General features: G+C 40.6%; 57 protein-coding genes, 2 pseudogenes and 3 riboswitches (1 of these 62 running past the window's edge). Of the genes and pseudogenes, 52 read left to right on the plus strand and 7 right to left on the minus strand.

Annotated features, from left to right (window positions below):
- The 3 genes from ACESNQ_RS06580 to ACESNQ_RS06590 all read left to right on the plus strand — a co-directional run.
- Window positions 1-377 (plus strand): Ltp family lipoprotein (locus ACESNQ_RS06580; protein WP_373075841.1); only part of this gene is annotated, 377 nt, incomplete at its 5' end.
- Window positions 378-508: 131 nt separating this feature from the next.
- A complete protein-coding gene (locus tag ACESNQ_RS06585; protein WP_373075842.1) occupies window positions 509-1,468 on the plus strand; it encodes an ROK family glucokinase in 960 nt (319 codons plus the stop codon).
- Between the two features lie 101 nt (window positions 1,469-1,569).
- Window positions 1,570-2,409, plus strand: coding sequence for a thymidylate synthase (locus ACESNQ_RS06590; protein WP_320692294.1), 840 nt, complete (start codon window positions 1,570-1,572; stop codon window positions 2,407-2,409).
- A gap of 199 nt (window positions 2,410-2,608) precedes the next feature.
- On the opposite strand, the gene ACESNQ_RS06595 is transcribed toward ACESNQ_RS06590, so the two are convergent.
- Entirely contained in the window at window positions 2,609-2,779 is a 171-nt protein-coding gene (locus ACESNQ_RS06595; RefSeq protein ID WP_001051780.1) for a DUF3042 family protein, read from the minus strand.
- Between the two features lie 122 nt (window positions 2,780-2,901).
- Here ACESNQ_RS06595 and miaA point away from each other — a divergent pair, with 122 nt between their 5' ends.
- The 24 genes and pseudogenes from miaA to thiE all read left to right on the plus strand — a co-directional run bounded on the left by miaA (window position 2,902) and on the right by thiE (window position 31,160).
- Window positions 2,902-3,786, plus strand: a complete 885-nt coding sequence (miaA, locus tag ACESNQ_RS06600; RefSeq protein ID WP_373075843.1) for a tRNA (adenosine(37)-N6)-dimethylallyltransferase MiaA — start codon at window positions 2,902-2,904, stop codon at window positions 3,784-3,786.
- A complete protein-coding gene (gene hflX, locus ACESNQ_RS06605) occupies window positions 3,779-5,017 on the plus strand; it encodes a GTPase HflX (RefSeq protein WP_373075844.1) in 1,239 nt (412 codons plus the stop codon). The genes miaA and hflX overlap by 8 nt, the downstream gene beginning before the upstream one ends.
- Window positions 5,010-5,633, plus strand: a complete 624-nt coding sequence (locus ACESNQ_RS06610) for a cystathionine beta-lyase (protein ID WP_373075845.1) — start codon at window positions 5,010-5,012, stop codon at window positions 5,631-5,633. The genes hflX and ACESNQ_RS06610 overlap by 8 nt, the downstream gene beginning before the upstream one ends.
- 14 nt (window positions 5,634-5,647) lie before the next feature.
- Window positions 5,648-6,577: a ribonuclease Z gene (gene rnz / locus ACESNQ_RS06615; protein ID WP_373075846.1), complete on the plus strand. Its 930-nt coding sequence runs from the start codon at window positions 5,648-5,650 to the stop codon at window positions 6,575-6,577.
- A 20-nt stretch (window positions 6,578-6,597) separates the two neighbouring features.
- Window positions 6,598-7,353 (plus strand): SDR family NAD(P)-dependent oxidoreductase, encoded by a 756-nt coding sequence (locus ACESNQ_RS06620; RefSeq protein WP_373075847.1) that lies wholly within the window; start codon window positions 6,598-6,600, stop codon window positions 7,351-7,353.
- Between the two features lie 396 nt (window positions 7,354-7,749).
- The gene (locus ACESNQ_RS06625; RefSeq protein ID WP_373075848.1) at window positions 7,750-8,079 is read left to right on the plus strand and encodes a hypothetical protein; all 330 of its coding nucleotides are present in this window, start codon (window positions 7,750-7,752) and stop codon (window positions 8,077-8,079) included.
- Between the two features lie 6 nt (window positions 8,080-8,085).
- On the plus strand, window positions 8,086-8,280 hold the full coding sequence (locus tag ACESNQ_RS06630; RefSeq protein ID WP_006150191.1) for a helix-turn-helix transcriptional regulator: 195 nt from the start codon (window positions 8,086-8,088) through the stop codon (window positions 8,278-8,280).
- Between the two features lie 243 nt (window positions 8,281-8,523).
- Window positions 8,524-10,272: a glycoside hydrolase family 13 protein gene (locus ACESNQ_RS06635; RefSeq protein WP_373075923.1), complete on the plus strand. Its 1,749-nt coding sequence runs from the start codon at window positions 8,524-8,526 to the stop codon at window positions 10,270-10,272.
- A 296-nt stretch (window positions 10,273-10,568) separates the two neighbouring features.
- Window positions 10,569-10,716: pseudogene (locus tag ACESNQ_RS06640) on the plus strand (YSIRK-type signal peptide-containing protein); the annotation flags it as partial.
- 290 nt (window positions 10,717-11,006) lie between these two features.
- Window positions 11,007-17,582, plus strand: a pseudogene (locus ACESNQ_RS06645) (SIALI-17 repeat-containing surface protein); the annotation flags it as partial.
- Window positions 17,583-17,842: 260 nt separating this feature from the next.
- The gene (gene murD, locus ACESNQ_RS06650; protein WP_373075849.1) at window positions 17,843-19,195 is read left to right on the plus strand and encodes a UDP-N-acetylmuramoyl-L-alanine--D-glutamate ligase; all 1,353 of its coding nucleotides are present in this window, start codon (window positions 17,843-17,845) and stop codon (window positions 19,193-19,195) included.
- 1 nt (window position 19,196) lies between these two features.
- A complete protein-coding gene (locus ACESNQ_RS06655; RefSeq protein WP_373075850.1) occupies window positions 19,197-20,255 on the plus strand; it encodes a UDP-N-acetylglucosamine--N-acetylmuramyl-(pentapeptide) pyrophosphoryl-undecaprenol N-acetylglucosamine transferase in 1,059 nt (352 codons plus the stop codon).
- A 9-nt stretch (window positions 20,256-20,264) separates the two neighbouring features.
- Complete coding sequence (locus tag ACESNQ_RS06660) at window positions 20,265-21,530, plus strand: cell division protein FtsQ/DivIB (RefSeq protein ID WP_373075851.1); 1,266 nt, start codon at window positions 20,265-20,267, stop codon at window positions 21,528-21,530.
- A gap of 207 nt (window positions 21,531-21,737) precedes the next feature.
- Window positions 21,738-22,439, plus strand: coding sequence for an orotidine-5'-phosphate decarboxylase (gene pyrF / locus ACESNQ_RS06665; RefSeq protein ID WP_373075852.1), 702 nt, complete (start codon window positions 21,738-21,740; stop codon window positions 22,437-22,439).
- A 31-nt stretch (window positions 22,440-22,470) separates the two neighbouring features.
- Entirely contained in the window at window positions 22,471-23,103 is a 633-nt protein-coding gene (pyrE, locus tag ACESNQ_RS06670; protein WP_371498980.1) for an orotate phosphoribosyltransferase, read from the plus strand.
- Between the two features lie 164 nt (window positions 23,104-23,267).
- Window positions 23,268-24,404 (plus strand): L-lactate oxidase, encoded by a 1,137-nt coding sequence (lctO, locus tag ACESNQ_RS06675; protein WP_373075853.1) that lies wholly within the window; start codon window positions 23,268-23,270, stop codon window positions 24,402-24,404.
- Between the two features lie 152 nt (window positions 24,405-24,556).
- Window positions 24,557-24,645, plus strand: a riboswitch (TPP riboswitch).
- Window positions 24,646-24,863: 218 nt separating this feature from the next.
- Window positions 24,864-25,532 (plus strand): TenA family protein, encoded by a 669-nt coding sequence (locus tag ACESNQ_RS06680; protein WP_368910255.1) that lies wholly within the window; start codon window positions 24,864-24,866, stop codon window positions 25,530-25,532.
- Window positions 25,533-25,655: 123 nt separating this feature from the next.
- Window positions 25,656-25,744: riboswitch (TPP riboswitch) on the plus strand.
- Window positions 25,745-25,902: 158 nt separating this feature from the next.
- Window positions 25,903-26,463, plus strand: a complete 561-nt coding sequence (locus ACESNQ_RS06685) for an ECF transporter S component (RefSeq protein ID WP_216731793.1) — start codon at window positions 25,903-25,905, stop codon at window positions 26,461-26,463.
- Window positions 26,464-27,849 carry an ATP-binding cassette domain-containing protein gene (locus ACESNQ_RS06690; protein WP_373075854.1) on the plus strand — a complete coding sequence of 462 codons (1,386 nt, stop codon included), beginning with the start codon at window positions 26,464-26,466 and terminating at the stop codon, window positions 27,847-27,849.
- 1 nt (window position 27,850) lies between these two features.
- Window positions 27,851-28,501: an energy-coupling factor transporter transmembrane component T gene (locus ACESNQ_RS06695; RefSeq protein WP_373075855.1), complete on the plus strand. Its 651-nt coding sequence runs from the start codon at window positions 27,851-27,853 to the stop codon at window positions 28,499-28,501.
- A 10-nt stretch (window positions 28,502-28,511) separates the two neighbouring features.
- Window positions 28,512-29,204, plus strand: coding sequence for a thiaminase II (gene tenA, locus ACESNQ_RS06700; RefSeq protein WP_373075856.1), 693 nt, complete (start codon window positions 28,512-28,514; stop codon window positions 29,202-29,204).
- Window positions 29,205-29,207: 3 nt separating this feature from the next.
- Window positions 29,208-29,732, plus strand: a complete 525-nt coding sequence (gene thiW, locus ACESNQ_RS06705; RefSeq protein ID WP_373075857.1) for an energy coupling factor transporter S component ThiW — start codon at window positions 29,208-29,210, stop codon at window positions 29,730-29,732.
- Window positions 29,732-30,535, plus strand: a complete 804-nt coding sequence (thiM, locus tag ACESNQ_RS06710) for a hydroxyethylthiazole kinase (protein WP_373075858.1) — start codon at window positions 29,732-29,734, stop codon at window positions 30,533-30,535. The genes thiW and thiM overlap by 1 nt, the downstream gene beginning before the upstream one ends.
- Window positions 30,528-31,160, plus strand: a complete 633-nt coding sequence (gene thiE, locus ACESNQ_RS06715; protein WP_373075859.1) for a thiamine phosphate synthase — start codon at window positions 30,528-30,530, stop codon at window positions 31,158-31,160. Before thiM ends, thiE begins: the two co-directional genes overlap by 8 nt.
- Before the next feature lie 45 nt (window positions 31,161-31,205).
- Here thiE and thiD read toward each other — a convergent pair whose 3' ends face one another.
- Window positions 31,206-31,997 (minus strand): bifunctional hydroxymethylpyrimidine kinase/phosphomethylpyrimidine kinase, encoded by a 792-nt coding sequence (thiD, locus tag ACESNQ_RS06720; protein WP_373075860.1) that lies wholly within the window; start codon window positions 31,995-31,997, stop codon window positions 31,206-31,208.
- A gap of 84 nt (window positions 31,998-32,081) precedes the next feature.
- A riboswitch (TPP riboswitch) is annotated at window positions 32,082-32,180 on the minus strand.
- A 183-nt stretch (window positions 32,181-32,363) separates the two neighbouring features.
- Here thiD and ACESNQ_RS06725 point away from each other — a divergent pair.
- The 6 genes from ACESNQ_RS06725 to manA all read left to right on the plus strand — a co-directional run bounded on the left by ACESNQ_RS06725 (window position 32,364) and on the right by manA (window position 39,193).
- Window positions 32,364-32,759: a CopY/TcrY family copper transport repressor gene (locus ACESNQ_RS06725; RefSeq protein ID WP_368910260.1), complete on the plus strand. Its 396-nt coding sequence runs from the start codon at window positions 32,364-32,366 to the stop codon at window positions 32,757-32,759.
- Window positions 32,760-32,769: 10 nt separating this feature from the next.
- Entirely contained in the window at window positions 32,770-33,141 is a 372-nt protein-coding gene (locus tag ACESNQ_RS06730) for a cupredoxin domain-containing protein (protein ID WP_049549376.1), read from the plus strand.
- Window positions 33,142-33,150: 9 nt separating this feature from the next.
- Window positions 33,151-35,373 (plus strand): heavy metal translocating P-type ATPase, encoded by a 2,223-nt coding sequence (locus ACESNQ_RS06735; RefSeq protein ID WP_373075861.1) that lies wholly within the window; start codon window positions 33,151-33,153, stop codon window positions 35,371-35,373.
- 217 nt (window positions 35,374-35,590) lie between these two features.
- Window positions 35,591-37,366, plus strand: a complete 1,776-nt coding sequence (gene spxB / locus ACESNQ_RS06740) for a pyruvate oxidase (RefSeq protein WP_006148113.1) — start codon at window positions 35,591-35,593, stop codon at window positions 37,364-37,366.
- Window positions 37,367-37,519: 153 nt separating this feature from the next.
- A complete protein-coding gene (locus ACESNQ_RS06745) occupies window positions 37,520-38,098 on the plus strand; it encodes a DUF3592 domain-containing protein (protein WP_004252350.1) in 579 nt (192 codons plus the stop codon).
- A gap of 150 nt (window positions 38,099-38,248) precedes the next feature.
- The gene (gene manA / locus ACESNQ_RS06750) at window positions 38,249-39,193 is read left to right on the plus strand and encodes a mannose-6-phosphate isomerase, class I (protein WP_373075862.1); all 945 of its coding nucleotides are present in this window, start codon (window positions 38,249-38,251) and stop codon (window positions 39,191-39,193) included.
- A 43-nt stretch (window positions 39,194-39,236) separates the two neighbouring features.
- Here manA and ACESNQ_RS06755 read toward each other — a convergent pair whose 3' ends face one another.
- Window positions 39,237-40,577 carry a sodium-dependent transporter gene (locus tag ACESNQ_RS06755; protein WP_373075863.1) on the minus strand — a complete coding sequence of 447 codons (1,341 nt, stop codon included), beginning with the start codon at window positions 40,575-40,577 and terminating at the stop codon, window positions 39,237-39,239.
- Window positions 40,578-40,826: 249 nt separating this feature from the next.
- Here ACESNQ_RS06755 and ACESNQ_RS06760 point away from each other — a divergent pair, with 249 nt between their 5' ends.
- Window positions 40,827-41,567 carry a MerR family transcriptional regulator gene (locus ACESNQ_RS06760; RefSeq protein WP_373075864.1) on the plus strand — a complete coding sequence of 247 codons (741 nt, stop codon included), beginning with the start codon at window positions 40,827-40,829 and terminating at the stop codon, window positions 41,565-41,567.
- 120 nt (window positions 41,568-41,687) lie between these two features.
- On the opposite strand, the gene ACESNQ_RS06765 is transcribed toward ACESNQ_RS06760, so the two are convergent.
- The 4 genes from ACESNQ_RS06765 to ACESNQ_RS06780 are packed head-to-tail and all read right to left on the minus strand — an operon-like array spanning window position 41,688 to window position 44,794.
- Complete coding sequence (locus ACESNQ_RS06765) at window positions 41,688-42,143, minus strand: 8-oxo-dGTP diphosphatase (protein WP_373075865.1); 456 nt, start codon at window positions 42,141-42,143, stop codon at window positions 41,688-41,690.
- A gap of 10 nt (window positions 42,144-42,153) precedes the next feature.
- Window positions 42,154-42,675: a DUF1697 domain-containing protein gene (locus ACESNQ_RS06770; RefSeq protein ID WP_373075925.1), complete on the minus strand. Its 522-nt coding sequence runs from the start codon at window positions 42,673-42,675 to the stop codon at window positions 42,154-42,156.
- Window positions 42,676-42,713: 38 nt separating this feature from the next.
- Entirely contained in the window at window positions 42,714-43,892 is a 1,179-nt protein-coding gene (gene aao / locus ACESNQ_RS06775; protein WP_373075866.1) for an aminoacetone oxidase, read from the minus strand.
- 56 nt (window positions 43,893-43,948) lie between these two features.
- Window positions 43,949-44,794, minus strand: coding sequence for a DegV family protein (locus ACESNQ_RS06780; RefSeq protein ID WP_373075867.1), 846 nt, complete (start codon window positions 44,792-44,794; stop codon window positions 43,949-43,951).
- A 124-nt stretch (window positions 44,795-44,918) separates the two neighbouring features.
- On the opposite strand from ACESNQ_RS06780, the gene ACESNQ_RS06785 reads away from it, so the two are divergent.
- The 18 genes from ACESNQ_RS06785 to ACESNQ_RS06870 form a co-directional block, all read left to right on the plus strand.
- Window positions 44,919-45,476 carry a TetR/AcrR family transcriptional regulator gene (locus tag ACESNQ_RS06785; RefSeq protein ID WP_070677977.1) on the plus strand — a complete coding sequence of 186 codons (558 nt, stop codon included), beginning with the start codon at window positions 44,919-44,921 and terminating at the stop codon, window positions 45,474-45,476.
- A gap of 18 nt (window positions 45,477-45,494) precedes the next feature.
- On the plus strand, window positions 45,495-45,962 hold the full coding sequence (locus tag ACESNQ_RS06790) for a deoxycytidylate deaminase (protein ID WP_254724389.1): 468 nt from the start codon (window positions 45,495-45,497) through the stop codon (window positions 45,960-45,962).
- 88 nt (window positions 45,963-46,050) lie between these two features.
- Window positions 46,051-46,680, plus strand: coding sequence for a uracil phosphoribosyltransferase (gene upp / locus ACESNQ_RS06795; protein WP_004252365.1), 630 nt, complete (start codon window positions 46,051-46,053; stop codon window positions 46,678-46,680).
- A 160-nt stretch (window positions 46,681-46,840) separates the two neighbouring features.
- Complete coding sequence (gene clpP, locus ACESNQ_RS06800; RefSeq protein ID WP_254733533.1) at window positions 46,841-47,431, plus strand: ATP-dependent Clp protease proteolytic subunit ClpP; 591 nt, start codon at window positions 46,841-46,843, stop codon at window positions 47,429-47,431.
- A 75-nt stretch (window positions 47,432-47,506) separates the two neighbouring features.
- Window positions 47,507-47,776, plus strand: coding sequence for a YlbG family protein (locus tag ACESNQ_RS06805; RefSeq protein ID WP_004252368.1), 270 nt, complete (start codon window positions 47,507-47,509; stop codon window positions 47,774-47,776).
- 87 nt (window positions 47,777-47,863) lie between these two features.
- Entirely contained in the window at window positions 47,864-49,024 is a 1,161-nt protein-coding gene (locus ACESNQ_RS06810) for an ABC transporter substrate-binding protein (protein ID WP_254733532.1), read from the plus strand.
- A gap of 113 nt (window positions 49,025-49,137) precedes the next feature.
- On the plus strand, window positions 49,138-50,007 hold the full coding sequence (locus ACESNQ_RS06815) for a branched-chain amino acid ABC transporter permease (protein ID WP_004252371.1): 870 nt from the start codon (window positions 49,138-49,140) through the stop codon (window positions 50,005-50,007).
- Window positions 50,008-50,010: 3 nt separating this feature from the next.
- Window positions 50,011-50,967 (plus strand): branched-chain amino acid ABC transporter permease, encoded by a 957-nt coding sequence (locus tag ACESNQ_RS06820; protein WP_254733531.1) that lies wholly within the window; start codon window positions 50,011-50,013, stop codon window positions 50,965-50,967.
- Entirely contained in the window at window positions 50,967-51,731 is a 765-nt protein-coding gene (locus ACESNQ_RS06825; RefSeq protein ID WP_006151788.1) for an ABC transporter ATP-binding protein, read from the plus strand. Before ACESNQ_RS06820 ends, ACESNQ_RS06825 begins: the two co-directional genes overlap by 1 nt.
- The gene (locus ACESNQ_RS06830) at window positions 51,731-52,441 is read left to right on the plus strand and encodes an ABC transporter ATP-binding protein (protein ID WP_254733530.1); all 711 of its coding nucleotides are present in this window, start codon (window positions 51,731-51,733) and stop codon (window positions 52,439-52,441) included. Before ACESNQ_RS06825 ends, ACESNQ_RS06830 begins: the two co-directional genes overlap by 1 nt.
- 261 nt (window positions 52,442-52,702) lie before the next feature.
- Window positions 52,703-53,359, plus strand: a complete 657-nt coding sequence (locus tag ACESNQ_RS06835; protein ID WP_254733529.1) for a CBS domain-containing protein — start codon at window positions 52,703-52,705, stop codon at window positions 53,357-53,359.
- Between the two features lie 129 nt (window positions 53,360-53,488).
- Window positions 53,489-53,779 carry a 30S ribosomal protein S6 gene (gene rpsF, locus ACESNQ_RS06840; RefSeq protein WP_002896497.1) on the plus strand — a complete coding sequence of 97 codons (291 nt, stop codon included), beginning with the start codon at window positions 53,489-53,491 and terminating at the stop codon, window positions 53,777-53,779.
- Between the two features lie 11 nt (window positions 53,780-53,790).
- On the plus strand, window positions 53,791-54,261 hold the full coding sequence (locus tag ACESNQ_RS06845; protein ID WP_036755226.1) for a single-stranded DNA-binding protein: 471 nt from the start codon (window positions 53,791-53,793) through the stop codon (window positions 54,259-54,261).
- Window positions 54,262-54,292: 31 nt separating this feature from the next.
- On the plus strand, window positions 54,293-54,532 hold the full coding sequence (rpsR, locus tag ACESNQ_RS06850; RefSeq protein WP_000068664.1) for a 30S ribosomal protein S18: 240 nt from the start codon (window positions 54,293-54,295) through the stop codon (window positions 54,530-54,532).
- Window positions 54,533-54,854: 322 nt separating this feature from the next.
- Window positions 54,855-55,358: a GNAT family N-acetyltransferase gene (locus tag ACESNQ_RS06855; RefSeq protein WP_373075868.1), complete on the plus strand. Its 504-nt coding sequence runs from the start codon at window positions 54,855-54,857 to the stop codon at window positions 55,356-55,358.
- 80 nt (window positions 55,359-55,438) lie between these two features.
- Window positions 55,439-56,839, plus strand: a complete 1,401-nt coding sequence (locus ACESNQ_RS06860; RefSeq protein WP_373075869.1) for a bifunctional Cof-type HAD-IIB family hydrolase/peptidylprolyl isomerase — start codon at window positions 55,439-55,441, stop codon at window positions 56,837-56,839.
- Window position 56,840: 1 nt separating this feature from the next.
- A complete protein-coding gene (locus ACESNQ_RS06865) occupies window positions 56,841-57,203 on the plus strand; it encodes a S1 RNA-binding domain-containing protein (protein WP_004252382.1) in 363 nt (120 codons plus the stop codon).
- A gap of 49 nt (window positions 57,204-57,252) precedes the next feature.
- Window positions 57,253-57,671: the 5' portion of a tRNA1(Val) (adenine(37)-N6)-methyltransferase gene (locus ACESNQ_RS06870; RefSeq protein ID WP_314944175.1), read on the plus strand. Its footprint extends 331 nt past the window's final position; 419 of the gene's 750 nt are visible here — the first part of the coding sequence; the start codon lies at window positions 57,253-57,255; its stop codon lies off the right edge, out of view.

Consider the following 57,671-nt stretch of genomic DNA (forward strand, 5'->3'; position numbering starts at 1 on the left):
GCAAAATGGTAATGGGTAAATGGGTAGATGGTGGTCGTTATTATGTAGGATACGATGGTGTGTGGCAACCAAAACCAACAGACGGGAATCCATACTCAGCAGCTTTAGAGGAAGCACAAGGTTATAACAGCATTCATTTGTCAAAAAAAAGAATTTATGAGATGTTAATTTTTAAAGGTTTTAATAGTGACACTGCACAATATGCTATCAATCATTTGCAAGCAGACTATAAGGCGAATGCCTTAGCTAAAGCAAGACAATACCGAAAATATAGTAATGTCTCAAAAACGAAAATTTATGACTGGTTAACTAATCCTTGGAATGGAAAATTTACAAAAGAAGAAGCAAACTATGCAATTCAACATTTAGGTGACTAATTTTTACAAATAGTGAAGTAAATGAGATGTTTTAATATTAGCTTGTAGCCTGCAAACCTTTGCACAAAAGATACGATTTTGTTATACTATGTCTGTAAGCATTTCCATTAAAAAATATAAAGGAGAATAATATGAGTCAAAAGATTATTGGGATTGACCTTGGTGGAACTTCTGTCAAGTTTGCAATTTTAACTCAAGAAGGAGAAATCCAAGAAAAATGGTCTATTAAGACTAACATTTTGGATGAAGGAAGCCATATCGTAGACGATATGATTGAATCAATTCAACATCGTTTGAACTTGCTTGGATTGTCAGCTACGGATTTCCAAGGTATTGGTATGGGTTCACCTGGTGTAGTTGACCGTGAAAATGGAACTGTTATTGGTGCCTACAACCTCAACTGGAAAACTCTTCAACCGATCAAAGAGAAAATGGAAAAAGCCTTGGGTATTCCATTCTTCATCGATAATGATGCCAATGTGGCGGCTCTTGGTGAGCGCTGGATGGGTGCTGGTGAAAACCAACCAGACGTTGTCTTTATGACACTTGGTACAGGTGTTGGTGGCGGTATCGTGGCAGAAGGCAAATTGCTCCACGGTGTTGCTGGTGCTGCAGGTGAACTTGGACATATCACAGTTGACTTTGACCAACCAATCGCATGTACGTGTGGTAAAAAAGGCTGTCTTGAGACAGTAGCTTCAGCAACAGGTATTGTCAACTTGACTCGCCGTTACGCGGATGAATATGAAGGCGATGCAGAGTTGAAACGCTTGATTGACGACGGTGAAGAAGTAACTGCTAAAACCGTCTTTGATTTGGCAAAAGAAGGAGACGACCTTGCCTTGATCGTTTACCGTAACTTCTCACGTTACTTGGGTATTGCATGTGCCAACATCGGTTCTATCCTAAATCCATCAACGATTGTTATCGGTGGTGGGGTATCAGCTGCGGGAGAATTCCTCCTCCAAGGCGTGCAAAAAGTTTATGATGAAAATACCTTCCCGCAAGTTCGTACAACAACTAGGCTGGCTCTTGCGACTCTAGGAAATGACGCTGGAGTGATTGGAGCAGCATCACTTGTCTTGCAATAAGAAGCAAAAGAAGGAGAAAATCACTATCTTGAAGCGAGTGATTTTCCTCCTTTCTTTTTTTATGCTATACTAGTTAAGAATAAACGTTGAGGAGAGAGTAAATGACAAAAGCAGATAAGATTTTTAAAGAAAATATTGAGCGAATTCTCAATGAAGGAGTCTTTTCAGAACAAGCTCGTCCCAAGTATAAGGATGGAACAGTGGCTAACTCCAAGTACATCACAGGTGCTTTTGCGGAGTATGATTTGTCCAAGGGTGAATTTCCCATCACAACCCTACGTCCAATTGCTATCAAATCAGCTATTAAAGAAGTGCTCTGGATCTACCAAGACCAGTCCAATAGCCTAGAAGTTCTAAATGATAAGTACAATGTTCACTACTGGAATGACTGGGAAGTTGGAGATACAGGGACAATCGGTGAGCGTTACGGGGCTGTTGTTAAAAAGCACGACATCATCAACAAAATCCTCAAACAGTTGGAAGCTAATCCTTGGAACCGTCGCAATATCATCTCTCTCTGGGATTACCAAGCCTTCGAAGAAACAGACGGCCTTCTACCATGCGCCTTTCAGACCATGTTTGATGTTCGTCGAGTAGATGGGGACATCTATCTAGATGCGACCTTGACCCAGCGTTCTAACGATATGCTGGTGGCCCACCATATCAATGCCATGCAGTATGTAGCTCTTCAAATGATGATTGCCAAACACTTTGGTTGGAAAGTTGGGAAATTCTTCTATTTTATCAATAACCTTCATATCTATGATAATCAATTTGAACAGGCTCAGGAATTGCTCCGTCGTGAACCTTCAAATTGCCAACCACGTTTGGTCTTGAATGTACCAGACAAGACCAATTTCTTTGATATTAAAGCAGAAGATTTTGAGTTGGTTGACTATGATCCAGTGAAACCGCAGTTGAAGTTTGACCTAGCTATTTAATACTCTTCGAAAATCTCTTCAAACCACGTCAGCGTCGCCTTACCGTAGATATATGTAACTGACTTCGTCAGTCATATCTACAATCTCAAAGCAGTGCTTTGAGCAACCTGCGGCTAGCTTCCTAGTTTGCTCTTTGATTTTCATTGAGTATAAAAGAACAGAAAAAAAGAAGTTGGAAAATCCAACTTCTTTTTATTAATTAGCGTGATACGCGACGGCGAGCTGCTTTTTTACGATTTTCTTCGATGAAAGCTGCTTTTTGTTCTTCTGGTTCAATCACTTTCTTTTTGAATGCGTATACTGCACCTGCAACAGCAGCAACAGTTCCTGCAACACCTGTTACGAGACCTTTAGCAAATCCTTTAGCCATGAGTCTTCCTCCTTTTATTTATAAATCAGACGGAAATAGCTTAAGATATAGCATTTTTCTGCCTGTCTATTTTGTGATATAATAATAGTAACGAAAAAATGGGAATTTTTCAAGGAAAAACGATGAAAAGCAAAATAATTGTGATTGTTGGTCCAACAGCTGTTGGAAAGACAGCCCTAGCCATTGAAGTTGCTCAGCGATTCAATGGTGAAGTAATCAGTGGGGATAGCCAACAAGTATACCGAGGACTGGATATTGGAACAGCCAAGGCTAGTCCGGAGGAGCAGGCAACTGTCCCTCATCATTTGATTGATGTGAGAGATGTAACCGAGTCTTACTCGGCTTTTGATTTTGTTTCAGAAGCAAAGGCAGCCATCGAGGATATTCAAAATCGCGGGAAACTTGCTATAATAGCTGGTGGGACAGGACTTTATATTCAGAGTCTACTAGAGGGATATCATCTAGGTGGAGAGACACCGCACGAGGATATTTTAGGTTACCGAGCTAGTTTAGAACCTTTTTCTGATGAGGAGTTAGTTCATCTGGTAGAGCAAGCAGGTCTTGAAATTCCCCAATTTAATCGTCGTCGTGCTATGCGTGCCTTGGAGATTGCTCATTTTGGTCAAGATTTGGAAAATCAAGAAAGTTTATATGATCCGCTGATTATTTGCTTGGATGATGAGCGTAGTCAGCTTTATGGGCGTATCAATCACAGAGTGGACCTGATGTTTGAAGCTGGACTTCTAGACGAAGCCAAGTGGTTGTTTGACCATTATCCAGATGTGCAGGCTGCTAAAGGGATTGGCTACAAGGAACTCTTTCCCTATTTTCGAGGAGAGCAGAGTTTGGAGGAGGCTAGCGATAGTCTCAAACAAGCGACTCGGCGATTTGCCAAGCGCCAGCTAACCTGGTTCCGTAATCGTATGCAGGTGACCTTTTATCAGATAGGAGAATCTGGTGTGAAAGAGCTTATTTTAAGCCAGATTGAGGAGTTTTTAAATGATTGAAACGGAGAAAAAAGAGGAGCGAGTCCTGCTCATTGGTGTTGAACTTCAGGGCATGGATAATTTTGACCTCTCCATGGAAGAGCTGGCTAGTCTGGCTAAGACGGCTGGAGCTGTTGTAGTTGATAGCTACAGACAAAAACGAGAAAAATACGACTCTAAGACCTTTGTCGGTTCTGGTAAGTTGGAAGAAATAGCGAAAATGGTGGACGCAGAAGAAATCACGACTGTCATCGTCAATAACCGTCTGACACCTCGACAAAATGTCAATTTAGAGGAAGTCTTAGGTGTCAAGGTCATTGACCGTATGCAGTTGATTTTAGATATCTTTGCTATGAGAGCTCGAAGCCATGAAGGTAAGCTACAAGTTCATCTTGCACAACTCAAGTATCTCTTGCCTCGTTTGGTTGGTCAGGGGATTATGCTTAGCCGTCAGGCAGGGGGAATTGGCTCCCGTGGTCCAGGTGAAAGTCAGCTGGAGCTTAACCGTCGTAGTGTTCGCAACCAGATTACAGATATCGAACGTCAACTCAAGGTGGTTGAGAAAAACCGAGCGACAGTTCGAGAAAAACGTTTGGAGTCAAGTACCTTTAAGATTGGATTGATTGGCTATACCAATGCTGGGAAATCAACTATCATGAACACCTTGACTAGCAAGACCCAGTATGAGGCAGATGAGCTTTTTGCAACTCTAGATGCAACAACTAAAAGCATCCATCTGGGGGGCAATCTACAGGTAACCTTGACAGATACCGTTGGATTTATCCAAGACTTGCCGACAGAGTTGGTGTCTAGTTTCAAGTCGACCTTGGAAGAAAGCAAGCATGTAGATCTCCTGGTCCATGTCATCGATGCCAGCAATCCTTATCATGAGGAACATGAAAAAACGGTCCTCTCTATCATGAAAGACTTGGACATGGAGGATATTCCTCGCTTAACTCTTTATAATAAAGCAGATTTGGTGGAGAACTTTACGCCTACTCAAACGCCATATGCTCTGATTTCTGCTAAATCTAAGGATAGTCGCGAACAGTTGCAGGCTTTATTGCTGGATAAGATTAAGGAAATTTTTGAAGCATTTACATTGCGCGTGCCTTTTGCTAAGTCCTACAAGATTCATGATTTAGAAAGTGTTGCGATTCTTGAAGAACGTGACTACCAAGATGACTGTGAAGTCATCACAGGCTACATTGCAGAGAGAAACAAATGGAGATTAGAAGATTTTTATGACTGATATCAAAACTTTGGCACTCAAGTATGGTGGCTATACAAGTCTAGACAAGGTCTATCTGGACCAGCTTTTAGCCGGTAGGTCTGAAGAGGAGCAACTAGCCCTCATTACACCTCCACCCAGCGTAGTGAATGCCTACTTTGCCGAGCTCTACCAGAAAAAAAGCCCAGAGGCTGCGACCGATTATTTTGCGGAAGTCAGCCAAGAACTGAACCTCTACAATGCTGAACCAAGTTTCGCTTTGGAAAGCAAGCCCTTTATTCGCCTTAACCTATCTGGTAAATCCTTTGGATTTTGCTACGAGAAAGAAGGACTAGGTCGCATTTTCTCAGAACACGAGGAAGCAATTACAGATGAATTACTCTTTGAGATAGCGCAAATTTTTCCCCATCAGCTAGTTTTTGTGGAGTCTGGTAAGATTTACATGAAGGCGATTGGTGAAGAGGAAGTAGTCAGCCTGGAAAATCTCACAGCCTTGACAGATCTGGAAAATTTAGCAGATGGAAGAAAGCGACTTAAGGGATATAGCCAAGAGGATTTACTACAAGAAGCTAGAGCTTTTTCTGGCAAGCTTTATTATCGCTCGGAAAACCGCACCGCTATGTTATATATTGATTAATTAGAAAGTATCGAATGGATATTCAATTTTTAGGAACGGGGGCTGGTCAGCCCTCTAAAGCCCGCAACGTTTCAAGTCTCGCCCTGAAACTCTTGGACGAGATTAACGAAGTCTGGCTCTTTGACTGTGGAGAAGGAACGCAAAATCGCATTCTGGAAACTACGATTCGACCACGAAAGATCAGCAAAATCTTTATCACTCACTTACATGGAGACCATATCTTTGGATTGCCTGGTTTTCTCTCTAGTCGTGCCTTTCAAGCCAATGAAGAGCAAACAGATTTGGAAATCTATGGTCCCCAAGGCATCAAATCTTTTGTCTTGACTAGTCTACGAGTGTCAGGTTCACGCTTGCCCTATAAGATTCATTTCCATGAGTTTGACCAAAATTCTCTAGGGAAAATCCTTGAGACCGATAAATTCACTGTTTATGCAGAGGAGCTGGATCACACTATTTTCTGTGTGGGCTACCGTGTCATGCAAAAGGATCTTGAAGGAACCTTGGATGCTGAAAAACTTAAGGCTGCTGGTGTGCCGTTTGGCCCGCTTTTTGGGAAAATCAAAAACGGTCAGGATGTTGTTTTAGAAGATGGGACTGAAATCAAGGCGGCAGACTATATCTCAGCTCCCCGTCCTGGTAAGATTATCACTATTCTGGGTGACACCCGCAAAACCAATGCTAGTGTGCGTCTGGCTGTTAATGCCGATGTCCTTGTCCATGAGTCAACTTATGGCAAGGGTGATGAAAAAATTGCCCGCAATCATGGCCACTCAACCAATATGCAGGCTGCGCAGGTGGCAACAGAAGCGGGAGCCAAACGACTCTTGCTCAACCATATCAGCGCCCGTTTTCTTTCAAAAGATATCAGCCAGCTTAAGAAAGATGCTGCAACGATTTTTGAAAACGTCCATGTGGTCAAAGACTTGGAAGAAGTGGAAATCTAGAAGATTGAGAAAGGAAAAGTATGTCTACTATTCTCATTACAGGTGCTAGCGGGGGTCTAGCCCAAGAAATAGTCAAACTCTTACCTCAAGACCAACTCATTTTGCTAGGTAGAAATAAGGAAAAACTAGTTCAGCTATACGGAAATCATCCTCAGGCAGAATTGATTGAAATTGATATTACCGACGCTCAAGCCTTAGAAGAACTAGTTGCTGAACTCTATCAGCGTTATGGTAAGATTGATGTCTTGATTAACAACGCTGGATATGGGATTTTTGAAGATTTTGACAAGATTTCTAATCAAGATATTCATCAAATGTTTGAAGTCAATACTTTTGCTTTGATGAATCTGTCTCGTTTGGTTGCTTCTCGTATGAAGGAGACTCGAAAAGGTCATATCATCAATATCGTCAGCATGGCAGGATTGATTGCGACTGCTAAGTCAAGCCTTTACTCAGCGACTAAGTTTGCGGCTATCGGTTTTTCAAATGCTCTTCGCCTTGAGCTCATGCCCTATGGTGTCTATGTGACAACTGTTAATCCAGGACCTATCCGTACAGGATTTTTTGACCAGGCAGACCCAGATGGGACCTACCTCAAATCGGTCGACCGCTTCCTACTTGAGCCAGATGCTGTCGCACAAAAGATTGTTAAGACCATAGGAAAAAACAAACGCGAACTCAATCTCCCAGCCTTGCTAAATTTAGCTCATAAATTTTATACCCTCTTTCCCAAGTTAGCAGATAAGTTGGCTGGGGGAACCTTTAATTATAAGTAAAAATGCTGTTCCCTTGAGGAATGGCTTTTTGTTTTTTCTGTTGTCAAATTGTAGACAAATATCTCATGATAAACAGGCAGTTTATAACGATTAAGCCCATTTAAGGTATAAATAGAGATAAGAAAGCAGAAAAGAGAGGATAAACTTCGAGTCTAATATAACTAAAAGTATATCTATAGCGGAAGCTTATGAAGTCAAGATAAAATAGGATTAAAAGAACTTGCCCTTTGTCAGATTGATTAGACTGTAAATTGGAGTTAGGAATATTCTTAGAATAGATGAAGAAAATAAAAAAAGTAAAAATGTTAAAACATCTTGACATTTTATCGATTTAGAGTATAATAAGAAATGTAAAGAGCTCTTGACATTATTACAAAAATTTGGAGGAACAAAGCCATGAAAAAGATGGATGAAATGGACAGAGATATTCAGTTGCGTTCTGAGGAGTGGGGCTATAAAACAGCGCTTTTGGGTTTATGTGCATGGACAGGATTTAATATCTATCAAGCACTTATTGGTGGTGGCAAACTTGAAATGCTTCCTTGCTTAATTTTGATCTTATCTGTAAGTGTGCAAGGATTTGCTCAAACCGCAATGAAACGCAATATGATTGCTGGTGATGAAGAGTATAAAGAACCAAATAAACTTGTTCAAGGAGTCATTCTAGCAGTTGTCACTGTTATCGTAGTATTGGCTGTTGGCGTTTATTTTTTTCAGAAAGACTAATGCTGTATGAAAAATAACATCAAACAGTTAAGAAAGTCTGAGGGACTACGTCAGGAAGATATGGCAAGAATATTAGGCGTTAGTCGACAAACCATAATTGCTATAGAGAATGACAAGTACAATCCTACACTTGAACTAGCAATGAAAATTGCAAGGTTGCTACGACTACATGTTGAAGAAATTTTCATTTTAGAAGATTAAAGATATCAGATAGCTTTTATTTTAATCATCTGATTCGTAATGATGAGAGAGTTTTCTGGTTCATGGAAACTCTCTTTTTAAAGCTCAAAAAGAGTCTACTCAATTTTACCCTTGTCCATCTTATATATCTATCGTAAAACTGGTATAAAATTTGCAAATAAACAGCTAAAATAGTATACTAGTTCTGTTAATTATGAAAACGTTTGCGTTTTTGTTGATGATAGATTATTTAGGAGACAAATGATGGAATTAACAGCCATTTATCATAGACCAGAATCAGAATATGCTTATCTTTACAAAGAAGGTCAGTTACATATCCGAATTAGAACCAAGAAAAATGATGTCCAGAAGGTTATCTTACACTATGGAGATCCCTTTATTTTCATTGAGGATAAGTATGAAGCTAAGAAAGAAATGACCAAAGTAACCTCAGATGCCCTATTTGACTATTGGCAGGTTACGGTATCTGTTGATTTTGCACGGATTCAGTATCTCTTTGAGCTCCTTGATGAGGAAGGTCAGGGTATTTTTTACGGTGATAAGGGTTGTGTAGAACATACTCAAGAAAACTTGGATGCTGATGGAAACGGCTTTAAGCTTCCTTATATTCACGAAATCGACGGATGTCAGGTTCCTAGCTGGGTTTCAAATACCGTTTGGTATCAGATTTTCCCAGAACGATTTGCCAATGGAAACCCTAATCTGACTCCTGATGGAGCTCGAGAGTGGGATGCTGCCATTGCACCTAATATTGATGATTTTTTTGGTGGAGATTTACAAGGGATTATTGACCACTTAGACTATCTTAAAGATTTGGGAATCACAGGACTTTACCTATGTCCGATTTTTGAAGCAACAACCAATCACAAGTACGATACGACGGATTATTTTGAAATTGACCGTCACTTTGGGGATAAGGAAGTTTTTGCTAATCTAGTCGAGGAAGCCCACAAACGTGGCATCAAGATTATGCTAGATGCTGTTTTCAATCATATCGGCTACCAGTCTGCCCAATGGCAGGATGTTCTAAAGAACGGCGAAAAGTCACCTTATAAAGATTGGTTCCATATCCAAGAATTTCCAGTTACTGAGGATAAACTTCAGAATCCAAGAGAACTCCCTTATCATACCTTTGCCTTTGCTAGCTATATGCCTAAGTTGAATACAGCTAATCCGGAGGTAAGGGACTATCTTCTTAGTGTTGCAACTTACTGGATTGAAAATTTTGATATTGATGCTTGGCGCTTGGACGTTGCCAATGAAATTGACCATCAGTTCTGGAAAGATTTTAGAAAGGCAGTTCTCGCTAAAAAGCCTGATTTGTATATTTTAGGTGAAATTTGGCATACTTCTCAGCCTTGGCTACAAGGGGACGAGTTCCATGCTGTCATGAATTACCCGCTCTCTGAAAGTATCAAGGATTATTTCTTGCGTCAGCGTAAAAAGACAGAGCAGTTTATTTCAGAAATCAACAGCCAATCTATGTACTACAAGCAACAAATCTCAGAGGTGATGTTTAACCTTTTAGATTCTCATGATACAGAGCGTATCCTTACAACTGCCAAAGGAAATATCCAGCATGTCAAGGCTGCCCTAACTTTCCTCTATCTTCAAAAAGGGACCCCTTGTATCTATTATGGAACAGAGCTTGCATTAATAGGTGGACCAGACCCTGATTGCCGTCGTGTCATGCCTTGGGACCGTGTTTCTGAAGACAATGACATGCTGAATTTCATGAAGAAATTAATCAAGGTTCGTAAGGCAGTGGCAAGTATTATTCAGCATGGAAATTATTGCTTGGAAGAATTGAAACCAGATGTCCTATCCTTGAAATGGAACTACCAAGGAAAAGAAGTTCAAGCCATCTTCAATCAGTCTTCTGAGAAATATACTTTAGACAGAGATTCAGTTGACTTAGCGAGCCATTGCCAGTTTGAAGATGGTCAGCAAGTCATCTTGCCAGATGGATTTATCATTACTGTTTCGAAATAAAGTAATCAACTGCAACAAGTATCTAGTTACAAAGAATAAAGGGATTATGTGACTTTAGATACATAAAAAACAAGAAGCTGTCCTCTAGTAGGACAGTTTTTTGGTAAATTTCACTAAATGTACATTCAGATTTTTATAGTTTTCTACAAAATATAGAAAAAACAATCAAAAGTATGATTTTTACAGTCATAGTATTGAAGTTTCCTATATTATTTTATAAAATAGAAGTAATAATTACAAAAAAAGTATAGCGCTTTCAACAAAAATGGAAGCGGTTACTTAAGGAGGAGAACCCTATGGGAAAAGATTATTGGAATCGCAAAAGTATCTATAGCATCCGTAAATTTACGGTAGGAACGTGCTCGGTACTTATCGGGACTTGCTCTGTTTTATTTGGAGCAAATCTAGCTAGTGCAAGTACTGTATCTGCGGATGAAACTCCAGTCGCTGTTGCTACAGAAAAAGTGGAGAAAGAAACTCCAGTCGCTGTTGCTACTGAAAAAGTGGAGAAAGAAACTCCTAAAGAGGAAGCTGTAGATTCAAAAGCTTCTGAACAACCTGTAACAAAAGAAACTGTTAACAGTGAAGCAGTAGAAACTAATCATGAAGTAGAGAAAAAAGTGGAAGCCCCAACTACTGAGACTACTCCTGAGAAAAAAGAAACCTCTGATGTAGAAAAGCAAGCTCCAGCTGTGACTCAGGATCAATCTGCTAAAACAGAAAAACCAGAGCTCAAACCTGCAACTAATGATGAGGTAAAACAGTTGATTGAGGATAGAAAAGTAGAATTCAACCAAAACTGGCATTTCAAGCTCAATGCCAATGCTAAAGATGCAGTCAAGCCAGATGCCGATGTTTCTAGTTGGAAGAAATTAGACCTCCCTCATGACTGGAGTATCTACAATGACTTTGACCATAACTCACTTGCCCAAAACGAAGGTGGGCAACTCAATGGTGGTGATGCTTGGTATCGTAAGACCTTTAAACTCGATGAAGAAGACCTCAATAAGAATGTTCGTATCACATTTGATGGGGTTTACATGGATTCTCAGGTTTATGTAAATGGACAGCTAGTTGGTCACTATCCAAATGGTTACAACCAATTCTCATATGACATCACTGACTATCTCCATAAAGACGGTCGCGAGAATGTCGTAGCAGTGCATGCAATCAACAAACAACCAAGTAGCCGTTGGTACTCAGGAAGCGGGATTTACCGTGATGTTACCCTTCAAGTCACAGATAAGGTTCATACTGAGAAAAATGGAACAACTATCTTAACACCAGATCTTGAAAAACAGCAGAATGGCAAGGTAGATACCCATGTAACCAGTAAGATTGTCAATACTGATGATAAAGATCATGAAATTCTTGCTGAGTATCAAATCATTGAACGTAATGGTCAAGCTGTAACGGATCTAGTTCGTACAGCTAGTCAAGTGTTGAAAGCTCATCAATCAGCCAGCTTGAATGCTATTTTACAAGTTGATAAACCAAAACTTTGGACAGTTAATAGCGACAAGCCTGCCCTTTACGAATTGGTTACACGTGTTTATCGTGATGGTCAATTGGTCGATGCTAAGAAGGACTTGTTTGGTTACCGTTACTACAACTGGACACCAAATGAAGGCTTCTCTTTAAATGGTGAACGCATTAAATTCCATGGGGTTTCTCTTCACCATGACCACGGGGCTCTTGGAGCTGAAGAAAACTATAAGGCAGAATACCGCCGTCTGAAACAAATGAAGGATATGGGTGTGAACTCTATCCGTACAACCCACAACCCAGCTAGTGAGCAAACTTTACAGATCGCTGCCGAGCTTGGTTTGTTGGTCCAAGAAGAAGCCTTCGATACTTGGTATGGTGGTAAGAAACAGTATGACTATGGTCGCTTCTTTGATAAAGATGCTACTCATCCAGACGCTAAAAAAGGTGAAAAATGGTCTGATTTTGACCTTCGTACCATGGTTGAACGAGGAAAGAACAACCCTGCTATCGTTATGTGGTCTATCGGTAATGAAATCGGTGAAGCAGACGGAAAACCACGTTCTCTAGCAACTGTTAAACGTTTGGTTCAAGTTATTAAGGCTGTTGATAAGACACGCTATGTCACTATGGGAGCAGATAAGTTCCGTTTTGGTGATGGTAGTGGTGACCATGAAAAGATTGCCAATGAACTTGATGCCGTTGGTTTTAACTACTCAGAAGATAACTACAAGAAACTTCGTGCAAAACATCCAAATTGGTTGATTTACGGTTCTGAAACTTCCTCAGCTACTCGTACACGTGGAAGTTATTTCCGTCCAGAACGTGAATTGGTCCACAGCAATCAGGCTTACCGTCATTACGAGCAATCAGACTACGGTAATGACCGTGTTGGTTGGGGTAAAACAGCAACAGCATCTTGGACTTTTGACCGTGACAATGCAGGTTACGCAGGTCAGTTCATCTGGACTGGTACGGACTATATCGGTGAACCGACTCCATGGCACAACCAAAACCACACACCGGTTAAAAGCTCATACTTTGGTATCGTAGATACAGCTGGTATTCCAAAACATGACTACTTCTTGTATCAAAGCCAATGGGTTTCTGCTGAGAAGAAACCAATGGTTCACTTGCTTCCTCACTGGAACTGGGAAAATCCTACCCTAAAAGAGAATGTAGCGGATGCAGATGGTAATATTCCAGTCCGTGCCTATTCTAATGCGGCAAGTGTGGAACTGTTCTTGAATGGTAATACTCTAGGCAAGAAGACATTTACTAAAAAACAAACAAGTGATGGACGTACTTACCAAGAAGGTGCTAAACCGAATGAACTTTACCTTGAATGGAAGGTTGCTTTTGAAGCAGGTACTTTAGAAGCAGTAGCTCGTGACGAAGCTGGTAACATTGTTGCTCGTGATAAGATTGTGACCGCTGGAGAACCTGCAGGGGTTCGTTTGGTCAAAGAAGAACATGCTATCGCAGCTGACGGAAAAGACCTCACTTATATCTATTACGAAATTGTTGACAGTAAAGGTAACGTAGTTCCTACAGCCAATAATCTTGTTCGCTTCCAGTTGCATGGACAAGGTCAGATTGTCGGTGTGGATAACGGGGAACAAGCCAGCCGTGAACGTTACAAAGAACAAGCAGATGGTTCATGGATTCGCAAAGCCTTTAATGGTAAGGGTGTTGTGATTGTCAAATCAACTGAGCAAGCAGGTAAATTCACCTTGACTGCTCACTCTGATTTCTTGAAATCTGGTCAGACAACTATCTTCACAGGTAAGAAAGACCAAGAGGAAAAAACTGTTTTAGGTACAGAGGTTCCTAAAGTTCGTACAGTAATCGGTCAAGCAGCGAAAATGCCTTCAAAAGTAGGATTTATCTACAGTGATGGCAGTCGTGTAAAACTTCCAGTAGAATGGTCCGCAGTTGATGTCAACCAACCTGGTATTTTTACTGTTAAAGGTGTGGCTGACGGAAGAGATGTGGAAGCGCGTGTTGAAGTCTTGGCACTCCAAGCAGAATTACCTGTAGTTAAGAGAATTGCACCAACTACAGATCTGAGTACGGTTGATCCATCTGTTAGCTATGTATTGTCAGATGGTACTCTAGGAAGCTATGACGTTGATAGGTGGGAAGTTGCAGCTGAAGATCAAGCTAAATTAACTATCCCAGGCTCTCGTATCCAAGCTAAAGGAATTTCAGGTGATGATGAAATCGCTGCAACCTTTGTAGTTGCCGAAGGTCAAGTGGCTTCACCAGTAGTACCGACTGTAACTGTTGCAGACCAGCCTGTAGAAGGGCTCTCAACTGATCAACCGGTTCTATACCATAAACTTGCTTATGGAGCTGCTTTACCTGAGGTTAAAGCTTTAGCTGAAAACGCGCAAGTTACTGTTATTCAAGCTAACGAAGCAAATGGTATGCGAGCTAGTATTTATGTTCAACCAAATGATGGTGGAGCACTTCAGACTTATGCTATCCAATTCTTACAAGAAGCTCCTCAGATTGAACGTTTAAGCCTAGAAGTTGAAAATGCAGACGCACTGAAAGAAGACCAAACAGTTGGTATCAAAGTCTTGGCTCATTATCAAGATGGAACTCAGGCCGTATTAAAAGCTGACAAGGTAACCTTCTCAACATCAGGTGAAGGAGACGTAGCTGTTCGTAAAGGTATGCTTGAATTGCATAAACCTGGTCAAGTAACTTTGAAAGCTCAATTTGAAGGAGCTGAAGGTCAGATTGACTTGAACATTCAGGCAAATACTGAAAATAAAGTTGTCCAGGCCATTCGTCCAGTAAGTGTCGTGACAGGTTTGAACCAAGAACCAAGTCTACCTGATACAGTAACTGTAGAGTACGATAAAGGTTTTCCAAAAGTTCACAAGGTAACTTGGCAAGCAGTTGCTAAGGAAGATCTTGCTAAATACCACAGCTTTGATGTTCTAGGTAATGTAGAAGGAATTGAAAACGAAGCTCATGCTAAAGTTTCTGTAGAAGGTATCATTGCAGTCGAAGAAGTGACTACAACAACTCCAGTTTCAGAAGCTCCTCAATTACCAGAAAGTGTTCGTACTTACCACTCAAACGGCCAAGTATCTTCAGCTAAAGTGACTTGGGATGCTATTGACCCAAGCCAATATGCAACTGAAGGTAGCTTTACCGTTACAGGGCATGTCGAAGGGACTCAGTTACCAACGAAACTTCATGTGCGTGTATCTGCTCAAACTGAAACTGGTGCAAATATTTCTGATCAATGGACAGGTTCAGAGTTACCACTTGCCTTTGCATCAGACTCAAATCCAAGTGACTCAGTAGCCAATGTCAATGACAAACTAATCTCATTTAATGATCAACCGGCAAACCGCTGGACAAACTGGAAACGTACAAGTGAAGCATCGGTCGGAATCCTATTTGGTGATTCTGGTATCCTGTCTAAACGTTCGGTTGACAATCTCAATGTTGCCTTCCACGAAGACCACGGTGTTGGTGCACCTAAGTCTTATGTCATCGAATACTATGTAGGAAAAGATGTTCCAACAGTTCCTAAGAACCCAAGCTTTGTAGCTAGTGAAGACCACGTCTTTAACGATGACAATAACTGGAAGCAAGTGACAAATCTTAAAGCTCCAGATCAAGTGAGAGCTGGAGAAATGACTCACTTTAGCTTTGATAAAGTCAATACCTATGCGGTTCGTATCCGTATGGTTAGACCAGATGGTAAATGGGGTACTTCCATTACAGAAATTCAAATCTTCTCTAAACAAGTAGCTGCAGCTAAGAAAGCTCAAGCTCAAATCAAAGTAGATGGAAAAGATTTGCCAAACTTTAACCCTGGCTTGACTGACTATTATCTAGAAGCTAAAGAAGACCAAGCACCAACTGTAACAGCAAGTGTATCAGATAATGGTATTGCTACAGTGATTCCAAGCGTTCGTGAAGGGGATCCAGTTCGTGTTGTTGTTAAGGCTGAAAACGGAGATATTCTAGGTGAATACCGTCTCCACTTTACAAATGATAAAGACTTGCTAGCAAGTAAACCTGTTGTTGCTGTGAAATCGTCACGCTTGGTTGCTAAGGGGCATACTCTTGAGTTGCCTGCGAAAGTCGCTGTTTACTTCACAGGTAAAGATGGCTATGAAGTCAAAGACTTGGCAGTTGAATGGGATGAAGTTCCAGCTGAAAGTCTAGCGACTGCAGGTGAATTTACAGTTCGTGGTCGCGTTTTAGGTACTGATTTAACTGCTGAAGTGGCAGTACGTGTGACTGATAAACTCGGTGAAAACCTATCAGACAACCCAGACTTCGATGACGATAGCAACCGCTCATTTGCTTCTGCAACTAACGATATTGATCCAAATTCTCATGATCGTGTGGACTATGTTAACGATGGTTCAGATGATGAAACCCGTCGTTGGACCAACTGGTCTCCAACTCCATCTGATAATCCAGAAGTTTCAGTAGGGGTTATCTTTAGAGAAGCTGGTAAGATTGTTGAACGTACAGTCGCTGAAGGAAGTATTCGATTCTTCTCAGATGGTGGTACAGATGCACCTTCTAAACTAGTCTTAGAGCGCTATGTGGGACCAGAATTTGATTCACCAGAATACTACTCTAACTACCAACCATACGATCCAGAACATCCATTCAACACTCCTTCTAACTGGGAGAAAGTTGAATACCGTGCGGATCAAGAGATTCAAGCAGGTACTGATATCCATGTAACCTTTGCCCCAGTTAAAGCTAAGGCCATGAGATGGCGCATGGATAGAAAAGCTGATACTAAGGGTGTAGCTATTACAGAAATGGCCTTCATTGCTCCAAGTGAGGAACCTAAGGATAGTACAGCTGCAAAACTTCTTGTGGATGGTAAAGAGATTGCTGACTTCTCTGAAAATCGTGTGGATTACCAAGTAACCTACAGTGGAAATCGTCCTCAAGTAACAGTTGAAGCTGGCGAAAACGTAGCAGCAACTATTGTTGATAGTGGTGATGATAAACTTCCAGTCTTGATTCATCTTGTTTCAGAAAGTGGTAAACATATTAAGGAATACCGCATTCAATTGACTAAGGCAGATGCTGAAAGCGCTAAGACAGAACCGGCTGTACACGAAGTTCCAGAGTTCACAGGTGGTGTGAATGGAGAAGAACCGGCTGTACACGAAGTTCCAGAGTTCACAGGTGGTGTGAATGGAGAAGAACCAGCTATACATGAAGTTCCAGAGTTCACAGGCGGTGTGAATGGAGAAGAGGCAGCAATTCACGAAATTCCAGAATACACTGGAGGCGTGAATGGAGTTGAAGCAGCAGTTCACGAAGTACCAGAACATACTTTAGGAGCGAATCTAGTCGAACCAGCAGTTCACGAAGTTCCAGAATACACTGGTGGTGTGAATGCAGTCGAGGCAGCGGTTAACGATGTGCCAGAATACAAAGGTGGAGTCAATGCAGTCGAGGCAGCGGTGAACGAAGTACCAGAATATACTGGTGGCGTGAACGCAGCCGAAGCAGCGGTTAATGATGTGCCAGAGTATAAAGGTGGTGCCAATGCAGTCTTTGCAGCGGTGAACGAAGTTCCAGAATATACTGGTGGCGTGAACGCAGCCGAAGCAGCGGTCAATGAAGTACCGGAGTACAAAGATAATCAATCTCTTGTAGCCCTCGCTATGTCACAAGACAAGACTTACCAGGCGCCTGCAAGTCGTCAACATATTCTCCCTGAAACAGGTACTAAGGAAAATGCAACCCTTGCAACAGCAGGTGTTGTGGGAGCGCTTCTTGGACTCTTTGCAATGGGAAAGAAGAAAGACGAAGAATAAAATAATCTGACAGTATTTAGATTATAGAGATTGGACAAGAAAATAATCTCAACTATAAAAAGTGGACAAACTAGTTTCAAGAAACAGAACTAGATCTTGTCCGCTTTTTTATGTTTCTTGGTAGCAAAAAATCTTTAACAAAGATGCTAAACTTGATAATTGAGTTTCCAAATAACAAAAAACAAATAAGAAAGCCCTTTGTGGCTTTTTTATTTTCATAAAAATGGTAAAATAGTAAGAGTAGAAATGGAGTTCTAGATATGAAACGAATTGATCAATTTGAAAATAAGAAAGTATTAGTCCTAGGTTTAGCCAAATCAGGTGAGTCTGCAGCTCGTCTCTTGGACAAGTTGGGAGCCATTGTAACGGTTAATGATGGCAAGCCTTTTGAGGAAAATCCAGCTGCTCAAAGCCTTTTGGAAGATGGTATCAAGGTTGTAACTGGTGGTCATCCCTTGGAATTGTTGGATGAAGATTTTGCCCTCATGGTGAAAAACCCTGGTATTCCTTATAGCAACCCTATGATTGAAAAAGCTCTAGAAAAAGGCATTCCAGTTTTGACTGAGGTTGAGTTGGCCTACTTGATTTCTGATGCACCCATTGTTGGAATTACTGGTTCAAATGGTAAGACAACGACCACAACCATGATTGGTGAAGTTCTGACTGCTGCAGGACAAAATGGACTCTTATCAGGTAACATCGGTTATCCTGCTAGTCAGGTTGCTCAAACTGCGACAGATAAGGACACCCTTGTCATGGAACTTTCTTCTTTCCAATTAATGGGAATTCAGGAATTCCATCCTGAAATTGCTGTTATTACCAACCTGATGCCAACGCATATTGACTATCACGGTTCTTTTGATGCCTATGTCGAAGCCAAGTGGAATATCCAAAGCAATATGACAGCAGATGATTACTTAGTATTGAACTTCAACCAGGAATTAGCTAAAGAGCTTGCTACAAAGACAAACGCGATTGTAGTACCATTCTCAACACTTGAAAAGGTTGACGGAGCATATCTTGACGATGGTCTTCTCTACTTCCGTGGTGAAAAAGTCATGGCAGCTGATGAAATCGGTGTTCCAGGTAGCCACAATGTGGAAAATGCTCTTGCAACCATTGCCGTTGCTAAACTGCGTGGTGTGGACAATAAAACCATCAAGGAAACCTTGTCAGCCTTTGGTGGTGTGAAGCACCGTCTCCAGTTTGTAGACCAAATCAATGGTGTTAAATTCTACAATGATAGTAAGTCAACCAATATCTTAGCAACTCAAAAAGCCTTGTCAGGATTTGATAATAGCAAGGTTATCTTGATTGCTGGTGGTTTGGACCGTGGAAATGAATTTGATGAATTAGTGCCGGATATTAAAGGACTTAAGAAAATGGTCATCCTCGGTCAATCTGCAGAACGTGTCAAACGTGCAGCGGACAAGGCTGGTGTGGCTTATGTGGATGCAACAGATATTGCTGATGCAACTCGCAAGGCTTATGAACTTGCAGAAGCAGGAGATGTGGTTCTCCTCAGTCCTGCTAATGCTAGCTGGGATATGTATGCCAACTTTGAAGTACGTGGAGATCTTTTCATCGACACTGTAGCGGAGTTAAAGGGATAATATGAAAAAAATAGTATTTACTGGTGGGGGAACGGTTGGACACGTTACCCTCAACCTTTTGTTAATGCCTAAGTTCATCGAAGATGGCTGGGAAGTTCACTATATTGGTGATAAAAATGGGATTGAGCATCATGAAATTCTCAAGTCAGGTTTAGATATTACCTTCCATTCGATTGCAACAGGGAAATTACGTCGATATTTCTCATGGCAAAATATGGTTGACGTCTTTAAGGTTGCTTTTGGAATTCTTCAATCGCTCTTTATCATGCTTCGAGTTCGTCCACAAGCCCTCTTTTCTAAGGGTGGATTTGTATCTGTTCCGCCTGTTATCGCAGCGCGAGTATGCAGAGTACCAGTCTTTATCCATGAATCTGACCTCTCTATGGGATTGGCCAATAAAATTGCCTATAAGTTTGCGACTAAGATGTACTCTACTTTCGAGCAAGCATCTAGTCTCACTAAGGTAGAACATGTAGGAGCTGTGACCAAGGTTTCTGTTCCAGTTATGGAAGAACCTGAAGAAATGGTGGATATCCGAACTTCTTTCAACGACAAGTTACCTACTCTTCTCTTTGTTGGAGGTTCTGCTGGGGCGCGTGTCTTTAACCAACTAGTAACAGACCACAAGGAAGAGCTGACTAGTCGCTATAATATCATCAACCTGACAGGTGATGCTAGTTTAAATGAACTAAGTTCAAACCTCTACCGTGTTGACTATGCGACGGAACTCTATCAACCACTCATGAATCTGGCTGATGTGGTCATCACTCGTGGTGGTGCCAATACGATTTTTGAACTCCTTGCTATGGCTAAATTGCACGTCATTGTGCCACTGGGTCGTGAAGCCAGCCGTGGAGACCAGATTGAAAATGCAGCCTATTTTGTGAAGAAAGGCTATGCTGAGGAGTTGCAAGAGAGCGATTTGACTTTGTCAACTTTAGAAGAAAAAGTAAATCAACTCTTGGCCAACAAAGAGATTTACCAAAACAAGATGAAGAATTCTCAGGAATTAAAATCTGTGGCAGATTTTTATGAGCTACTCAAAAAAGATTTATCATAAGGAAAATTGATGTCAAAGGATAAAAAGAATCAGGACACTCAAGGCAAGGAATTGTCAGAGTGGCAAAAACGAAATCAAGAATATCTTCAAAAAAAGGCTGAAGAAGAGGCGAAACGTGCCGAAGAAGAAGCTCGTGAAAAAGAAGAACAAGTATCAGAGTCTTCTGAAAGCATTCAAGAAGTGTCAGAATGGCAAAAACAACACCAGGAGTATTTGAGCAAAAGAACGGAAGAAAACTCTACGAGTTCTGAAGAAGTGGACGAAGAATCCGAAAAATCTGAAGAGAAGGATTCGGATACTAGCGATGAGACTTCAAATGAAGAGAAAGATTCGGAGGAAACTCCTCAAGAAGACTCTAAGAGTCAGGATCAAGTAGAGAAAGAAAAAACTGACGAAAAGGTTAAGAAACAGAAAAAAGTAAAAACCAAGAGTAAACCTCCAAAACCAGCCATTCCTTCTATACATATCTGGCGAGCAGTTACAATCCTCGTCCCAAGTTTTATAATCTTATTCTTGTCTATTTATCTACTAAGTCCTCTAGCTACAATGAAACATATTGACGTTACAGGTACTGTTCAGACAAGTGCAGACCAAGTTAGAGAAGCGTCTGGCATTCGTGACAGTGACTATACAATCAGCTTGCTCTTAAATAAAGATAAGCATGCGGAAATGGTCAAATCAAATCACTGGATTGAATCTGCTAAGATAACTTATCAATTTCCAGTTCACTTCACCATTGAAGTTAAAGAATTTGAGATTGTAGCCTACTCTGTTTCTGGAGATAGCCATTATCCAATCTTATCTAGTGGAAGTATTGAATCAACAGCTGTTAATGCTGATAGTTTACCTGAGAAATATATATCTGTTTTATTTAACGATGAGGACCAGATTAAAACCCTAATTTCTCAGCTAAATGAAGTTAGTCCTGAAATTAAGCAAGAGATTGAGAAGATTGAACTTGCACCAAGTAAGGTAACAAGTGACCTTCTAAAGATTACCATGTATGACACAGACGAGATTTTGGTGCCATTATCAGAACTAGGGAAGAAATTACCTTACTATAGTAAGATAAAACCACAGTTAACAGTTCCTAGCGGTATTGACATGGAGGTCGGTATTTATAGCTATAGTCTAGTGGATAAGGCTCTGGATGACGAAAGAGTCAAAGCCAAAGAAGAGGAAAAGAAGAAGCAGGAAGAAGAGAAGAAAAAACAAGCTGAGCAAGGAAATCAAGATCAAACAACACAGACGACTCAAACAACACAGAGTCGCTAAGTTTCAGATGATTCGTTCAGTTACTTGTTTTTACTTGACAAGTACCGCTTTAAATAATAGAATAGTAAAAAACCTTTAAAGCAGTCCAGAGAGGCAGCTAAGGTTAGACGGTGAAAGGGTGGAGACTACCCATTTTTCGTGGAACCTTGTTGCAGGCAGGTTCCTTTTTTCATGCTCTCTAGCTTACAAAGGTAAAAGGAGAAAAGTATGCGCGAAGCTCGTCCAGTTATTGCTCTTGATTTTCCAAATTTTGAGGCAGTCAAGCAATTTTTAGCTCTTTTTCCAGCAGGAGAGAGCCTCTATCTAAAGGTAGGTATGGAACTCTATTATGCTACAGGACCTGAGATTGTTTCTTATCTGAAAGGTTTGGGACATAGTGTCTTTCTGGATCTCAAACTCCATGATATTCCAAATACAGTCAAATCAGCCATGAAGGTCTTGTCTCATCTGGGCGTTGATATGACCAATGTTCATGCAGCAGGTGGCGTTGAGATGATGAAAGCTGCGCGTGAAGGCCTTGGGAAAGAAGCCAAATTGATTGCTGTCACTCAGTTAACTTCAACCTCTGAGGAACAAATGAGAGACTTTCAAAATATTCAAACCAGTCTTCAAGAATCGGTTATTCACTATGCCAAGAAAACTGCGGAAGCGGGATTAGATGGTGTGGTTTGTTCAGCTCAGGAAGTGAAGCTCATCAAAGAAGCTACCAGTCCAGACTTTATTTGCCTGACACCCGGCATTCGTCCATCAGGCGCTGCAGTAGGAGATCAAAAACGAGTCATGACACCAGCAGATGCCTATCAAATTGGTAGTGACTATATCGTTGTCGGACGCCCAATCACTCAGGCCACTGATCCAGTAGTAGCTTATCACGCTATCAAGGATGAATGGACACAAGACTGGAAATAAGAATATAGTTTAAAATACAAAGGAGAATCCCATGACACTTGCGAAAGACATTGCTAGCCATCTATTGAAAATTCAAGCTGTTTACCTCAAACCAGAAGAGCCCTTCACTTGGGCATCAGGTATCAAGTCACCGATTTATACGGATAATCGTGTAACACTTGCCTACCCAGAGACACGTACCTTGATTGAGAATGGTTTTGTGGAAGCCATCAAGGCAGAATTCCCAGAGGTAGAAGTGATTGCAGGAACAGCGACTGCAGGTATCCCACACGGTGCCATCATCGCTGACAAGATGAATCTGCCATTTGCTTACATCCGTAGCAAACCAAAAGACCACGGAGCTGGAAACCAAATCGAAGGCCGTGTAGCTCAAGGCCAAAAGATGGTCGTTGTGGAAGACCTCATTTCAACTGGTGGTTCGGTTCTTGAAGCTGTAGCAGCTGCTAAACGTGAAGGGGCAGATGTGCTTGGTGTCGTGGCTATCTTCAGCTATCAATTACCAAAAGCAGATAAGAACTTTGCGGATGCTGGTGTCAAACTAGTGACTCTTTCAAACTACAGTGAGCTCATCCACCTAGCCCAAGAAGAAGGCTACATTACACCAGAAGGACTTGCTCTCCTCAAACGCTTTAAAGAAGACCAAGAAAATTGGCAAAATGTTTAGAGCATAGAAAAATCAGGTAGTCACAAGGATTACCTGATTTTTTTGAAAGGTCCAGGTAATCAGTTTGAAATTCCCAGACAAAATTTTTGAAAGGATTCTGAAAAAGAGGTAAGATGTATGTGTAAAGAAAAAAGAAAACGCTTACTCAAATAGGAGGAAATTTTATGTCATTTAAAACAAGCAATGCAGAAGGACCTGTAGATTTTATTAACACTTATGATTTGGAGCCAATGGCTCAACAAGTTATTCCTAAAGCTGCCTTTGGTTATATCGCTAGTGGAGCAGAGGATACTTTCACTTTACGCGAGAACATCCGTGCCTTTAACCACAAACTCATCGTTCCACATACGCTTTGTGATGTGGAAAATCCAAGTACAGAGATTGAATTTGCAGGTGAAAAATTGTCTTCGCCAATCATTATGGCGCCTGTTGCGGCTCATAAATTAGCAAATGAACATGGGGAAGTAGCTACTGCACGTGGTGTGCATGAGTTTGGTTCTCTCTATACAACTAGTTCTTACTCTACTGTAGATCTTCCAAAAATTACAGAAGCCCTTCAAGGGACACCTCACTGGTTCCAATTTTACTTTAGTAAGGATGACGGTATCAACCGCCACATCATGGACCGTGTGAAGGCTGAGGGCTACAAAGCAATTGTCTTGACAGCAGATGCTACTGTAGGGGGCAATCGTGAGGTCGACAAGCGCAATGGTTTTGTCTTCCCCGTTGGTATGCCAATTGTTGAGGAATACCTGCCAGAAGGTGCTGGTAAATCAATGGACTTTGTTTACAAGTCAGCCAAACAACGCTTGTCTCCACGTGATGTAGAATTTATCGCTACATACTCAGGACTTCCTGTTTATGTCAAGGGACCACAATGCCGTGAGGATGTTGAACGCTCACTCGCTGCTGGAGCTTCTGGTATCTGGGTAACCAACCACGGTGGCCGTCAAATCGACGGTGGACCAGCTGCCTTTGACTCACTTCAAGAAGTAGCAGAAGCAGTTGACAAACGTGTGCCAATTGTCTTTGACTCTGGTGTTCGTCGGGGTCAGCATGTCTTTAAAGCCTTGGCTTCAGGAGCAGACTTAGTAGCCATTGGACGACCTGTCATTTATGGCTTAGCTCTTGGTGGTAGTGTGGGTGTACGTCAAGTCTTTGAACACTTGAATGCGGAATTGAAGACAGTCATGCAGTTATCTGGAACTCAGACTATTGAAGATGTTAAACGCTTCAAACTGCGTCACAATCCATACAATCCATCCTTCCCAGTTGATTCACGTGATTTGAAGTTGTATTGATAAAGTAGGAAGTCTCCATTTGATGTGGAGGTTTTTCTCATCTTGAGGAAGATTGACATGTCATAACAAAGGATGATAAGAAACTATATAAATATATTTTCCAGTCAAATATCTTGCTAGGGCTTTCAATTTCTGTTATACTGATCCAGTAATAAAGACATTTGGGGTGCTTTAGGCTGAGATGATACCCATTGAACCTGATACAGTTAAGACTGGCGAAGGGAAATGTGAAAAGGTTTTTTTCGTATGTCGAAAAGAACTGTCTAATCTTGTAAGGTAAACTCTGATTCTTAATTGTAATTGGAGTTTTTTTGTTTATACAAACTGGATAGGCTTGTTTAGGTAGCTCTCTGCAAGTGCCCTCGATGTTCTTTAAAAGTATCAAGTGGAATTACGATTTTGCTTGGTATCTCTTGGTGTTTTATTGATTACTAAGGAGTAAAGAAAGGAAAAATAAATATGGAAACACAAGACTATGCATTTCAGCCAGGTTTGACCGTTGGAGAATTATTAAAAAGCAGTCAGGAGGATTGGCAGGCTGCAATCAATCATCGCTTTGTTAACGAACTTTTTGCGGGGATAATTGAGAATAAGGTCTTAAAAGACTACCTGATTCAAGATTATCATTTCTTTGATGCCTTCTTATCCATGCTGGGTGCCTGTGTAGCTCACGCAGACCAGCTTGAATCCAAACTTCGTTTTGCCAAGCAACTAGGCTTTCTTGAAGCAGATGAAGATGGTTATTTCCAAAAGGCTTTCAAAGAGTTAAAAGTAGTAGAGAATGACTATCTAGAAGTGACCTTGCACCCTGTAACAAAAGCGTTTCAGGAGCTAATGTATTCTGCTGTGGCTTCATCAGACTATGCTCATCTTTTGGTCATGCTGGTTATTGCAGAAGGTCTCTATTTAGACTGGGGTTCTAAAGATTTGGCTCTACCTGAAGCCTATATTCATTCGGAATGGATTAATCTCCATAGAGGTCCTTTCTTTACAGAGTGGGTTCAATTTCTGGTTGACGAACTCAATCGTGTCGGGAAAGGTAGAGAAGATTTTACAGAACTTCAGCAACGCTGGAATCAAGCAGTTGCTTTAGAATTAGCCTTTTTTGATATTGGTTATGAACTATAGGACAGATGCAATCCTTTGATGTAGATTAAAAGAATTAACAAACAAACTATATAAATATATTTTCCAGTCAAATATCTTGCTAGGGCTTTCAAATTCTGTTATACTGGTCCAGTAATAAAATAATAAAGACATTTGGGGTGCTTTAGGCTGAGATGATACCCATTGAACCTGATACAGTTAAGACTGCCGAAGGGAAATGTGAAAAGGTTTTTTTCGTATGTCGAAATGAACGGTCTAATCTGGTAAGGTAAACTCTAATTCTCGTTTGTAATTGGAGTTTTTTTGTTTATCAAAAGAGGATAGGCTTGCCGTCAAGTCTTTTGGTAGCTCTCCTTGAATGCCCCACTTTTCTTTAAAAAAGGAGTTTTTTATGTTAAAAAAATGGCAGTTAAAAGATGTTATCTTGCTTGCTTTCTTGTCTATCTTTTTTGGTGGCGTTTTTGTGGGTTCGGGCTATCTGTTTGATATCCTCACCCTGATCTTGGCCCCTCTTGGTTTGCAGGCCTTCGCCAATGAAATCCTCTTTGGTCTCTGGTGTATGGCTGCGCCCATTGCGGCCATCTTTGTTCCAAGAGTCGGAAGTGCAACGATTGGAGAAGTGCTCGCTGCGCTTGCTGAAGTCCTTTATGGTAGCCAATTCGGTCTAGGCGCTCTTTTGTCTGGCTTGGTTCAAGGTTTGGGAAGTGAATTTGGCTTTCTTGCGACCAAGAATCGCTATGATAGTTGGCTCTCTCTAATTGCTAATAGTATTGGGATTACCCTTTTTAGCTTTGTTTATGAATACTTTAAATTAGGCTACTATGCATTCTCCCTTCCTTTTGTCCTTTCCTTGCTGGTGGTGCGTTTTATTTCCGTCTTTTTCTTCTGTACCATCTTGGTTCGTGCCATTGTCAAACTCTATCATCAGTTTGCAGCTGGAGGAAAGGCATAGATGGGCCTGGAATTAAGAGGGATTCAATCCCCAATCTTTTCGGAACCGATTGATTTTACTTTTCATGAGCAAGCCTTTACCTTGTTAGTTGGGAGTAGTGGTTCAGGAAAATCCAGTCTCTTTCAGGTCATTGCTCAAGTCAGTTCTCTTCCCTATAGTGGTCAAGTTCTGATAGATGGGAGTGAGGTCAGTCAGCTTTCTATCGTCGAACGTGTCCAGACGGTTGGCATTCTCTTTCAAAATCCCAATCATCAATTTACCATGGAGAACTTGTTTGAGGAGCTGATTTTTTCCTTGGAGAATATCGGCCATCCTGTTCAAGAGATTGATTCTAAAATAGCTGAGGTTGTTCGGCAATGTCGTTGCGAGCCGATCTTGCACCGTCCCATTCATCACCTATCAGGTGGGGAAAAGCAAAAGGCTGCACTGGCTGTCCTTTTTGCTATGAATCCTAGGGTCTATCTCTTGGATGAACCCTTCGCTTCCATTGACCGCAAGAGCAGAATCGAGATATTGGAGATTCTAAAAGAGTTGGTCTCTAATGGGAAGACAGTCATTCTGTGTGACCATGATTTAACAGACTATGAAGCCTATATCGACCATATGGTGGAGCTAATAGACGGCCAGTTAAGGGAGGTGTTTCAAATCCCTTGCTCTGAAATGACACGGGTTGCTTCAAAGGAATTTGCTTCTAGTCCAGAACTATTCCATATGAATCGTGTGACTTGTGAGCTAGATCATCGCCCTCTCTTTTCGATTGCGGATTTCACTATCTACCAAGGAATTTCCTGTATCTTGGGTGATAATGGTGTCGGGAAATCAACCCTATTTCGGTCTATTCTTCAATTTCAAAAGTATAAGGGGTGCATTACTTGGAAGAGATCGATTCTCAAAAAGAAAAAGAGTTTGTATCGTGATCTGACGGGTGTTGTTCAGGAAGCTGAGAAGCAATTTATCCGAGTCAGTCTGAGAGAGGAACTGCAATTAGATAGTCCAGACTCGGAAAGAAATCAGCGGATTCTCCAAGCTTTACGATATTTTAGTTTGGAGCAGGCACTTGATAAGAGTCCCTATCAATTAAGTGGTGGCCAGCAAAAGATTCTTCAGCTATTGACTATCTTGACCAGCAAGGCGTCTGTGATTTTGCTAGATGAGCCATTTGCTGGTTTGGATGATAGAGCTTGCCATTATTTTTGTCAGTGGATGTTGGAGGATAGAAATCAGGGAAGAAGTTTTTTGATTATTAGCCATCGTTTAGATCCCTTAATCTCTGTGGTTGATTATTGGATTGAGATGACTAGTCAAGGTTTCAGTCATGTGAAAGAAGTGACAATTACCAAACCTTTCCCATCTCTAAACAATGATACTCTAGGGGAGGTGAGGTAGTATGGTCAAAGTAGCAACCAAAACACCAGTTATCAGTCTCTTCTTGCTAATTTTATCCTTGGAAACATCTTTCATTCCTTCGATTGCTCTTAATCTTTCTGTAGCCGCATTTTGCATCCTCTTCATGCTCTACCACCGTCGATTTAAAATGTTGGCTTGGATGATTGTGCTAGCAATTTTGCCATCTTTGGCCAACTATTGGGCAGTTCAGTTACATGGTGATGCTTCGCAGGCAGTCATGCTCGGAACGAGGGCTTTCGTTACAGTTTGTATCGGCCTTGTCTTTGTTTTCTCTATTTCCTTAAAAGAGCTTCTCTTGTACTTGGTTCAAAAGGGCCTGTCGCGTTCTTGGGCCTATGCCTTAATTGTAGTATTCAATGCCTTTCCCCTCATTCAGCAGGAAATCAAGTCTCTCAAGGAAGCTTGCTTACTGCGTGGTCAAAAACTGTATGTTTGGTCGCCCTTGATTTACAGCAAGGTTCTGATGACGGTCTTTAGATGGCGTCATCTCTACCTGAGAGCTCTGTCTGCGCACGGATATGACGAACATGCGCAGGTGGAGAATAGCTATCGGACTTTTTATATTCCTAAAAAAACAAAATTAATCTACCTGCTTTTCTTTTTATTGCTTCAAACCAGTCTATTTCTATAAAGGAGTTATTATGGAATTTACAGATATTGCGATGGAATTATCTAAGGAAGCTTGGCAGGCTTCCTTTCATCACCCATTTGTATTACAGTTACAAGAGGGAACGTTAGAACCTTCTATTTTCCGCTATTACCTGATTCAGGATGCCTACTATCTGAAGTCTTTTTCGGAAGCCTATCACCTCTTGGCTGATAAGACTTCAAATCAAGAGATGAAAAGACTCTTGAAACAAAATGCTCAGAGTCTAGTGGATGGTGAGTTGTTTATCCGTCAACAATTTTTCAAGGAATTAGGAATCAGTGACCAGGAAATGGATGAGCAACCGATTGCTCCAACCTGTTATCATTACATTACTCATATTTATCGACAGTTTGCAGAGCCAAACTTGGGCATTGCTTTTGCTAGTTTGCTCCCATGTCCTTGGTTATACCATGATTTGGGCAAGGCACTTAATCGCAAACCATCCCCGAATCCTCTTTATCAACAGTGGATTGAAACCTATATCACCGATGAATTAGAACAGCAGGTTAAAGAGGAAGAAGCGCTGGTCAATCAGCTCTATCGAGAAAGCGACGAGACAGACAAACAAAAAATGCTAGAGGCCTTCCACAGAAGTGTCCACATGGAAGCCAAGTTTTGGGAGATGGCTTACCAACACCAAACATGGACGAGTGATTTGCAGTCCTTAGAAAAAGAGAAGAAATAGAAAATGAGAAACCACCAACTTCAAGTTCACAAATTAACCGTTTTATCCATGATGATTGCCCTTGATGTTGTTCTTACACCCATCTTTCGAATTGAAGGGATGGCACCGATGTCTAGTGTGGTCAACATTCTTGCAGGGATCTTAATGGGACCTGTTTATGCTTTGGTCATGGCTACAGTCACAGCCTTTATCCGTATGTCTACTCAAGGCATTCCCCCTTTGGCCCTAACAGGAGCTACTTTTGGAGCCCTCCTTGCAGGTCTCTTTTATAAGTACGGTCGAAAATTTCACTATTCTGCCCTAGGAGAAATCTTGGGAACAGGGATTATCGGTTCCATTGTTTCCTATCCTGTCATGGTTCTCTTTACCGGATCTGCGGCCAAGCTCAGCTGGTTTATCTACACCCCTCGATTTTTCGGAGCAACCTTGATCGGTACAACCATAGCTTTCCTCGCCTTTCAATTTTTGATCAAGCAGGAATTCTTTAAAAAAGTGCAGGGATATTTCTTTGGTGAAAGGTTAGACTGATGCAGAAATTGACAAATCCTTTCCCTCTGGCAACTAGTTCCTTGATTCACTGTATTACCAATGAGATTTCTTGTGAGATGCTGGCTAATGGCATTTTGGCTCTGGGATGCAAACCAGTCATGGCAGATGATCCTCGTGAGGTTCTTGATTTTACTAAGCAAAGCCAGGCTCTCTTCATCAATTTGGGGCATTTGTCAGCTGAGAAGGAGAAAGCAATCCGTATGGCAGCTACTTATGCAAACCAAGCTTGTCTCCCAATGGTAGTAGATGCGGTTGGCGTAGCAGCATCCCTCATTCGTAAGGTTCTAGTCACAGATCTTTTAGAATACAAGCCCACGGTCCTTAAAGGAAATATGTCAGAAATCCGAAGTCTTGTTGGTTTAAAGCACCACGGAGTTGGAGTTGATGCTAGTGCTAAAGATCAAGAAACTAAGGATTTGCTTCAAGTTTTGAAAGACTGGTGTCAGACCTATCCTGGTATGTCGTTCCTAGTCACTGGACCCAAGGACCTCATCGTTTCGGAGAACCAGGTTGCAATATTGGGAAATGGCTGTGACGAATTAGACTGGGTAACAGGGACAGGAGACCTGGTGGGAGCCTTGACAACCGTTTTTCTTAGCCAAGGAAAGACGGCCTTTGAAGCTTCTTGCCTAGCGGTCTCTTATCTCAATATCGCTGCTGAGAGAATTCTTGTTCAAGGAATGGGATTGGAAGATTTTCGTTACCAAGTTCTCAATCAACTCTCTCTCCTAAAAAGAGATGAAAACTGGCTAAAAGCCATCAAAGGAGACTTTTATGAATAGAGAAGCACTCAGACTATATCTAGTAACCAATCGCTACCAAGATTCCTTGGAAAATTTTCTTGAAAAAGTTGAGACGGCCTGCCGTTCAGGTGTTACCATCATCCAACTACGAGAAAAAAATCTCACAACCAATCAATACTATCAACTGGCAAAACAAGTCAAAGAAATAACAGATGCCTACCAAGTACCCTTAATTATCGATGATCGGTTGGATGTTTGTCTTGCAGTCGATGCAGCAGGTCTGCATATCGGCGACGATGAACTACCAGTTTCGGTTGCCCGCAAAGTCTTGGGTCCTGAAAAAATCCTCGGTGTCACTGCTAAAACAGTTAAAAGAGCTCTCGAAGCAGAAACATCGGGTGCGGATTACTTGGGAACAGGAGCCATTTTCCCGACTATGACCAAAGAAAATGCACCCATTACCCTGATTTCAACCTTGAAAATAATTTGCCAAACGGTCGCCATTCCAGTAGTTGCTATCGGAGGCTTGACGTCAGAGAATATTGATCAACTTATCGGCACGGGTATAGCTGGAGTAGCTGTCGTACGTGATTTGATGCAGGCAGAAGATATTGAGGCAAAAACACAAGCCTTTTTAACAAAGCTAAATGACATTGTTTCCTAATCAAAAACTCTCTAATTCCTTATAGCGGGAACTAGAGAGTTTTTCTTAATCTTTAAAAGTTGTATGGTTGACTGGGCCAGAACCATGTCCGAGTTGAGGAGCGTCTTGGATGGCTTTTGTGATAAAGGCCTTGGCCTTATCAACTGCCTGATAAAGACTTCTGCCCTTGGCTAGTTCAGCCGTAATCACAGCAGCAAAGGTACATCCAGTACCATGGGTGTGACAAGTTTGAATTCTTGGACTTTCCCAGACAAATTGCTCCTCCTTGGTAAAAAGGAAATCCTTGGCACCACCTTCAAGATGGCCACCTTTGATAACAACGGACTGAGGACCAAATTCTTTTATAATCAGGCGACCGGCACGTTGCATGTCTTCTGGATCATGAATCGAAAAACCAACAATCTCTTCTGCTTCAGGAAGATTGGGAGTGATAATGCTTGCAAGGGGAAGCAGATTTGTTTTTAGGTAGTCTCTGGCACTGGAATCAATCAGGGTGTCCCCACTTGTAGCGACCATAACAGGGTCAAGCACATAGGGACAGTCTAGCTTTTTAAGGTAGGGTTGGATGATCTCCATGATCTCAGTAGTTGCCAACATCCCAGTTTTTACAGCCTGAGGCTTGATATCCGAAAAGACACTCTCCAATTGAGCTTCCAGCATTTGGTTGGAGACGTGCTCGATTAATTGAACGCCTCTGGTATTTTGAGCGACAAGGCTGGTGACAACGGCCATTCCATAGACATCTCTAGCTTGGAATGACTTTAAATCAGCCATAATGCCAGCACCGCCACTAGGGTCAGTCCCTGCAATGGTTAGAGCAACGGGTAAATAAGTCATCTAAAACCTCCCAACCAACTGAAGTTTGTATTCTTAAGAACAAGCTAGTCTGTTTGAGGAAAGCAATAGAAGACCAGCTAGTCCTCATTATCATTTCCACTTCCATCAGCTAGAATTACCTAGATTGAGTCAAAGGGATCTAACAGTCGTTAATCTCAGCTTCACGCACCCCTAGTGGTTGTTTTCTTTTTTTCTTCAGTATAGCATATTTTTATAGTTTATATAGTAAAATTTGACTGCAAATCTCTCGTTACAGGATTAGAATTCTATTTTCGAAAAAATAATAAAAATTGTAGTTGACAAATGTAGATTTTTGGAATATACTAATAACTGTAATCGACAAATGTAGATTTAGGAGGTGTGATTATGCAGATTTCAGATGCAGAATGGCAGGTCATGAAGATTATTTGGATGCAAGGAGAGCAGACCAGTACGGATTTGATCATGGTTTTGGCGGAGCGGTTCGACTGGTCCAAGTCGACCATTCAAACTCTTTTGGCTCGTTTGGTGGAGAAAGAATGTTTGACTCGGGAAAAGCAGGGGAAGTCATTTATCTATTCAGCCCTTTTAACTCTAGACGACAGTAGAGGTTTATTGGTTCAGGATATCAAAGACAAGCTTTGTTCTCGCAGGATGAAGCAGTTACTTGCCGATTTGATTGAAGAATGTGACTTTACCCTAGCTGACTTGAAAGGCTTGGAAGAAGTCATTTCTAAGAAAAAAGCAAGTGCTGTAACAGAAGTAAAATGTAATTGTATGTAAAGGAGACGCTATGTTAAATCTATTTGTATCTATTATTGTTCTAGGAATGATTGCTTTTATCCTCTTTTGGTTTTTCAAAAAACCGCAAGAAGATGCTAAGAGAGCTCAACAAAAGAATGGCTATCAAGAAATTCGAGTGGAAGTCATGGGGGGATACACTCCAGGAACTATTATCCTCAAAAAATCGCAACCTGCTCGTATTATTTTTGATCGAAAAGATCCTTCACCTTGCTTGGATCAAATCGTATTTCCAGACTTTGGTGTGCATGCAGACCTACCTATGGGAGACCAATATGTAGTTGAAATCACTCCTGAAGAAGCAGGTGAGTATGGTTTCTCTTGTGGCATGAATATGATGCACGGTAAGATGATTGTAGAATAGGAGAATGATATGACTGAAATTGTAAAAGCAAGCCTTGAAAATGGCGTTCAAAAAATCCGTATCACGGCAGACAAAGGCTACCATCCAGCCCACATTCAACTACAAAAAGGGATTCCTGCTGAGATTACCTTTCATCGTGTGACACCTTCAAACTGCTATAAGGAGATTCTCTTCGAAGAAGAAGGGATTCTAGAACCAATCGCTCAAGACGAGGAAAAAGTCATTCGCTTTACGCCTCAAGACTTGGGGGAGCATGAATTTTCATGCGGGATGAAGATGCAAAAGGGAACCTACACCGTTGTTGAAAAAACTAAAAAATCTCTCAGTCTTTTACAACGTTTTTGGATTACTAGTATCTTTACTGTGCCTCTTGTGATTCTCATGATTGGGATGTCTACAGGAGGAATTAGTCACCAAGTCATGCGTTGGGGCACCTTTTTAGCCACAACACCCATTATGCTGGTAGCTGGAGTTCCATATATCAGAAGCGCCTGGGCTAGTTTTAAAAAGCACAATTCCAACATGGATACCTTGGTTGCTCTGGGAACCCTAGTGGCCTATTTCTATAGCTTAGTTGCCCTCTTCACTGGTCTGCCCGTTTACTTTGAAAGTGCTGCATTTATCCTCTTCTTCATTCTTTTGGGAGCAGTTTTTGAGGAAAAAATGCGAAAAAATACTTCGCAGGCAGTCGAAAAATTATTAGACCTACAAGCAAAAACAGCAGAGGTTTTGCGTGATGATGTTTATGTTCAAATACCTCTAGAACAAGTCAAAGTTGGGGATCTCATTCGCGTTCGACCAGGTGAAAAAATTGCCGTTGATGGTATTGTCTTAGAAGGTGAAACGAGTATTGATGAGTCAATGGTAACTGGGGAAAGTATTCCAGTCGATAAATCAGTTGGAGATGCTGTCATTGGTTCAACTATCAATAATAGTGGTACGATCATCTTTAGAGCTGAAAAAGTGGGTTCTGAGACTATGTTGGCTCAGATTGTGGACTTTGTGAAAAAAGCGCAAACGAGTCGTGCTCCTATTCAAGATTTGACAGACAGGATTTCTGGGATTTTTGTACCAGCAGTTGTCATTTTAGGACTTCTTACTTTTTGGATCTGGTTTGTTTTCCTAGGGGAAAGCTTTGTGACTTCACTTCTCTACGGAGTTGCTGTTTTGATTATTGCCTGCCCTTGTGCACTAGGACTTGCGACACCGACAGCACTCATGGTTGGAACAGGACGAAGTGCCAAGATGGGGATTCTTCTCAAAAATGGTACAGTTTTACAGGAAATCCAAAAAGTCCAAACGGTTGTTTTTGATAAGACAGGAACCTTGACCGAAGGGAAGCCAGTAGTGACAGATGTTATTGGTGATGAAAGAGAAGTGCTAAGTTTGGCTGCTTCACTGGAAGATGTATCTCAACACCCGCTAGCTCAAGCTATTGTTAATCGTGCATCTGAACTAGGAATTAGCCTTTACCCAGTGGAAAACTTCCAAGCCTTGCATGGAAAAGGTGTGACTGGGATTATTAATGGTAAACAAGTTTTGCTGGGGAATGCCAAACTCTTAGATGATCTTGCTATTCCACATGATTATCAAAAACGATTTGAATTGCTTGAGAAAGAAGCAAAAACAGTTGTCTTCCTATCCGTGGATGGTCAGTTAAAAGGCTTAATTGCCTTGCAGGATGTCCCTAAGGAAAATGCCAAAGAAGCTATTGCTAAATTGAAAAAACGTGGTCTTAGAACGGTCATGCTTACCGGAGATAATGCTGGAGTAGCGCATGCGATTGCAGAGCAAATTGGAATCGAAGAAGTAATCGCAAATGTCTTGCCAGAGGAAAAGGCACATGAAATTCACAAGCTTCAAAAGAATGGCAAATTGGCCTTTGTTGGAGATGGTATCAATGATGCGCCGGCCCTCAGTGTAGCCGATGTCGGAATTGCCATGGGCTCTGGTACAGATATTGCTATCGAATCAGCAGATCTTGTCCTTACAACCAACAATTTACTAGGATTGGCACGTGCTTTTGATATGAGTAAGAAGACCTTTAATCGTATTCTACTCAATCTTTTCTGGGCTTCTATCTATAACCTCATTGGTATTCCGATTGCAGCAGGAGTGTTTTCTGGTCTTGGTTTGGTACTCAATCCAGAACTTGCAGGATTGGCCATGGCCTTTAGTTCAGTATCTGTTTTAATCAGCTCTCTCATGCTTAATTTTACTAAAGTCGATTAAAAAGGCGGTCTTAACCGCTTTTTTCTATTCTAAAACAGATTTTCAAAACGCTTCCAAACTGTACTGTAATAGAGAATGAAAGTTTCTGAGCATATACTTAGAAATCTAAAATCAAATGTGATAAATTAGGATTGTAAATTTACTGAATCGTTTTCAAATAACATATAAAAGCGTTTTTTGTAAATATATGAAATTATTTTGAAGGAGAGTTATCATTATGACTCAAGGGAAAATTACTGCATCTGCAGCAATGCTCAACGTATTGAAAACATGGGGCGTAGATACTATCTACGGTATCCCATCAGGAACACTCAGCTCATTGATGGACGCTTTGGCTGAAGACAAAGATATCCGTTTCTTGCAAGTTCGTCACGAAGAAACAGGTGCTCTTGCAGCGGTTATGCAAGCTAAATTTGGCGGATCTATCGGTGTTGCAGTTGGTTCAGGTGGACCTGGTGCAACTCACTTGATCAACGGTGTTTACGATGCAGCTATGGATAACACTCCATTCCTTGCTATCCTTGGATCACGTCCAGTTAACGAATTGAACATGGATGCCTTCCAAGAGCTTAACCAAAACCCAATGTACAATGGTATCGCTGTTTACAACAAACGTGTAGCTTACGCAGAGCAATTGCCAAAAGTGATTGACGAAGCTTGCCGTGCTGCCGTTTCTAAAAAAGGTCCAGCTGTCGTTGAAATTCCAGTAAACTTTGGTTTCCAAGAAATCGACGAAAACTCATACTACGGTTCAGGTTCATACGAGCGTTCATTCATCGCTCCTGCTTTGAACGAAGTTGAAATTGATAAAGCTGTTGAAATTTTGAACAACGCTGAACGCCCAGTGATCTACGCTGGTTACGGTGGTGTTAAAGCTGGTGAAGTGATCACTGAATTGTCACGTAAAATCAAAGCACCAATCATCACAACTGGTAAAAACTTTGAAGCTTTCGAATGGAACTACGAAGGTTTGACAGGTTCTGCTTACCGTGTTGGTTGGAAGCCAGCCAACGAAGTGGTCTTTGAAGCAGACACAGTTCTTTTCCTTGGTTCAAACTTCCCATTTGCTGAAGTTTACGAAGCATTCAAAAACACTGAAAAATTCATCCAAGTGGATATCGACCCTTACAAACTTGGTAAACGTCACGCTCTTGACGCTTCTATCCTTGGTGATGCAGGTCAAGCAGCTAAAGCTATCCTTGATAAAGTAAACCCAGTTGAGTCTACTCCATGGTGGCGTGCAAACGTGAAGAACAACCAAAACTGGCGTGATTACATGAACAAACTCGAAGGTAAAACTGAGGGTGAATTGCAATTGTATCAAGTTTACAATGCAATCAACAAACATGCTGATCAAGACGCTATCTACTCAATCGACGTAGGTGACACTACTCAAACATCTACTCGTCACCTTCACATGACACCTAAGAACATGTGGCGTACATCTCCACTCTTTGCGACAATGGGTATTGCCCTTCCTGGTGGTATCGCTGCTAAGAAAGACAATCCAGATCGCCAAGTATGGAACATCATGGGTGACGGTGCATTCAACATGTGCTACCCAGACGTTATCACAAACGTTCAATACGACCTTCCAGTTATCAACGTTGTCTTCTCAAATGGTAAATATGCCTTCATCAAGGACAAATACGAAGACACAAACAAACACTTGTTTGGTTGTGACTTCCCTAACGCTGATTATGCGAAAATCGCTGAAGCTCAAGGTGCTGTTGGATTTACAGTAGACCGTATCGAAGACATCGATGCAGTTGTTGCTGAAGCTGTTAAATTGAACAAAGAAGGTAAAACTGTTGTTATCGATGCTCACATCACTCCACATCGTCCACTTCCAGTAGAAGTACTTGAGTTGGATCCAAAACAACACTCAGAAGAAGCTATTAAAGCCTTCAAGGAAAAATACGAAGCAGAAGAACTCGTACCATTCCGCCTCTTCTTGGAAGAAGAAGGATTGCAATCACGCGCAATTAAATAATTCCTCTCGTCGAAAATCAAATGTAAATTTTGTAGATTTTATTCTTTGATTTTCATAGAGAGAAACTTGAAAAGATCGGAGCAATCCGGTCTTTTTCTTTTTATGTATTTTCTGTTAAAATAGATGCATCATGATATTTTAAGGAGAAAAAAGATGCCAACAACTTTCTTTCTATTATTTGGCTTAATGTCGTTAGGCTTTGCTGCCTTCACCTATTTCATGTTCGACATTTTTATCTTTAGTAATTACAGAAATGCCAAGAGATGTACCGAAAGAACGGAAGGAGTTATTATCCGATATTCCTATGCTCTTTATAATGGAATTAGCCTGCCAGTTGTCGAGTACACTGTTGATGGGAACCAATACAAGGTTTTAGGACCGAAATTTCTATATGCGATTTCAAATACAATCAGTACTCCCTTAGATTCAATCGTATCTGATGTCAAAATGGATAATTTTGAAGATGGGGAAATTCCTCAGGTTTTAAGATACAAGATTTATAGGAACAGTTTCATCTCTTTAACAAAATCACCTTTAATGGAACGATTTCCAATTGGAGGAAAGGTAACTGTTTATTATGATCCTAAGAAACCAAAACATTCCTATGTAGAAAGACCTTTAAAACCAGGTCGTTATGCATGGCTGACTAAATGTTTAGTTTATTTCCTTGTTTTTCTGATGGTTGCTCTAGCTTTCTTTATAGTGTTCATTCTTCCAAATCTTGTGAACTAATAGTTTCTGGTAGATTTTTCGAAAGTATGAAATCCATATCGTTACTATTTTTATAAAATCTTCTCCCTACTTTATAAGATATGAAAAAGAGTTCAACTGGAACTCTTTTTTTGCTATAATGAAGGGAGAAAAATCAGACAGGAGATCAAGATGTCAGAACCGTTATTTTTAAATTCTGTAATGCAAGAAAAAATCTGGGGTGGGACTAAACTACGTGATGAGTTTGGTTACGACATTCCTAGTGAAAAAATCGGAGAATATTGGGCAATCTCAGCTCATCCAAATGGAGTGTCTAAGGTAGCCAATGGGCGCTATGAAGGAACAGACCTCGCTACTTTGTATGCAGAACACCGTGAGTTGTTTGGCAACCGTCCTGAGCCTGTATTTCCGCTCTTGACCAAAATCCTTGATGCCAATGACTGGCTCAGTGTTCAAGTTCACCCAGATGATGCTTATGGACTAGAGCATGAAGGCGAACTTGGAAAGACAGAGTGCTGGTATATCATCGCTGCAGATGAAGGTTCAGAGATTATTTACGGTCACAATGCTAAGTCAAAAGAAGAACTCCGTCAGCAAATTGAAGATAAAAACTGGGATGCCTTGCTGACAAAGGTTCCTGTTAAGGCTGGAGATTTCTTCTATGTACCAAGTGGGACCATGCATGCTATCGGTGCAGGTATCTTAATCCTTGAAACGCAACAGTCTAGTGATACCACCTACCGGGTTTATGACTTTGACCGTAAGGATGATAATGGCAACTTGCGTGAACTTCACCTCGAAAAATCAATCGATGTTTTGAATATTGGTGAGCCTGCAAATAGTCGTCCTGTGACTGTCAAAGCAGATGATTTGCGTTCAACTATACTTGTCTCCAATGATTTCTTTGCTGTCTACAAGTGGGAAATCACAGGAAAAGTTGACTTTGAAAAGACAGCTGACTATAGCTTGTTGAGTGTCTTGGCAGGTCAAGGGAAACTGACTGTATACGGAAAAGATTATCCAATTCAAAAAGGTAGTCACTTTATCTTACCAAGTGATGTTGAAGCTTGGACCTTGGAAGGGCAAGGTCTAGAATTGATTGTTAGCCATCCATAAAAAGAAAAGACTTGAGAGATATTCTCAAGTCCTTTTTTTGTATTTACATAAATTGGGCGATAAAGACCACGATGATAATAATTGGAATGATGAAACGAAGAAGGAAAAGCCAGACTTGGAAAAGTCCTTTTTTCCATGGTGTTTCATCAAGATGAAGTTCCTCCATTGCCAGTGTTTTCTTGAAAATATAGCCTGTAAAAAGAGACAAGCAGAGAGCACCGAAAGGCATGAGGAGGTTGGAAACCAAGAAATCCATGGCGTCAAAGAAGGTCTTTCCAAAGATATGGACATCAGCCATCACACCATAGGATAGGGCCGAAGGGATACCAAAGACAAAAGTCAATACACCTAAAATCATGCTCCACTTAGCACGCTTACGATTGTCTTGGTTGGTGATGTTTCCAACGTTGATCTCAAGCATGACGACTGAAGAAGTTATCGTCGCAAAGAGGAAAAGCAAGAGAAAGAGAATATAGAAAATAGTACCAAAAGGCATATTGTCAAAGAGTTGCGGCAAAACAATAAAGAGGAGACTTGGTCCACCTTCAGATTGGATATTAAAGGCTGACATAGCAGGGAAAATCGCAAGTCCCGCCATGATAGAAACTGAGATGTTCAAGGCTACGATAGACATTCCTGATTGGATCAGATTGGTCTTCTTGTCTAGGTAGGAAGCGTAGGTCAGCATGGCTGTAACTCCAAGGGATAGGGCAAAGAAAGATTGACCCAGTGCATAGAGAAGTCCAGCACTTGTTAGTTTTGAAAAGTCAGGTTTGAGGAAGTATAGGACACCTTCCATAGCATTTGCCAAACTAAGAGAGCGCCCGATAATAACAATAAAGATGATAAAAAGTAGGGGCATCATAACCTTAGAAGCTCTTTCAATTCCTTTTTGAACGCCGTGTGAAACAATGAAAATGTTCAAGAAGATAAAAGCTGCTTGGGCTCCTAAAGCAATAACTGGATTAGAAATGATGGAAGAGAATTGCTGGGCATAATCTCCATTTCCGATTAGGTGAAACAATCTTCCAAATTCGATACCAAGGTAAACCAGAATCCAACCCCCAATGACACTATAAAATGAGAGAAGGATGAAAAGAGCAAAGGCACCAATCCAACCAATAAAGTTATATTTTTGATTGTTTCCAAGCTTACCAAAGGTTTTGATTGCTGATACACCAGCGCTTCGACCAAGGGCAAACTCAGCCAGTAGAAGAGGGAAACCAATTAAAATTGTCGAGATAAGAAAGACCAGTAAGAAACCTCCCCCACCATTAGAAGCAGTCATGTAAGGGAACTTCCAAACAGCTCCAAGGCCAATAGCAGAACCAGCAGATGCAAGGATGAAGCCCAGTTTTGAGCCCCATTGCGATTTTTCAGACATCGTTAAAACTCCAATCTATTTTTAAAATAAGAAAAGGCTACTTGAATTATCAAATAGCCTTCTCTCAATTGCTCTTTTGAGCTTTTTATTTGATTGATAGACTTGATTATCCTATCATGTTTTCTGAAGCCTGTCAAGAAAACCATTTTCGGTTTTTCATACCTTTTTCAAAAGTTAAAAAAATTTTCTAAATAAAGCTTGACTCTGACCTAAGGGAAGGGTGTATACTATCAATGTGAGGAGGAAATCATGTACCATATCAAAGAAGCTGCGCAACTTTCAGGTGTCTCCGTAAAGACCCTCTACCATTATGATAAGATAGGACTCTTAGTTCCGTTAAAGTCAGAAAATGGCTATCGAATTTACAGTCAAGAGGATTTAGAACGACTTCAGGTTATCCTCTATTACAAGTATCTAGGCTTTTCTTTAGAAAAAATAGCAGAGTTATTGAAGGAAGATACGACAGATATATTGTCACATTTAACTAGACAGTTGGATTATTTAACCCAGGAGAGGCAACATCTGGATACCTTAATTTCAACCTTACAAAAAACCATTCAAGAACAAAAAGGAGAAATAAAAATGAGCATTCAAGAAAAATTCACTGGATTTAGCTACCAAGACAATCAAAAATACCACCAAGAGGCGGTAGACAAGTATGGCCAAGAAGTCATGGATCAAGCCCTTGAACGTCAAAAAGGCAGAGAGGATGAGGTTACATCAGCCTTTAATCAAGTCTTTCAAGCCTTGGCTCAAAATCTCAAAGCTGGTCTACCGATAACAGAATCTGAAAATCAAGAGGAAGCAGCCAAGCTCTTACAAGCTATTCGTACTTATGGATTTGACTGCTCTATCGAGGTCTTCGGTTATATCGGCCAAGGCTATGTCTATAATCCAGAGTTCAAGGAAAACATTGATAAGTTTGGAAAGGGAACAGCTCAATACACTTCAGATGTTATTGCCCACTATGTAGGCACACAAACTCGATAAAACTCAAAGACCAAGCTAGAACTGAAAAAGCCAGTAACAGAATTTTAATTGGAGGACACAGACCTAGCTTGAAGACTAGACAAGCTAAAAATCGGCGGAGATACCTCTGCCGATTTACTGTTATTTGAGTTGGTAAGACCAGTCTTCCCCATCCTTATAGTAAAAGAACTCACTGAGATCTTCTTCAAGAAAAACACGAAGCATATCAGACATATCCTCAGTAGCCAGTTTAAGATGAGATAGATTTTCAAAAGCCTCCCACCAGACTTTTCCTTCGTCTGAAGATTGGAGCTCACCAGTAAAGTGTTCTGTTTTGTAAAAGAGGACAACATAACGAAAGTCCTCGTCATCATACCAATCTTTGATACCACAGAGTTGAGGCTTAGAAATGGTCAGACTAGTTTCTTCCTTCACTTCGCGAATGACAGCATCGACAAAGGATTCGCCACGTTCAACATGACCACCAGGAAAAGTAATGCCAGGCCAGTTAGGACTAACTCGGTCTTGAACTAGGACCTTGTCCCCATTTTTAATCAAGCACATATTGACAAATTCGACTGATTCTCTTCTGCTCATATTATTTTTCCTATTTTGTTAGTAATTTTTCTATCACGTTTAACTTTCGCATGGTCAGATCAACGCCGAACAGCTTTTCAAGATAGTTGGTATTAAGTTTTTTTCGTTTTGCAGTTCTGGGGAGATAGAGGTAAAGACAATGGTTGCCGATACAAATTTCTTCTTCACCATATTCACTATCCAATTTTTCTAATGGTAGACTTTGGATATCATTTTGAAAAAGGATCACATGTATTCGGTCAAAAAGATAGTGTTTTTCAAATGGGTTTTCTTGGACAATTTTTGCAAAATCATTTTTGTTCTTGATTACCATTTTTAAATCAGAACCAATTTTTTCCTTTATTAGAGTGTGAACCTGTTCTCGTATTTCTTCCAGAGATAAGTCACTTTCAAGAATGATATTCCCACTTTGAATATAGGTTCGAACGTGTTGAAAATCAGCCTCTATCAAGATATCTACTAGATAAGACATTTTAGGGATAGCATTTTTTCCATTAGGAGTAATTCCCCTTAGTAAGATAATATGTTCCAAAGTAGTTCCTTTCTTATCTAACATCCTTAGATACTAAATCATTTATAGATTAAGTTTGAGCCTGCCACCCAGCCAGTACAGAGGGCAGAAGTGATGTTAAATCCACCTGTGTGGGCATTGATATCTAGTACCTCGCCAGCAAAGTGAAGACCAGGTACTAGTTTACTTTCCAGCGTTTTAGGATTGATTTCCTTGAGACTAACGCCACCTTTGGTCACAAAGGATTTAGCCAAGGACATTTTTCCTGTCACAGGGATTTTGAGTGCCTTGATAGACTGGACAAGTTGGTCCCGTTCTTTTTCAGTTAGCTGTTTAACTTTTTCAGGGTATCCTTGGACAAAGAATTCTGCCAAGCGTTCTGGCAACAAAGATTTCAAGGTATTTTTTAAGGATTTTTCACGGTTTTCTTCTAGAAAATTTATTAAGTCGCCTTCAGAAAGTTGTGGCAAGACATATAAAGATAGGATTTCGCCACCCTTGACAAAGCTTGACATACGCAGAGCAGCGGGACCAGATAAACCAAAGTGGGTAAAAAGCAGATCATGGGTGATGACGTGCTTGCCATAGCTTAGAGTCACATTGTCTAGGGAAATTCCCTGCAAGGCCTTATGAGGAAAATCTGTCAATAAGGGACTTTCAGCAGCCTCAAGCTCGGTAATGGTGTGTTTGAAATGACGGGCAATCTCGTGGCCAAAACCAGTTGAACCAGTAGAAGGATAGGATTTGCCACCAGTTGTGACGATGAGTTTATCACAAGTAAAGGTCTGGTCTGCGGACTTAAGGACAAACTGGTCGTCTATCTTTTTAACAGAAACAATCTCTGTTTGAGTAGCAATTTGCCCGCCTAGTTCAATGATTTTCTTTTCCAAGGCTTCGATAATGGTTCGCGATTTATCGCTGGCTGGGAAGACACGTCCGTGGTCTTCTACCTTGAGTTTGACTCCATTTTCCGTGAAAAAGTTGATGATATCATGGTTATCAAACTGGGAGAAGACGCTATAAAGAAAGCGTCCATTTCCAGGGATGCCAGCGAGTAGATCGTCTAGAGTTCCGTTGTTGGTTACATTGCAACGACCACCGCCAGTTCCAGCTAATTTTTTTCCAAGTTTCCGATTTTTTTCAATGAGAAGGGTTTTCTGCCCGTAAAAGCTACTGGAAATCGTAGCCATCATACCAGCAGGGCCACCTCCGATAACAATAGTATCAAAATGTTTCATAAGAGTATTGTACCATAAAAAAACAAGAGATGATTAGACATCTCTTGTCAGATTTATTAGTTGATTTCGTATCCCATGAGGAGCCCGCCTTCTTCTGCATAAAAACTGCAAAGCCCAGAAGTTGGGATGATTCTAATGTCAGCTTGTGGGTATTTTTCTCGTAAGAGCTCTGAGAGCTGTTGACAGAATTTTTCATTGCTGCGGTGAGCCATGACGATACGCCCACCAGCGTAGCCAGCTTTGATTAACTCTTCATAAGCAGCCTGAAGAGACTTTTTAGCGCCACGAGCTTTTTGGAGGAGTTCTAAGGTTCCGGTTTCGCTTGCTTTCCCAACCATACGAATATTGAGGAGCCCGACAACTGTACCAATAAGCTTACTCAATCGACCGTTTTTAACCAAGTTATCCACTTTAGCAAGAACGAACAACAACTTCGTTTTTTCTTGGTAAGTAGTAATCACTTCAACGACTTCTTCAAAAGAAAGTCCTTGGTTGATCAAATCATTGATCTTTTCGACGATTAAGTCAACTTCCCCACCAGCTGATAAGCTATCGATGACATGAATCTGAGTATCAGGGTGTTCTTCGAGATAGATATTCTTAGCTAATTGAGCACTATTGTGGCTACCAGAGAGAGTTCCAGTGATAGTCACTACAAAAATATGTTTTGCACCTTCGAATGCTCGTAAGTAATCATCAGGACTAGGACAGGCTGATTTTGAAGCTTCAGAAGTCGCATACATAGTTTCCATCATCTTATCGATATCCAGATTGGCATCATCGACAAAGACTTGATCCGCTACCTGAATCTTTAAGGGAACACTGACAAATTCAGTATCAAAAGCAAGGTTTTCCAGCTGGCGATAATCACAACCAGAGTCAGCTACAATCTTCCAAGTCATAGAAATTCTCCATCTTTATCACTTATACATTGACAAAGGTTCTGTCTTTTTTTACAATTATATCATGAAAGCCCTTGAAACAAAAGTAGTACCTCTCTGTTGTCACAAGTAGAAAGAAATTGTTATGTCTGAACGTAAAATATCTGAAAAATCGCTTGAAAACCTTAGAAAATCAAATCAAGAATCTAATTTGCTAACCAGAGAAGCGATTGAAACAGCTCTTTTGCAACTCTTGGAGAAAAAGGAGTTGGCTAAGATTAGCATTTCTGAGTTGGTCAAGCGTGCTGGCGTTTCTCGTGCAGCCTTTTATCGAAATTATGAATCCAAAGAAGAAATTTTAGAAAGTGTCTTTAAACGTAGCGTCCATAATATCATGGAGCAACTAAGTCATTACGATGTTAAAACAGACCTCTATCTCGTATGGGTTCACCTCTTTAGAGAAGCCAAGAAAGAAGCTAAGGTTATTCAGCTTGCCCTAGACTATCACTTAGAAAAAATCTTTGTGCAAGCCATGCAAGAATTTCTAGAAAAATACTATGGAAAATCAAAAGGAGTCAGCTCTTACCTGCATTCATTTTGGAGTTCGGCCATCGTATCGGTCTTGCTTAAATGGATCAAGGATGGGATGAAGGTTCCTGCTGAAAAAATCGCAGATCTACGCCTGCCATTTTTCAAAAAATAAAACATGAGGAGAAATGCTATGACAGAAAAAAGACTAGCTTGGGATGAGTATTTTGCTGCTCAAGCCCTATTGATTGCCAATCGCTCAACCTGTAAACGTGCCAAGGTAGGGGCTGTTTTAGTCAAGGATAACAAGGTTATTTCAACAGGCTATAATGGTTCTGTATCAGGAACAGAGCATTGTATAGATCATGACTGTCTGGTGATTGAAGGCCACTGTGTCCGCACTCTTCATGCAGAAGTGAATGCTATCTTACAAGGGTCAGAGCGTGGCGTTCCAAAAGGTTTCACAGCCTATGTCACTCATTTTCCATGCCTTAACTGTACCAAACAGCTACTACAAGTAGGGTGTGAGCGTGTAGTTTATATCAATCAATACCGCATGGACGACTATGCCCAATACCTTTATCAAGAAAAAGGGACAGAATTAACACATTTGCCACTTGAGACAGTTCAAGCAGCTCTTCAAGCAGCAGATTTGATCTAGAGTTATAAAAAAATAAATGGTTTAGAAAGATTTTTAAACCATTTTTTGGTATAATAAGAAGAATAAATTGAAAGAAGGAATTCAGAAAATGGGAAAACTTGAAGTTATTAATCATCCACTGATTCAACACAAATTATCAATCTTGCGTCGCACTGACACTTCTACAAAAGCTTTTCGTGAACTAGTAGACGAGATTGCAATGTTGATGGGATATGAAGTGCTTCGTGATCTTCCACTTGAAGATGTAGAAATCGAAACACCGATCACAAAAACAGTTCAAAAACAGTTGGCTGGTAAAAAATTGGCGATTGTCCCAATCTTGCGTGCAGGTATTGGTATGGTTGATGGACTATTGAGTTTGGTTCCAGCAGCAAAAGTTGGTCACATTGGTATGTACCGTGACGAAGAAACCCTTCAACCAGTAGAATACTTGGTAAAATTACCTGAAGATATTGACCAACGTCAAATTTTTGTAGTTGATCCTATGCTTGCAACAGGTGGATCAGCGATTTTGGCTGTTGACTCCCTCAAAAAACGTGGAGCTTCAAACATCAAGTTTGTCTGCCTTGTATCAGCTCCAGAAGGTGTGAAGGCACTTCAAGCAGCACACCCTGATGTAGAAATCTTTACAGCAGCTTTGGATGAACGCTTGAACGAACATGGTTACATCGTTCCAGGTCTTGGAGATGCTGGAGACCGCTTGTTCGGAACAAAATAAGATTCTAAAGTGATATTGAGACTATAGCCTAGTCTTAGTTTTGAAAGGAGGTTGAATTTTTGTATCTGTCTTTAGAATAGAGCAAAAATTTGACCTTTTTTGACCAAGGATATATAATAATCCTAATAACAAAGAAATTAGAAATCAAAAGGAGAAATGAATGATTCCTGTAGTTATTGAACAAACAAGTCGTGGAGAACGCTCGTATGACATCTACTCACGTCTTCTTAAGGACCGCATTATCATGTTGACTGGACCAGTCGAAGACAATATGGCAAACTCAGTTATCGCCCAATTGCTTTTCTTGGATGCCCAAGATAGTACAAAAGATATTTACCTTTATGTAAACACTCCTGGAGGTTCTGTATCAGCTGGTTTGGCAATCGTTGATACTATGAACTTTATCAAGGCAGATGTCCAAACTATCGTTATGGGAATGGCAGCATCAATGGGAACTGTCATTGCATCTAGTGGTGCTAAAGGTAAACGTTTCATGCTTCCAAATGCAGAGTATATGATTCACCAGCCAATGGGTGGAACTGGTGGCGGAACTCAGCAGACTGATATGGCTATTGCAGCTGAACACTTGCTTAAAACCCGTAAGACTTTGGAGCAAATTCTTGCAGATAATTCTGGTAAATCTGTTGAACAAATTCATAGAGATGCTGAACGTGATTACTGGATGAGCGCTCAAGAAACTCTTGACTACGGTTTTATTGACGAAATTATGGCTAATAATTCTTTGAATTAAACTACTAAAGCAAGCTCGACTGAGCTTGTTTTTTTTGATATAATAGAAGGAAGATTGTTAGAAGGAAGTTGAATTATGTTTCAAAAAGAGAATCGGTCTGGTCTGATTATCTATTTATACTATAATCGCGATGCTAAAAAACTCGCAAATTATGGTGATATTTGTTACCACTCAAAAAAACATCGTTACCTACAACTTTATGTTCCAACAGAGGAAGTAGAGGAGCTGGTAAATCGTTTAGGAAAAGAGAAATTTATCAAGAAAGTGAGAGTTTGTCATATCCAAGAATTGGAAACTCCTTTCGTTGGGAACCTATATAAAACTAGCGAAAACGTTATCATTTAAAAAGTGAGAGAAACTTGTTGACAATTTTCTGATAATTCGGTATATTCTTAACATGTAATTTAAATTGAACCTTAAAAGGAGATAAACATGAAGAAAAAATTTGCATTGTCACTTGTAGCTCTTGCAAGTACAGCTCTTTTAGCAGCTTGTGGGGAAGTGAAGTCAGGAGCTTCAAACACAACAGGTAATCCAATTGATGAAAAAGTTGTAAAAATTGGTTTCAACTTCGAAGAAACTGGTGCTGCAGCATCTTACGGTACATCTGAGCAAAAGGGTGCTCAACTTGCAGTTGATCAAATCAATGCTGCAGGTGGTATCGATGGAAAACAAATCGAAGTAGTGGACAAAGATAACAAATCTGAAACTGCTGAAGCTGCTTCTATTTCAACAAACCTTGTTACTCAATCTAAAGTAGCTGCTATCGTAGGACCTGCGACTTCAGGTGCAACTGCAGCAGCAGTAGCAAATGCTACACAAGCTGGGGTTCCATTGATTTCTCCAAGTGCCACTCAAGATGGTTTGACTAAAGGTCAAGATTTCCTTTTCATCGGAACATTCCAAGATAGTTTCCAAGGAAAAATCATCTCAAACTACGTTTCAAACAAATTGAACGCTAAGAAAGTGGTCTTGTATACAGATAACTCAAGCGACTACGCTAAAGGTATTGCAAAATCATTCCGTGATTCATTCTCAGGCGAAATCGTAGCAGATGAAACGTTCGTAGCAGGTGATACAGACTTCCAAGCAGCTTTGACAAAAATCAAAGATAAAGACTTTGATGCAATCGTATTGCCAGGTTACTACACAGAAGCCGGTAAAATTGTAAACCAAGCTCGTGGTATGGGAATTGATAAACCAATCGTTGGTGCTGATGGGCTTAATGGTGCAGAGTTTGTTCAACAAGCAACTGCTGAAAGAGCAACAAACATCTACTTCATCTCAGGATTCTCAACTACTGTTGATGTTTCAGATAAAGCAAAAGCCTTCCTTGAAGCTTATCGTGCAAAATACAACGAAGATCCTTCAACATTTGCGGCTCTTGCTTATGATTCAGTTTACCTTGTAGCTAACGCAGCAAAAGGTGCAAAAACTTCAGTTGATATCAAGAACAATCTTGCTAAAACACAAAACTTCGAAGGTGTTACAGGTCAAACAAGCTTTGATGCAGATCACAACACTGTGAAAACAGCCTACATGATGACCATGAATAATGGTAAAGTAGAAGCGGCAGAAGTCGCTAAACCATAATTATAGATATTGGAAATGGGGAATGAGCTTTTACTCACTCCCTGTTTCGGTGTTTATAAAGGGATTATTTTTTTATAAAATCCTAAAAATAAAACTTAGAAAGAGTGAACCATATGCTTCAACAACTTGTCAATGGTTTAATCTTGGGTAGTGTCTATGCTTTGCTAGCCCTGGGTTATACTATGGTTTATGGAATTATCAAGCTTATTAACTTTGCCCATGGCGATATCTATATGATGGGTGCTTTCATGGGTTATTTCTTGATTAATGCCCTCCATTTAAATTTCTTTTTAGCCTTAATTTTGTCCATGATTGGTTCAGCTATTCTCGGTGTTATCATCGAGTTTCTAGCCTACCGTCCACTCCGACATTCAACTCGTATCTCTGTATTGATTACTGCTATCGGGGTATCCTTCTTGCTTGAGTATGGAATGGTCTATCTAGTAGGTGCCAATACACGTGCCTTCCCTCAAGCAATCCAAACAGTTCGTTATGACTTGGGTCCAATCAGTCTAACAAATATTCAATTATTGATTTTGACAGTTTCGATTGTTTTGATGATTCTTTTGCAACTCATTGTGCAAAAAACAAAAATGGGGAAAGCCATGCGTGCCGTATCTGTAGATAGTGATGCAGCTCAGTTAATGGGGATCAACGTAAACCGTACAATCAGTTTCACCTTTGCCTTAGGTTCAGCTCTGGCTGGTGCAGCAGGTGTCTTGATTGCCCTTTACTACAACTCTCTTGAACCATTGATGGGAATGACTCCGGGTATTAAATCATTCGTGGCTGCCGTTTTAGGTGGAATCGGTATTATTCCTGGTGCAGCTCTTGGAGGTTTTGTAATCGGACTATTGGAAACTTTTGCAACAGCCTTCGGAATGTCAGATTTCCGTGATGCTATCGTGTACGGAATCTTGCTCTTGATCTTGATTGTTCGTCCAGCTGGTATCCTTGGTAAGAATGTGAAAGAGAAGGTGTAAACAATGAAAGAAAATTTAAAAGTTAATATTCTCTGGTTGCTCCTTTTGTTGCTTGGATATGGTGTGATTAGCTTATTAGTTTCGTTTGGTATTTTAAACCTTTTCCATATTCAGATTCTAGAACAAATCGGTATCAATATTATTCTTGCAGTAGGACTTAACCTTATCGTTGGTTTTTCTGGTCAATTTTCTCTTGGACATGCTGGGTTCATGGCTATCGGTGCCTATGCAGCAGCTATTATTGGATCAAAATCTCCAACTTATGCTGCCTTTTTTGGAGCTATGTTGCTCGGTGCTATCATTGCTGGTTTGGTTGCCTTGGTCGTTGGAATTCCTACCCTTCGTTTGAAGGGGGACTACCTTGCAGTTGCGACACTTGGGGTTGCTGAAATTATCCGTATCCTAATCGTCAATGGTGGTGATTTAACAAACGGAGCTGCTGGTATCCTTGGTATTCCAAACTTTACTAATTGGCAAATGGTATACATTTTTGCCGTAATTACGACAATTGCAACGCTTAATTTCCTTCGTAGTCCAATCGGTCGTTTAACCTTGTCTGTTCGTGAAGATGAAATTGCAGCTGAATCTGTCGGGGTCAATACAACAAAAATCAAAATTATCGCATTTGTCTTTGGAGCTATGACTGCAAGTATTGCAGGTTCCCTTCAAGCAGGATTTATCGGTTCTGTTGTGCCTAAGGATTATAGCTTTATCAATTCTATCAACGTTTTAATTATCGTTGTATTTGGTGGCTTGGGATCAATTACAGGAGCAATTGTCGCTGCGATTGTTCTTGGTATTTTGAATATGTTCCTTCAAGACGTAGCTAGCGTTCGTATGATTATCTATGCTTTGGCCTTGGTACTTGTTATGATCTTCAGACCAGGAGGCCTTCTAGGAACATGGGAATTGAGCCTATCAAGACTCTTTAAAAAAGGTAAGAAGGAGGGACAAAACTAATGGCATTACTTGAAGTAAAACAGTTAACCAAGCATTTTGGTGGTCTGACTGCTGTTGGAGATGTAACTCTAGAATTGAACGAAGGTGAACTTGTTGGCTTGATTGGACCGAATGGTGCTGGGAAAACAACTCTTTTCAACTTGCTGACAGGAGTTTATGAACCAAGCGAAGGAACAGTAACCTTGGATGGTCACTTGTTAAATGGCAAGCAACCCTATAAAATTGCTGCTCTTGGTTTAGGGCGTACCTTCCAAAACATCCGCCTCTTTAAAGACTTGACAGTTTTGGATAACGTTCTTATTGCATTTAGTAACCATCATAAACAACATGTTTTTGCAAGTTTCTTGCGCTTACCAGCTTTTTATAAGAATGAAAAAGAATTAAAAGCCAAAGCCTTAGAATTACTAAAAATCTTTGATTTAGATGGTGATGCTGAAACCTTAGCTAAAAACTTAGCCTATGGCCAACAACGTCGTTTGGAAATTGTTCGTGCCCTTGCTACAGAACCTAAAATCCTCTTCTTGGATGAGCCTGCAGCAGGTATGAACCCACAAGAAACTGCAGAATTGACTGAGTTGATCCGTCGCATCAAGGATGAATTCAAGATTACCATCATGCTGATTGAACATGATATGAACTTGGTCATGGAAGTCACTGAACGTATCTACGTACTTGAGTACGGTCGTTTGATTGCTCATGGGACACCAGATGAAATCAAGAACAATAAACGTGTTATCGAAGCTTATCTTGGGGGTGAAGCCTAATGTCTATGTTAAAAGTTGAAAACCTCTCAGTTCACTACGGTATGATTCAAGCTGTACGTGATGTGAGCTTTGAAGTTAATGAAGGAGAAGTTGTTTCACTTATCGGTGCTAACGGTGCTGGTAAAACAACTATCCTTCGTACCCTATCAGGTCTTGTGCGCCCAAGTTCTGGTCGAATTGAATTTTTGGGACAAGAAATCCAAAAGATGCCTGCACAAAAAATTGTGGCATCAGGTCTTTCACAAGTTCCAGAAGGACGTCATGTTTTCTCTGGTTTGACTGTTATGGAAAACTTGGAGATGGGAGCCTTTCTTAAGAAAAATCGTGAAGAGAATCAAGCAAATTTGAAGAAAGTCTTCGCTCGTTTCCCTCGTTTGGAAGAACGTAAAAATCAAGATGCGGCTACTCTATCTGGTGGTGAACAGCAGATGCTTGCCATGGGACGTGCCCTCATGTCAACGCCTAAACTTCTTTTATTAGATGAACCATCAATGGGGCTTGCGCCAATCTTTATCCAAGAAATTTTTGATATCATCCAAGATATTCAAAAACAAGGAACAACCGTTCTCTTAATTGAGCAAAATGCCAATAAAGCACTTGCCATCGCTGACCGAGGATATGTTCTTGAAACAGGAAAGGTTGTCCTATCAGGAACAGGAAAAGAACTAGCAGCATCAGACGAAGTCAGAAAAGCATATCTAGGTGGCTAAAAAGGTCCGGGGGACCTTTTTAGTCGGCGGATAAAAATTGCGGCAGCAATTAACATCTAGTCTGGGGGATTGTTTTAATCTGCGGATAAAGATTGTAAAGCAATCATACAATCTACATAAGTATAAGATTAAGGGCTCTAAGTTGAGCTCTTTTTCGTAAAGTCCTTCAGATTTTTCTGAATCTTGAAAAAGAAATGAAAGCGTTTGATAGCTTTCCGTAAAAAGTGTATAATAAAACTATAAACATAAAGGAGATTTCCTATGGCAGTTAAAGATTTTATGACACGCAAGGTCGTTTATATCAGTCCTGATACAACTGTTGCACACGCAGCAGATTTGATGCGCGAACAAGGCTTGCACCGTCTCCCTGTTATTGAGAATGATAAATTAGTAGGCTTGGTAACAGAAGGAACAATCGCTGAAGCTAGTCCTTCAAAAGCGACTAGTCTTTCAATCTTCGAGATGAATTATCTGCTTAATAAGACAAAAGTAAAAGACGTCATGATTCGAGATGTTGTAACTGTCTCAGGCTATGCAAGTTTAGAAGATGCAACTTATCTCATGCTTAAAAATAAGATTGGTATTTTGCCAGTTGTTGACAATGGACAATTGTATGGAGTCATTACAGATCGTGATGTATTCAGTGCCTTTCTTGAAATCGCTGGTTATGGTGAAGAGGGTGTTCGTGTTCGTTTTATCACAGAAAATGAAGTTGGGGTCTTAGGTAAGATTATTTCTTTAATTGTTGAAGAAAATCTTAATATCTCTCACACTGTTAACATTCCACGTAAAGATGGTAAAATTGTTATTGAAGTTCAAATTGAGGGAAGCATTGATCTTTCATCATTGAAAAAGAAATTCGAGGATGAAAATATTCTCGTAGATGAAATTACAAAAACTTCTGCAAAAAAACTCTAAAAAGAAAAATATAACTTACTTTAAGCTTGCGAAAAAAACTTTTTTCTAGTATAATAGTTTATTGTGAGCAAACCTCACTTACCCCTTGCAAGGGCTTGGGGTCATTAGACCAAAAGGAGGAACATATCAATGGCTAAATACGAAATTCTTTATATCATTCGTCCAAACATTGAAGAAGAAGCGAAAAACGCTTTGGTAGCACGTTTTGACTCTATCTTGACTGACAACGGTGCAACTGTTGTTGAATCAAAAGATTGGGAAAAACGTCGTCTTGCATACGAAATCCAAGATTTCCGTGAAGGACTTTACCACATCGTTAACGTTGAAGCAAACGATGACGCAGCTCTTAAAGAGTTTGACCGTCTTTCAAAAATCAACGCTGACATTCTTCGTCACATGATCGTCAAACTTGACGCGTAAGAAGGTAGATTATGATTAACAATGTTGTACTTGTAGGGCGTATGACACGTGACGCTGAGTTACGTTATACCCCATCAAATGTAGCAGTTGCGACTTTTACTCTTGCAGTAAACCGTACATTCAAGAGTCAAAATGGCGAACGTGAGGCTGATTTTATCAATGTCGTTATGTGGCGCCAACAGGCTGAAAATCTTGCTAACTGGGCTAAAAAAGGCTCTCTTGTCGGGATTACAGGTCGTATTCAGACTCGTAGTTACGATAACCAGCAAGGACAACGTGTCTACGTGACAGAAGTCGTAGCTGAGAATTTCCAAATGTTGGAAAGCCGTAGTGCTCGTGAAGGACAAAGTGGTGGAGCTTATTCTGCACCAACTGCCAGTCATGCAGCACCTACAAATTCAGTACCTGACTTTTCACGTGATGAAAATCCATTTGGATCAACCAATCCTTTGGATATTTCAGATGATGATTTACCATTCTAATGGACAATTAATACTATAAAGGAGAAAAAACATGGCTCAACAACGTCGTGGCGGATTCAAACGCCGTAAAAAAGTTGATTACATCGCAGCAAACAAAATTGAATATGTTGATTACAAAGATACTGAGCTTCTTAGCCGTTTCGTTTCAGAACGTGGGAAAATCCTTCCACGTCGTGTAACTGGAACTTCAGCTAAAAACCAACGTAAAGTAACAACAGCTATCAAACGCGCTCGCGTAATGGCTTTGATGCCTTTCGTAAACGAAGATTAAAAAAGAGGTCCAGTGGACCTCTTTTTCATGAGCTTGAAAACAAGAGAGCGAGTAAGACCCTTACGGGTCTTTTTTTCATGAGCCTTGAAATGAGAGAGCGAGTTGGGGTCCGGGTGGACCTCTTTTTCATGAGCTTGAAAACTAGAAAGCGAATTAAGACCTGGGAGGGTCTTTTTTTCACGAGCATTGAAATGAGAGAGCGAGTTGGGGTCCGGGTGGGCCTCTTTTTCAGACTCTGTCGGTTCTTTTTTTACGAGATAGTTTTTTCTGACCTTGGCGTGCTATAATGGTAATAGAAAGAGTAAAGGTGGGTAAGTCAAAGATGAATTGTACGATTAGAAATATGATTAAGTCTGATATTGAATCCTTATCTCATGGATTTATGAATCAAGGTTGGCCTGGTAGAGAGGAAATTTTGGCTAGATATTTTCTGGAACAGGAAAGTGGGGAGAGAGAAGTCTTAGTTGCAGAGATTGATGGTGTTGTAGCGGGCTATGTTACCATTTTGCCCTCTGCTAAACATGGTCCTTTTGCAGAAGTCTATCCAGAATTATCAGATTTTAATGTGTTTGAGCCTTTTCGAAATCAAGGGATTGGGAATCAACTGCTAGAAGAAGCAGAAAAACGAGTCAGGTTTGTTTCGAGTAAGGTCACTCTTGGTGTAGGTTTGCACTTAGGCTATGGCCCTGCCCAGAGATTATATATCAGACGGGGCTACATTCCAGATGGGACAGGTGTCTGGTATCGAAATCAACCCTTGGAAATGAATGCAACTAGCCAAAATAATGATGATTTGGTTTTGTATCTAGTAAAGGAATTCGGATAAGAGACAAGGATTTTATTGGGGATGTGGGATTTCTCTACTTTATGGTATAATGGAAAGAGTGAATTGAAGGAGGTATTATAATGGATGCCAAGTTAAGATACAAGGCTAAGAAGATTAAGATTATCTTTTTTGATATAGATGATACTTTACGCAATTCAAAGACAGGTTTTGTTCCAAGTACTATTCCAACAGTCTTTAAACAATTACGCGAAAAAGGAATCTTGACAGGAATTGCGACTGGTCGAGGCATTTTTGGTGTAGTCCCAGAGATTAAAACCCTCAAACCTGATTTCTTTGTAACCTTGAATGGTGCTTATATTGAGGACAAAAAGGGCAATGTCATTTATAGTAACAAAATTGCTAAAGATAAGGTTGAAGAGTATATTACTTGGACCAAAGAAATTGGGATTGATTATGGTTTGGTGGGAAGTCATGCTGCTAAACTATCAAGACGAACAGAGATGATTAACCAGGCGATTGACCCGATTTATCCTGATTTAGAGGTGGACCCTGATTTTTACCAAAAAGAAGATATTTATCAGATGTGGACCTTTGAGGATCAGGGAGATGACTTGACCTTGCCTGAAAGTTTAGCATCGACTTTGCGTATGGTACGCTGGCATGAACATTCATCAGATGTTGTGCCGATTTCCGGTTCAAAAGCAGCTGGAGTTGCCAAAGTGGTAGACCAATTAGGTCTTAAACCTGAAAACGTTATGGTTTTTGGGGACGGTCTTAATGATTTAGAACTCTTTGATTTTGCAGGCATTAGTGTCGCTATGGGTGTTTCTCATGAAAAAATCAAAGAAAAAGCAGATTATATTACAAAAACATTAGAAGAAGATGGCATCTTTGATGCCTTAGAAGGATTTGGTATGGTAGAAAAAGAATTACATTTTCCACAAGTAAACATTGAAGCAGTAGAAGGTCCAATTGCGACTATTAAGACAAATCATGGGGATATGCGTATCAAACTTTTCCCTGATCACGCACCAAAAACAGTAGCCAACTTTATTGCTCTGTCAAAAGATGGATACTATGACGGTGTGATTTTCCACCGTATTATTAAAGATTTTATGATTCAAGGTGGAGACCCAACTGGAACCGGTATGGGTGGTGAATCTATCTATGGTGAGTCATTTGAGGATGAGTTTTCAGAAGAACTTTACAATGTCCGTGGAGCCCTTTCTATGGCTAATGCTGGGCCGAATACAAATGGTAGCCAGTTCTTTATCGTGCAGAATCAACACTTGCCATATTCTAAGAAAGAAATTGCTCGTGGTGGTTGGCCAGAACCAATTGCGGAGATTTATGCAGAACAAGGTGGAACTCCTCACCTAGACCGTCGTCATACTGTATTCGGTCAACTTGCGGATGAAGCTTCTTATGAAGTTCTGGATGCAATTGCAGGTGTCGAAACAGGTGCAATGGACAAGCCAGTTGAAGATGTCGTAATTGAAACTATTGAAATTGAGGACTAAAATGAAAATCGGTGATAAGCTAAATGGCCGTATTACTGGGATTCAGCCCTATGGAGCTTTTGTTGAGTTAGAAACAGGAGTGACAGGACTGATTCATATTTCGGAGATTCGGACAGGATTTATCGAAAATATTTACGAGGTTTTAAAAATCGGTGATGAAGTCCAGGTACAAGTAGTAGATTTTGACGAATATACAGGGAAGGCTAGTCTTTCCATTCGTACCTTGGAAGAAGAAAAACATCAACTTCCTAGACGGAGACGTTTTTCGAATGATCGTATCAAACATGGATTCGCGCCGCTTGGTCGCATGATGCCTGTTTGGACACGAGAAGCCTTGGAACATTTAAAGAAAAACAGTAATTGATATCCCCTCAAATCATTGTGATGTTATTATATTTTGCTATAATAGAAGTATGAACGAAGAACAATTATTAAAATCAGGAGAGCGCATTAATCAACTCTTCTCTACAGATATCAAGATTATTCAAAATAGTGAGGTTTTCAGCTATTCGGTGGATAGTGTTCTCCTGTCGCGTTTCCCTCGTTTCCCTAAAAATGGGTTAATTGTGGATTTTTGTGCGGGCAATGGAGCTGTTGGACTGTTTGCCAGTAGCCGGACCAAGGCTAAAATTCTATCTGTAGAAATTCAGGAACGTCTTGCTGATATGGCCGAACGCTCAGTACGTTTAAATGGGCTGGACGGACAGATGCAGGTTATCTGTGATGATTTGAAGAATATGCCTAGTCACATTCAGGGGAGCAAGGTTGATTTGATTTTATGCAATCCGCCTTATTTTAAAGTGGATCCAAATTCTAATCTGAACGAAAGTGA

Origin of the sequence: Streptococcus infantis, assembly GCF_964243025.1 — a bacterium.
GTDB lineage: Bacteria > Bacillota > Bacilli > Lactobacillales > Streptococcaceae > Streptococcus > Streptococcus infantis_N.

Coding starts and splice junctions, on each gene's coding strand:
- ACESNQ_RS06810 (WP_254733532.1), top strand. CDS start 47,864: ATGAAGAAAAAATTTGCATTGTCACTTGTAGCTCTTGCAAGTACAGCT.
- clpP (WP_254733533.1), top strand. CDS start 46,841: ATGATTCCTGTAGTTATTGAACAAACAAGTCGTGGAGAACGCTCGTAT.
- ACESNQ_RS06815 (WP_004252371.1), top strand. CDS start 49,138: ATGCTTCAACAACTTGTCAATGGTTTAATCTTGGGTAGTGTCTATGCT.
- ACESNQ_RS06855 (WP_373075868.1), top strand. CDS start 54,855: ATGAATTGTACGATTAGAAATATGATTAAGTCTGATATTGAATCCTTA.
- lctO (WP_373075853.1), top strand. CDS start 23,268: ATGTCATTTAAAACAAGCAATGCAGAAGGACCTGTAGATTTTATTAAC.
- ACESNQ_RS06790 (WP_254724389.1), top strand. CDS start 45,495: ATGACAGAAAAAAGACTAGCTTGGGATGAGTATTTTGCTGCTCAAGCC.
- ACESNQ_RS06585 (WP_373075842.1), top strand. CDS start 509: ATGAGTCAAAAGATTATTGGGATTGACCTTGGTGGAACTTCTGTCAAG.
- tenA (WP_373075856.1), top strand. CDS start 28,512: ATGGAATTTACAGATATTGCGATGGAATTATCTAAGGAAGCTTGGCAG.
- ACESNQ_RS06780 (WP_373075867.1), bottom strand. CDS start 44,794: ATGACTTGGAAGATTGTAGCTGACTCTGGTTGTGATTATCGCCAGCTG.
- ACESNQ_RS06860 (WP_373075869.1), top strand. CDS start 55,439: ATGGATGCCAAGTTAAGATACAAGGCTAAGAAGATTAAGATTATCTTT.
- ACESNQ_RS06735 (WP_373075861.1), top strand. CDS start 33,151: ATGACTGAAATTGTAAAAGCAAGCCTTGAAAATGGCGTTCAAAAAATC.
- rnz (WP_373075846.1), top strand. CDS start 5,648: ATGGATATTCAATTTTTAGGAACGGGGGCTGGTCAGCCCTCTAAAGCC.
- ACESNQ_RS06845 (WP_036755226.1), top strand. CDS start 53,791: ATGATTAACAATGTTGTACTTGTAGGGCGTATGACACGTGACGCTGAG.
- thiD (WP_373075860.1), bottom strand. CDS start 31,997: ATGACTTATTTACCCGTTGCTCTAACCATTGCAGGGACTGACCCTAGT.
- rpsF (WP_002896497.1), top strand. CDS start 53,489: ATGGCTAAATACGAAATTCTTTATATCATTCGTCCAAACATTGAAGAA.
- ACESNQ_RS06610 (WP_373075845.1), top strand. CDS start 5,010: ATGACTGATATCAAAACTTTGGCACTCAAGTATGGTGGCTATACAAGT.
- manA (WP_373075862.1), top strand. CDS start 38,249: ATGTCAGAACCGTTATTTTTAAATTCTGTAATGCAAGAAAAAATCTGG.
- ACESNQ_RS06830 (WP_254733530.1), top strand. CDS start 51,731: ATGTCTATGTTAAAAGTTGAAAACCTCTCAGTTCACTACGGTATGATT.
- ACESNQ_RS06635 (WP_373075923.1), top strand. CDS start 8,524: ATGGAATTAACAGCCATTTATCATAGACCAGAATCAGAATATGCTTAT.
- ACESNQ_RS06695 (WP_373075855.1), top strand. CDS start 27,851: ATGGTCAAAGTAGCAACCAAAACACCAGTTATCAGTCTCTTCTTGCTA.
- ACESNQ_RS06765 (WP_373075865.1), bottom strand. CDS start 42,143: ATGAGCAGAAGAGAATCAGTCGAATTTGTCAATATGTGCTTGATTAAA.
- miaA (WP_373075843.1), top strand. CDS start 2,902: ATGAAAAGCAAAATAATTGTGATTGTTGGTCCAACAGCTGTTGGAAAG.
- ACESNQ_RS06760 (WP_373075864.1), top strand. CDS start 40,827: ATGTACCATATCAAAGAAGCTGCGCAACTTTCAGGTGTCTCCGTAAAG.
- ACESNQ_RS06620 (WP_373075847.1), top strand. CDS start 6,598: ATGTCTACTATTCTCATTACAGGTGCTAGCGGGGGTCTAGCCCAAGAA.
- ACESNQ_RS06805 (WP_004252368.1), top strand. CDS start 47,507: ATGTTTCAAAAAGAGAATCGGTCTGGTCTGATTATCTATTTATACTAT.
- ACESNQ_RS06655 (WP_373075850.1), top strand. CDS start 19,197: ATGAAAAAAATAGTATTTACTGGTGGGGGAACGGTTGGACACGTTACC.
- hflX (WP_373075844.1), top strand. CDS start 3,779: ATGATTGAAACGGAGAAAAAAGAGGAGCGAGTCCTGCTCATTGGTGTT.
- ACESNQ_RS06825 (WP_006151788.1), top strand. CDS start 50,967: ATGGCATTACTTGAAGTAAAACAGTTAACCAAGCATTTTGGTGGTCTG.
- pyrE (WP_371498980.1), top strand. CDS start 22,471: ATGACACTTGCGAAAGACATTGCTAGCCATCTATTGAAAATTCAAGCT.
- ACESNQ_RS06680 (WP_368910255.1), top strand. CDS start 24,864: ATGGAAACACAAGACTATGCATTTCAGCCAGGTTTGACCGTTGGAGAA.
- ACESNQ_RS06835 (WP_254733529.1), top strand. CDS start 52,703: ATGGCAGTTAAAGATTTTATGACACGCAAGGTCGTTTATATCAGTCCT.
- ACESNQ_RS06685 (WP_216731793.1), top strand. CDS start 25,903: ATGTTAAAAAAATGGCAGTTAAAAGATGTTATCTTGCTTGCTTTCTTG.
- ACESNQ_RS06820 (WP_254733531.1), top strand. CDS start 50,011: ATGAAAGAAAATTTAAAAGTTAATATTCTCTGGTTGCTCCTTTTGTTG.
- ACESNQ_RS06590 (WP_320692294.1), top strand. CDS start 1,570: ATGACAAAAGCAGATAAGATTTTTAAAGAAAATATTGAGCGAATTCTC.
- thiE (WP_373075859.1), top strand. CDS start 30,528: ATGAATAGAGAAGCACTCAGACTATATCTAGTAACCAATCGCTACCAA.
- ACESNQ_RS06725 (WP_368910260.1), top strand. CDS start 32,364: ATGCAGATTTCAGATGCAGAATGGCAGGTCATGAAGATTATTTGGATG.
- rpsR (WP_000068664.1), top strand. CDS start 54,293: ATGGCTCAACAACGTCGTGGCGGATTCAAACGCCGTAAAAAAGTTGAT.
- upp (WP_004252365.1), top strand. CDS start 46,051: ATGGGAAAACTTGAAGTTATTAATCATCCACTGATTCAACACAAATTA.
- thiM (WP_373075858.1), top strand. CDS start 29,732: ATGCAGAAATTGACAAATCCTTTCCCTCTGGCAACTAGTTCCTTGATT.
- ACESNQ_RS06625 (WP_373075848.1), top strand. CDS start 7,750: ATGAAAAAGATGGATGAAATGGACAGAGATATTCAGTTGCGTTCTGAG.
- ACESNQ_RS06785 (WP_070677977.1), top strand. CDS start 44,919: ATGTCTGAACGTAAAATATCTGAAAAATCGCTTGAAAACCTTAGAAAA.
- ACESNQ_RS06745 (WP_004252350.1), top strand. CDS start 37,520: ATGCCAACAACTTTCTTTCTATTATTTGGCTTAATGTCGTTAGGCTTT.
- ACESNQ_RS06865 (WP_004252382.1), top strand. CDS start 56,841: ATGAAAATCGGTGATAAGCTAAATGGCCGTATTACTGGGATTCAGCCC.
- ACESNQ_RS06690 (WP_373075854.1), top strand. CDS start 26,464: ATGGGCCTGGAATTAAGAGGGATTCAATCCCCAATCTTTTCGGAACCG.
- ACESNQ_RS06730 (WP_049549376.1), top strand. CDS start 32,770: ATGTTAAATCTATTTGTATCTATTATTGTTCTAGGAATGATTGCTTTT.
- aao (WP_373075866.1), bottom strand. CDS start 43,892: ATGAAACATTTTGATACTATTGTTATCGGAGGTGGCCCTGCTGGTATG.
- thiW (WP_373075857.1), top strand. CDS start 29,208: ATGAGAAACCACCAACTTCAAGTTCACAAATTAACCGTTTTATCCATG.
- murD (WP_373075849.1), top strand. CDS start 17,843: ATGAAACGAATTGATCAATTTGAAAATAAGAAAGTATTAGTCCTAGGT.
- pyrF (WP_373075852.1), top strand. CDS start 21,738: ATGCGCGAAGCTCGTCCAGTTATTGCTCTTGATTTTCCAAATTTTGAG.
- spxB (WP_006148113.1), top strand. CDS start 35,591: ATGACTCAAGGGAAAATTACTGCATCTGCAGCAATGCTCAACGTATTG.
- ACESNQ_RS06755 (WP_373075863.1), bottom strand. CDS start 40,577: ATGTCTGAAAAATCGCAATGGGGCTCAAAACTGGGCTTCATCCTTGCA.
- ACESNQ_RS06630 (WP_006150191.1), top strand. CDS start 8,086: ATGAAAAATAACATCAAACAGTTAAGAAAGTCTGAGGGACTACGTCAG.
- ACESNQ_RS06660 (WP_373075851.1), top strand. CDS start 20,265: ATGTCAAAGGATAAAAAGAATCAGGACACTCAAGGCAAGGAATTGTCA.
- ACESNQ_RS06595 (WP_001051780.1), bottom strand. CDS start 2,779: ATGGCTAAAGGATTTGCTAAAGGTCTCGTAACAGGTGTTGCAGGAACT.